The organism is Spirosoma koreense, assembly GCF_054777875.1.
In genome coordinates, this window is sequence record NZ_BAAHAC010000029.1 from 920,908 (window position 1) to 978,578 (window position 57,671).

General features: G+C 50.9%; 48 protein-coding genes and 1 tRNA gene (1 of these 49 running past the window's edge). 29 read left to right on the plus strand and 20 right to left on the minus strand.

The genetic code is table 11. From position 1 onward, the window contains the following. Window positions 1–20: 20 nt before the first annotated feature. From ACYVC2_RS31715 to ACYVC2_RS31735, 5 genes are all read right to left on the minus strand, one after another. Window positions 21–638, minus strand: coding sequence for an ABC transporter ATP-binding protein (locus ACYVC2_RS31715; protein WP_461109617.1), 618 nt, complete (start codon window positions 636–638; stop codon window positions 21–23). A 93-nt stretch (window positions 639–731) separates the two neighbouring features. Beyond that, the gene (gene lpxA / locus ACYVC2_RS31720; protein ID WP_461109619.1) at window positions 732–1,526 is read right to left on the minus strand and encodes an acyl-ACP--UDP-N-acetylglucosamine O-acyltransferase; all 795 of its coding nucleotides are present in this window, start codon (window positions 1,524–1,526) and stop codon (window positions 732–734) included. Between the two features lie 89 nt (window positions 1,527–1,615). Beyond that, complete coding sequence (locus ACYVC2_RS31725; protein WP_461109621.1) at window positions 1,616–3,010, minus strand: bifunctional UDP-3-O-[3-hydroxymyristoyl] N-acetylglucosamine deacetylase/3-hydroxyacyl-ACP dehydratase; 1,395 nt, start codon at window positions 3,008–3,010, stop codon at window positions 1,616–1,618. Between the two features lie 51 nt (window positions 3,011–3,061). Then, a complete protein-coding gene (lpxD, locus tag ACYVC2_RS31730; protein WP_461109623.1) occupies window positions 3,062–4,090 on the minus strand; it encodes a UDP-3-O-(3-hydroxymyristoyl)glucosamine N-acyltransferase in 1,029 nt (342 codons plus the stop codon). 165 nt (window positions 4,091–4,255) lie between these two features. Next, window positions 4,256–5,515, minus strand: coding sequence for an HD domain-containing protein (locus ACYVC2_RS31735; RefSeq protein WP_461109625.1), 1,260 nt, complete (start codon window positions 5,513–5,515; stop codon window positions 4,256–4,258). A 127-nt stretch (window positions 5,516–5,642) separates the two neighbouring features. Between ACYVC2_RS31735 and ACYVC2_RS31740 the strand changes: the two genes are divergently transcribed. Both ACYVC2_RS31740 and ACYVC2_RS31745 read left to right on the plus strand, forming a co-directional pair. Beyond that, window positions 5,643–5,716: transfer RNA gene (locus tag ACYVC2_RS31740), tRNA-Ile, on the plus strand. Between the two features lie 348 nt (window positions 5,717–6,064). After that, window positions 6,065–7,141, plus strand: a complete 1,077-nt coding sequence (locus ACYVC2_RS31745; RefSeq protein WP_461109627.1) for a T9SS type A sorting domain-containing protein — start codon at window positions 6,065–6,067, stop codon at window positions 7,139–7,141. A 19-nt stretch (window positions 7,142–7,160) separates the two neighbouring features. Here ACYVC2_RS31745 and ACYVC2_RS31750 read toward each other — a convergent pair whose 3' ends face one another. Further along, complete coding sequence (locus ACYVC2_RS31750) at window positions 7,161–8,738, minus strand: choice-of-anchor Q domain-containing protein (protein WP_461109629.1); 1,578 nt, start codon at window positions 8,736–8,738, stop codon at window positions 7,161–7,163. A gap of 419 nt (window positions 8,739–9,157) precedes the next feature. Between ACYVC2_RS31750 and ACYVC2_RS31755 the strand changes: the two genes are divergently transcribed. The 4 genes from ACYVC2_RS31755 (at window position 9,158) to ACYVC2_RS31770 (ending at window position 15,341) form a co-directional block, all read left to right on the plus strand. Further along, window positions 9,158–12,160, plus strand: a complete 3,003-nt coding sequence (locus ACYVC2_RS31755) for a glycoside hydrolase family 3 N-terminal domain-containing protein (protein ID WP_461109750.1) — start codon at window positions 9,158–9,160, stop codon at window positions 12,158–12,160. Continuing rightward, the gene (locus ACYVC2_RS31760) at window positions 12,157–12,612 is read left to right on the plus strand and encodes a DinB family protein (protein ID WP_461109631.1); all 456 of its coding nucleotides are present in this window, start codon (window positions 12,157–12,159) and stop codon (window positions 12,610–12,612) included. The genes ACYVC2_RS31755 and ACYVC2_RS31760 overlap by 4 nt, the downstream gene beginning before the upstream one ends. Before the next feature lie 35 nt (window positions 12,613–12,647). Then, window positions 12,648–14,729, plus strand: coding sequence for a glycoside hydrolase family 97 protein (locus tag ACYVC2_RS31765; protein WP_461109633.1), 2,082 nt, complete (start codon window positions 12,648–12,650; stop codon window positions 14,727–14,729). A gap of 78 nt (window positions 14,730–14,807) precedes the next feature. Beyond that, entirely contained in the window at window positions 14,808–15,341 is a 534-nt protein-coding gene (locus tag ACYVC2_RS31770; protein WP_461109635.1) for a hypothetical protein, read from the plus strand. Here ACYVC2_RS31770 and ACYVC2_RS31775 read toward each other — a convergent pair. The 6 genes from ACYVC2_RS31775 to ACYVC2_RS31800 all read right to left on the minus strand — a co-directional run bounded on the left by ACYVC2_RS31775 (window position 15,338) and on the right by ACYVC2_RS31800 (window position 25,855). Continuing rightward, a complete protein-coding gene (locus tag ACYVC2_RS31775; protein WP_461109637.1) occupies window positions 15,338–16,000 on the minus strand; it encodes an endonuclease III domain-containing protein in 663 nt (220 codons plus the stop codon). The two genes, ACYVC2_RS31770 and ACYVC2_RS31775, sit on opposite strands and share 4 nt — an antisense overlap. 107 nt (window positions 16,001–16,107) lie before the next feature. After that, window positions 16,108–17,391 (minus strand): OmpA family protein, encoded by a 1,284-nt coding sequence (locus ACYVC2_RS31780; RefSeq protein WP_461109639.1) that lies wholly within the window; start codon window positions 17,389–17,391, stop codon window positions 16,108–16,110. Window positions 17,392–17,539: 148 nt separating this feature from the next. After that, window positions 17,540–19,438, minus strand: a complete 1,899-nt coding sequence (locus ACYVC2_RS31785; RefSeq protein ID WP_461109640.1) for a malate synthase — start codon at window positions 19,436–19,438, stop codon at window positions 17,540–17,542. A gap of 86 nt (window positions 19,439–19,524) precedes the next feature. Further along, window positions 19,525–20,661, minus strand: a complete 1,137-nt coding sequence (locus tag ACYVC2_RS31790) for a mechanosensitive ion channel family protein (RefSeq protein WP_461109641.1) — start codon at window positions 20,659–20,661, stop codon at window positions 19,525–19,527. A 225-nt stretch (window positions 20,662–20,886) separates the two neighbouring features. Then, window positions 20,887–22,341 (minus strand): DUF1501 domain-containing protein, encoded by a 1,455-nt coding sequence (locus ACYVC2_RS31795; protein WP_461109642.1) that lies wholly within the window; start codon window positions 22,339–22,341, stop codon window positions 20,887–20,889. Between the two features lie 67 nt (window positions 22,342–22,408). Further along, the gene (locus tag ACYVC2_RS31800; protein WP_461109643.1) at window positions 22,409–25,855 is read right to left on the minus strand and encodes a DUF1553 domain-containing protein; all 3,447 of its coding nucleotides are present in this window, start codon (window positions 25,853–25,855) and stop codon (window positions 22,409–22,411) included. A gap of 394 nt (window positions 25,856–26,249) precedes the next feature. Here ACYVC2_RS31800 and ACYVC2_RS31805 point away from each other — a divergent pair, with 394 nt between their 5' ends. The 3 genes from ACYVC2_RS31805 to ACYVC2_RS31815 all read left to right on the plus strand — a co-directional run bounded on the left by ACYVC2_RS31805 (window position 26,250) and on the right by ACYVC2_RS31815 (window position 28,456). Next, entirely contained in the window at window positions 26,250–26,726 is a 477-nt protein-coding gene (locus ACYVC2_RS31805; protein WP_461109644.1) for a RidA family protein, read from the plus strand. Between the two features lie 3 nt (window positions 26,727–26,729). Then, window positions 26,730–27,845 carry a D-TA family PLP-dependent enzyme gene (locus ACYVC2_RS31810; RefSeq protein WP_461109645.1) on the plus strand — a complete coding sequence of 372 codons (1,116 nt, stop codon included), beginning with the start codon at window positions 26,730–26,732 and terminating at the stop codon, window positions 27,843–27,845. A gap of 137 nt (window positions 27,846–27,982) precedes the next feature. Continuing rightward, window positions 27,983–28,456: a hypothetical protein gene (locus tag ACYVC2_RS31815; RefSeq protein ID WP_461109646.1), complete on the plus strand. Its 474-nt coding sequence runs from the start codon at window positions 27,983–27,985 to the stop codon at window positions 28,454–28,456. Window positions 28,457–28,538: 82 nt separating this feature from the next. Here ACYVC2_RS31815 and ACYVC2_RS31820 read toward each other — a convergent pair whose 3' ends face one another. From ACYVC2_RS31820 to ACYVC2_RS31850, 7 genes are all read right to left on the minus strand, one after another. Further along, on the minus strand, window positions 28,539–30,071 hold the full coding sequence (locus tag ACYVC2_RS31820) for a leucine-rich repeat domain-containing protein (protein WP_461109647.1): 1,533 nt from the start codon (window positions 30,069–30,071) through the stop codon (window positions 28,539–28,541). A gap of 7 nt (window positions 30,072–30,078) precedes the next feature. After that, the gene (locus ACYVC2_RS31825) at window positions 30,079–31,149 is read right to left on the minus strand and encodes an NHL repeat-containing protein (protein WP_461109648.1); all 1,071 of its coding nucleotides are present in this window, start codon (window positions 31,147–31,149) and stop codon (window positions 30,079–30,081) included. A 165-nt stretch (window positions 31,150–31,314) separates the two neighbouring features. Further along, window positions 31,315–31,770 (minus strand): DUF4890 domain-containing protein, encoded by a 456-nt coding sequence (locus tag ACYVC2_RS31830; RefSeq protein WP_461109650.1) that lies wholly within the window; start codon window positions 31,768–31,770, stop codon window positions 31,315–31,317. Window positions 31,771–31,848: 78 nt separating this feature from the next. Next, complete coding sequence (locus ACYVC2_RS31835) at window positions 31,849–32,340, minus strand: GAF domain-containing protein (RefSeq protein WP_461109652.1); 492 nt, start codon at window positions 32,338–32,340, stop codon at window positions 31,849–31,851. Between the two features lie 68 nt (window positions 32,341–32,408). Beyond that, window positions 32,409–32,915, minus strand: coding sequence for a hypothetical protein (locus ACYVC2_RS31840; protein WP_461109654.1), 507 nt, complete (start codon window positions 32,913–32,915; stop codon window positions 32,409–32,411). Between the two features lie 78 nt (window positions 32,916–32,993). Beyond that, window positions 32,994–33,827, minus strand: a complete 834-nt coding sequence (gene mreC, locus ACYVC2_RS31845; RefSeq protein ID WP_461109751.1) for a rod shape-determining protein MreC — start codon at window positions 33,825–33,827, stop codon at window positions 32,994–32,996. A 77-nt stretch (window positions 33,828–33,904) separates the two neighbouring features. Next, a complete protein-coding gene (locus ACYVC2_RS31850; RefSeq protein WP_163954706.1) occupies window positions 33,905–34,930 on the minus strand; it encodes a rod shape-determining protein in 1,026 nt (341 codons plus the stop codon). 189 nt (window positions 34,931–35,119) lie between these two features. Here ACYVC2_RS31850 and ACYVC2_RS31855 point away from each other — a divergent pair, with 189 nt between their 5' ends. The 8 genes from ACYVC2_RS31855 to ACYVC2_RS31890 all read left to right on the plus strand — a co-directional run bounded on the left by ACYVC2_RS31855 (window position 35,120) and on the right by ACYVC2_RS31890 (window position 44,363). Then, window positions 35,120–36,622, plus strand: coding sequence for a GH3 auxin-responsive promoter family protein (locus ACYVC2_RS31855; RefSeq protein WP_461109656.1), 1,503 nt, complete (start codon window positions 35,120–35,122; stop codon window positions 36,620–36,622). A 4-nt stretch (window positions 36,623–36,626) separates the two neighbouring features. After that, on the plus strand, window positions 36,627–36,848 hold the full coding sequence (locus ACYVC2_RS31860; protein WP_461109658.1) for a hypothetical protein: 222 nt from the start codon (window positions 36,627–36,629) through the stop codon (window positions 36,846–36,848). A gap of 53 nt (window positions 36,849–36,901) precedes the next feature. Continuing rightward, entirely contained in the window at window positions 36,902–37,096 is a 195-nt protein-coding gene (locus tag ACYVC2_RS31865; protein ID WP_461109660.1) for a type II toxin-antitoxin system RelE family toxin, read from the plus strand. Continuing rightward, on the plus strand, window positions 37,089–38,264 hold the full coding sequence (locus tag ACYVC2_RS31870; RefSeq protein WP_461109663.1) for a 1-deoxy-D-xylulose-5-phosphate reductoisomerase: 1,176 nt from the start codon (window positions 37,089–37,091) through the stop codon (window positions 38,262–38,264). Before ACYVC2_RS31865 ends, ACYVC2_RS31870 begins: the two co-directional genes overlap by 8 nt. Window positions 38,265–38,425: 161 nt before the next feature. Continuing rightward, on the plus strand, window positions 38,426–39,742 hold the full coding sequence (gene rseP, locus ACYVC2_RS31875) for an RIP metalloprotease RseP (RefSeq protein WP_461109665.1): 1,317 nt from the start codon (window positions 38,426–38,428) through the stop codon (window positions 39,740–39,742). 3 nt (window positions 39,743–39,745) lie between these two features. Beyond that, entirely contained in the window at window positions 39,746–40,270 is a 525-nt protein-coding gene (locus ACYVC2_RS31880; RefSeq protein ID WP_461109667.1) for a DUF6702 family protein, read from the plus strand. 177 nt (window positions 40,271–40,447) lie between these two features. Then, window positions 40,448–42,937 carry an endopeptidase La gene (lon, locus tag ACYVC2_RS31885; RefSeq protein WP_461109669.1) on the plus strand — a complete coding sequence of 830 codons (2,490 nt, stop codon included), beginning with the start codon at window positions 40,448–40,450 and terminating at the stop codon, window positions 42,935–42,937. 172 nt (window positions 42,938–43,109) lie between these two features. Then, on the plus strand, window positions 43,110–44,363 hold the full coding sequence (locus ACYVC2_RS31890) for an AGE family epimerase/isomerase (protein ID WP_461109671.1): 1,254 nt from the start codon (window positions 43,110–43,112) through the stop codon (window positions 44,361–44,363). A 9-nt stretch (window positions 44,364–44,372) separates the two neighbouring features. On the opposite strand, the gene murQ is transcribed toward ACYVC2_RS31890, so the two are convergent. Next, window positions 44,373–45,185, minus strand: coding sequence for an N-acetylmuramic acid 6-phosphate etherase (gene murQ / locus ACYVC2_RS31895; RefSeq protein WP_461109673.1), 813 nt, complete (start codon window positions 45,183–45,185; stop codon window positions 44,373–44,375). Window positions 45,186–45,309: 124 nt separating this feature from the next. Between murQ and ilvD the strand changes: the two genes are divergently transcribed. From ilvD to leuC, 12 genes are all read left to right on the plus strand, one after another. Beyond that, window positions 45,310–47,010 carry a dihydroxy-acid dehydratase gene (gene ilvD / locus ACYVC2_RS31900; RefSeq protein ID WP_461109675.1) on the plus strand — a complete coding sequence of 567 codons (1,701 nt, stop codon included), beginning with the start codon at window positions 45,310–45,312 and terminating at the stop codon, window positions 47,008–47,010. Between the two features lie 63 nt (window positions 47,011–47,073). Further along, window positions 47,074–48,819, plus strand: a complete 1,746-nt coding sequence (gene ilvB / locus ACYVC2_RS31905) for a biosynthetic-type acetolactate synthase large subunit (RefSeq protein WP_461109677.1) — start codon at window positions 47,074–47,076, stop codon at window positions 48,817–48,819. A 68-nt stretch (window positions 48,820–48,887) separates the two neighbouring features. Beyond that, a complete protein-coding gene (ilvN, locus tag ACYVC2_RS31910) occupies window positions 48,888–49,421 on the plus strand; it encodes an acetolactate synthase small subunit (protein WP_461109679.1) in 534 nt (177 codons plus the stop codon). An 8-nt stretch (window positions 49,422–49,429) separates the two neighbouring features. After that, on the plus strand, window positions 49,430–49,699 hold the full coding sequence (locus ACYVC2_RS31915) for a hypothetical protein (protein ID WP_461109681.1): 270 nt from the start codon (window positions 49,430–49,432) through the stop codon (window positions 49,697–49,699). Continuing rightward, a complete protein-coding gene (locus ACYVC2_RS31920) occupies window positions 49,680–49,895 on the plus strand; it encodes a type II toxin-antitoxin system HicB family antitoxin (RefSeq protein ID WP_461109683.1) in 216 nt (71 codons plus the stop codon). Before ACYVC2_RS31915 ends, ACYVC2_RS31920 begins: the two co-directional genes overlap by 20 nt. 43 nt (window positions 49,896–49,938) lie before the next feature. Then, complete coding sequence (gene ilvC / locus ACYVC2_RS31925; RefSeq protein ID WP_461109685.1) at window positions 49,939–50,982, plus strand: ketol-acid reductoisomerase; 1,044 nt, start codon at window positions 49,939–49,941, stop codon at window positions 50,980–50,982. A gap of 110 nt (window positions 50,983–51,092) precedes the next feature. Beyond that, window positions 51,093–52,358 carry a threonine ammonia-lyase IlvA gene (gene ilvA / locus ACYVC2_RS31930; RefSeq protein WP_461109687.1) on the plus strand — a complete coding sequence of 422 codons (1,266 nt, stop codon included), beginning with the start codon at window positions 51,093–51,095 and terminating at the stop codon, window positions 52,356–52,358. Between the two features lie 3 nt (window positions 52,359–52,361). Next, complete coding sequence (locus ACYVC2_RS31935; protein ID WP_461109689.1) at window positions 52,362–53,264, plus strand: helix-turn-helix transcriptional regulator; 903 nt, start codon at window positions 52,362–52,364, stop codon at window positions 53,262–53,264. 48 nt (window positions 53,265–53,312) lie between these two features. After that, window positions 53,313–53,897: a Crp/Fnr family transcriptional regulator gene (locus ACYVC2_RS31940; protein ID WP_461109692.1), complete on the plus strand. Its 585-nt coding sequence runs from the start codon at window positions 53,313–53,315 to the stop codon at window positions 53,895–53,897. Window positions 53,898–54,006: 109 nt separating this feature from the next. Continuing rightward, the gene (locus ACYVC2_RS31945) at window positions 54,007–56,148 is read left to right on the plus strand and encodes a DAPG hydrolase family protein (protein WP_461109694.1); all 2,142 of its coding nucleotides are present in this window, start codon (window positions 54,007–54,009) and stop codon (window positions 56,146–56,148) included. 55 nt (window positions 56,149–56,203) lie between these two features. Continuing rightward, window positions 56,204–56,542 carry a DUF2147 domain-containing protein gene (locus tag ACYVC2_RS31950; RefSeq protein ID WP_461109696.1) on the plus strand — a complete coding sequence of 113 codons (339 nt, stop codon included), beginning with the start codon at window positions 56,204–56,206 and terminating at the stop codon, window positions 56,540–56,542. 238 nt (window positions 56,543–56,780) lie between these two features. Next, window positions 56,781–57,671, plus strand: the 5' portion of a protein-coding gene (leuC, locus tag ACYVC2_RS31955) for a 3-isopropylmalate dehydratase large subunit (protein WP_461109698.1). 516 nt of this gene lie beyond the right edge of the window; 891 of the gene's 1,407 nt are visible here — the first part of the coding sequence; the start codon lies at window positions 56,781–56,783; its stop codon lies off the right edge, out of view.

The window sequence follows — 57,671 nt, forward strand, 5'->3', positions numbered from 1 at the left end:
AGAACATGCATAAGTGGCACTTATTTCCACTGCATCACATCCAGCACATTGGGGCAGAAATCGTACTCTTCGGGTTGGTTGGAGCCGATCAGCAGGAGCTGATCGGGCGCGAGCTGGCGCACCTGCTCCTGATACCAGTTCATGCCCTGGCGGTCGAGGTTGGAGGTGGGTTCGTCGAGGATAACGACCGGCGATTCAGAGAAGAACGCCAGGCCCAGTTTTACCCGTTGTTTCATCCCCGACGAATAATACTTTATTTCTTTGTGCCGGGCGTGCGCGAGTAATAATCGTTCGGCGACGAGTTGGGCCGTTAGACCCGCTTTGAAAGGTTTGAAGGTCTGGTGAAACGTCAGCAGTTCGTCCAGGGTCAGTTCCTCAACCAGTTCCAGATATGGAGCGGCAATACTAATCTGCTGAAACCAGTCGTCTGGCTCGATCACCGAATTATTTCGGGAGTAGGTCAATTGTCCTTCGGTAGCGGGTATACTCCCGGCCAGCATTTGCAGGAGAGTGGATTTACCGCTTCCGTTCGGGCCTACGAACGTGTAGCTTGTACCGGCACGCAGGGTCAGATCAACGCGCCGGAAGATCCATTCTTTCCGGTACCGTTTTCCTAACTGCTCGGCGACTATTTTCATAAATGAATAATGACTAATGCATAATGGATAATGACGCCCTCTCGAAAATCATTATCCATTATGCATTAGTCATTTTACATTATTCATTGAAGCTTATTCTTTCTCACCGTTCGTCGATGGGCCACGCATGATGCCCCGTTCCGAACTGCGGATGAAGTTCACGATTTCGTCACGTTCATCCGAAGGCGGTAGTTCGAGTTCAATCTGCGTCAGCGCATCGGCATTATTCAGGCCGCGCATGTAGATGTAGCGGTAGATTTCCTGAATCTGATTGATCTGGTCATTTTCAAACCCGCGCCGACGCAGTCCGATCGAGTTGATACCGGTATAGGACAGCGGTTCGCGAGCGGCTTTAGTATAGGGCGGCACGTCTTTACGAACCAGTGAGCCCCCCGAAATCATGACATGGGCCCCAATTCGGGTGAACTGAAGTACTGAGCTCGATCCACCAATGATCGCCCAGTCGCCCATGTGTACGTGACCGGCCATCTGCACGTTGTTGGTAATGATGCAGTGATTACCGATGCGGCAGTCGTGCGCCACGTGCGCGTAGGCCATAATCAGGCAGTTGGCTCCGATTTCGGTTTTCCAGTGCTCTTCCGTTCCCCGGCTGATGGTTGCATACTCGCGGATCGTTGTGTTATCCCCAATGTAGGTCCGGGTATATTCATTGTTGAATTTCAAATCCTGGGGAGTCGATGAAATTACCGCCCCCGGATAAATTTTGCAGTTGCGCCCAATCCGGGCTCCTTCATTGATCACTGCATGCGAACCAATCCATGTTCCTTCGGCAACCTCAACGTCTTTGTGGATAATGGCAAACGGCTCAATTACCACATTCTGCGCAATCTTCGCTTCCGGATGAATATATGCTAATGGTTGAATCATTTCTTCAAATAATGAACAATGAATAATGAACAATGGATAATGAATGAAGCAGGTGCAGACGCAACTCAACATTATTCATTGTTCATTATTCATTTTTTTCTTACCAGGCTGGCAATCATATCGGCTTCGCACACCAGTTGGTTGCTTACGTAACCCCGTCCCTGCATCTTTACAATACCCCGTTTCATGGGCGACGTAAACTCACAACGGAAGATTACGGTGTCGCCTGGCAGAACGTTGCGCCGGAAGCGGCAATTCTCGATCCCGATCAGATATGGCCAGTAGTTTTCAGGATCAGGAACAGTGCTAAGTACTAGAATTCCACCGGTTTGCGCCATCGATTCGAGCTGCATAACCCCCGGCATCACCGGATTTCCGGGAAAGTGACCGGGAAAGAAAGGCTCGTTCATGGTCACGTTCTTAATACCCACCACGCTGTTTTCGTCCAGTGCAATGATCTTGTCGATCATCTGAAACGGATATCGGTGGGGCAGCAGTTGTGAAATCCGGTTGATATCCAGCACGGGCGGCTGCGTCGGATCGTACTGCGGCACCTGATTGGCCGCGCTTTTCTGAATCAGTTTTTTGATTTTTTTGGCGAAGGCTACGTTGGCCGCATGGCCTGGCCGGGCAGCCAGAATCTGCGCTTTGATGGGTCGGCCGATCAAGGCCAGATCACCTACCACGTCGAGCAGTTTATGCCGCGCCATTTCATTGGGGTGGTGCAGCTTAATATTATTCAGAATGCCTTCCTGCTTGTTTACGCTCACCTTCGGCTTATGCAGCAAGTCGGCCAGGTAATCTAGCTCACCATCCTGCACATCGCGGTCGACGATCACGATCGCATTGGTCAGGTCTCCGCCTTTGATCAGATTCTGTTTATAGAGTGCTTCGAGTTCATGCAGAAACACAAACGTCCGGCTACTGGCGATCTGATCAGGAAACTGGCTGATGTCATTCAAGGAAGCATGCTGGCTGCTGATTACCCGTGAATTATAATCGACCATAACCGTCAGGCGGTAATCGTTCAGCGGCAGAGCAGCCATTTCAATGTCTTTCTCGGCATTCCGGTAATGGACATACTCGCTTACTTCGAAGTAGTTGCGGGTGGCGTTCTGCTCCTCGATACCCGCGTCGCGCAGAGCGTCGATAAACTGAATCGAAGAACCATCCATAATTGGCGGCTCCGGTCCGTCAAGCTGAATCAGGACATTGTCTAACTGTAAACCAACCAGTGCCGCCAGTGTATGCTCGACCGTATGAATCCGCGCTCCGCTCTGTTCGATGGTGGTGCCGCGCGAAAGATCGACAACGTTATCCACATCCGCATCCACAATCGGCTGACCCGGCAGATCAACGCGCTGGAATTTATAGCCGTGGTTGGTCGGAGCGGGCAGAAAGGTCATCGTTGCCGAAACACCCGTGTGCAAGCCTACTCCCGATACCGAAACGGCTTTTTGAATCGTCTGTTGTTTGGTATTCATTATCAGTTGATAATCGTCAGTAGAGAGTCGATGTAAGTAAGCTTCTGACGACTATTTTTCATTTTTCTTTTCCAACTTCGTTACGCGCTGTTCCAGGTCGGGCAAACGCCGGAAAATGGCCAGTGAACGCATGCTTTCTTTCAATCCAAAAGCGGGCGAACTATTGATCGAGGTCCCTTCTTCGGATATGCTTTTCCCCACACCCGACTGGGCCCCCACTTTGGTACCATTGGCAATCGACAAGTGCCCGGCAAAGCCAACCTGACCCGCAATAACACAGTTGTCGCCGATTTTAGTAGAGCCCGATATGCCTGTCTGGGCCGCAATGACGGTGTTTCGACCAATTTCGACGTTATGACCGATCTGGATCAGGTTATCCAGTTTAGCTCCCTGGCGGATAATCGTCGAGCCCATCGTGGCGCAGTCGATCGTCGTATTCGATCCGACATTGACCCAATCCTCCAGGATGACATTCCCTAGCTGAGGAATCGTTTTGTACGTTCCGTCGGGCTGAGGAGCAAATCCGAATCCTTCACTGCCAATAACGGCGTTAGGATGAATGACGCAATGCCGGCCAATAACGCAGTTGTCCAGAATCCGGGCACCGGCATGAATGATAGTGTTATCGCCAATGCGTACATTGTTGCCAACATACGCCTGCGAATAAATCTTGACGTTCTGCCCGATCTGGCAGTTGCGGCCGATATAGGAAAACGCTCCGCGGTAGATCTGTTCACCCACCTGGCTGCCTTCACCGAGGTAAGACGGCTGCTCGACGCCCACACGCGAAAAAATCAATTGCTTATGGTATTCTTCAAGGAGACGCGTAAACGCCGAGTAGGAGTTTTCGACAAAAATCAGTGCAGAAAGAACCGGCTTTTTGGGCTCGAACGACCGATCGACAATCACCGCAGAAGCCTGTGTAGTGTACAGATGCGGTTCATATTTAAGATTCGACAGGAACGAAATGTCTCCTGGTTTCCCTTCCTCGATTTTGGCTAATCCGGTGATTGCCAGTGCATCATTTCCGGCGACTTCGCCCCCCAGCAGTGTAGCTATCTGCTTGACTGTAAACTTCATATACGTATGACGGCCGTCGCAAAACACTCGTTAGCAACGAGCGATTAGGGCGCTAAGGTAACTAACAAATTGCACTTTTCGTATAACATTGCTTGAAATAGTTTCCTGCATTGACCCGACAAACACCGTAGCGATTGAATCGACTATCGGCCCCACAGCGTCCATTCAGAAGCTAACCGACTGCGGAAGGGGTATGCCCTTGGCCCAACAGACGTAGTATCGACGAACAATATTGGTCAGTACCTGAATATTCGACAGGTCGGAGGCATCGGCAATGTCGATGACACGACCCGTTTTCAGCTTAATCGCAATCCGATCGCCGGAAGGTAAATAAGCGGCATTGGTTGCCTGCCCTTCGACCAGAAAATAGCCCATGATCTCATCCGGAACCCCCGCCCCACGCAACTGTTCCTCCAGTTCATTCAGCAGTTCGCCCGCAAACGGTTCCGTCGACAGAATGATCTTGAATAATCTTCGGTCAAGCAGCATCTGGCAAAGCGTCGACAGAACCAGGTCTGAGTGCTGCGCCCACTGCTTGATGCAGGACCAGACATCGAAGTCATCCAATTTTGTGAAGGCATCCAGGTAGATACGCTTAGTCTGAAAATCGGTCAGCGAAACGCTTTCCCGCAGAAAAAGCTTAAAGGGTTCGGGCGCGTAAACGGGTTCGAAACCAGCCTGCCGGATCAGAAACCGCGCCCGGCGCAGAATCTGAATCAGCATCGACTCACAGCAGATCGAGGTTTTGTGCAGATACACCTGCCAGTACATCAGCCGCCGGGCGTTCAGGAAGTTTTCTACGCTTAAAATGCCCTTCGCTTCCACCACTAGCTGGTCGTCGACCAGATCGAGCATCTTGATTATCCGTTCGGCACCGATGGCTCCTTCGGCCACGCCCGTATAATAGCCATCGCGGTTGAGGTAGTCCATGCGGTCCATGTCCAGTTGACTCGAAATGAGCTGATGAAAGAAGGGGCGCTCGTAGGTGCCTTCAAACATGCGGATGGCCAGGGTTAACGCCCCCTTGAACTGCCCATTCAGCTCATGCATCAGCATCAGCGAGATCTGCTCATGCGGTACGTCGTCGAGGAGACAGCATTCCAGCACGTGCGAGAACGGTCCGTGTCCGACGTCGTGCAGGAGAATAGCGATCTGAGCGGCCTCACACTCATCGCTGGAAATAGCATGGCCTTTACTTTGCAGGGTGCTCATGGCCTGCCCCATCAGGTGCATGGCTCCCAGCGCGTGATGGAAGCGCGTATGCAACGCACCGGGATACACGTATTCCGACAGCCCTAACTGCTTGATCCGCCGAAGCCGCTGAAAATATGGATGTTCGACCAGATCGAAGAGCAGATCGGTCGGAATCGTGATAAACCCATAAACCGGGTCATTCAGGATCTTTTTCTTGTTGGGCGATGCCATTGAACAAAGATACCGGACAGGATTCAGAGAATTGACAGGATTTTCGCTGGATAATTCGCCCCGTCTTGTAATCCCGCAGAAAAAGCTATAAATTTGCCCTGCTGAAATCAAGCAATTGATCAGCAACGGGCTTGTAACTCAGTTGGTTAGAGTGCCTGACTCATAATCAGTAAGTCGCAGGTTCGAGCCCTGCCTGGCCCACATTACTAATCAAGCACTTACAAAGAAATTTGTAGGTGCTTTTTTTATTGGTTTATCCAATTCGCACCGTACGTATTTTAGTGGGTGTTACTCAAGACAATTAGACCACTTATATAAAAAGCTTGTTTACACATCTTGTCACCTTATCTTCCGTTTGTTGACAAAAGCCCCACACTGTCTACAAGGCAATTTTAGGGTATTAGTCTTAAGCAGTAAAACCGGTAAGGCTTCGGATTCCTGCAAAACCTGTAAGAATAGCCTAAATGCTAAATGAACTCCATTTCTAATAGTAAAAGTCTGGCTATTTTTGCCCCGATTATACGTTAATACTGCTCCTCTACTTTTAACATGACGAAACTCTACGCTATATTAATTGGGCTTCTTTGCCTTCTGTTTAGCTTAAATACCTTTGCTCAGCGGGGGTCTGATGCAGCCATTATCAGTCGGGACCTTGCTCCAGCTCCTCTAGACAATGTTGGCTCTGTCTTTTCAATGACCTTTACGATTGGCAACAACGGAGTTGTAGCTATAAAAGGCGACAGGGCAGCTAACAAAATGGGATTCGTTATTTGCTTAACTTCTTATTGCACATTTAATGCAGTCAATCCTGTGGATGCAGTGTCTGGTGAGTTACTAAATTATTTTGATGTGACTTATAATTCGTTTTCTGGATGTATTGAGGGCATACAGAAAAACATACCTATTGAACCTTCGACTAGCTTTGACATAGTCATTTCCGCCAAAGTGACTCGTGCCTCTGAGAATACATACATAAATACGATTGGCGCAGCCTGTGGTGTAACTGGCGCTGCTTCAGCGAATCCAGAGCCACTTGAGAACAATTTCACCACAATTCTTACCCATACGACAGGTGTGTCGCTACCGGTTTCATTAGTAAACTTCACCGTTAAAGCTCAGGAGAATTACACTGCTCTACTTGACTGGAGCACTTCCTGGGAGCAGGCGAACCAGAAATATGTAATCGAGCGCAGCAAAGACTTGGTCCGCTTTGAAGCAGTCGGTGAGGTGAGTGATGTAGCAGGCACCAGTAACAGCGTTAATTCATATCGATTCATTGATGCTAATCCTTACCGAGGCACCAGTTATTATCGTTTGCGGCAGATTGATACCGATGGCAGCAGCAAGACCTTCGCTGCTAAGTCAGTGATCATTGATGGGCGATATGGAGTATATCCAAACCCTACCATGAGCAATGGTATCTTTACACTGCAACTGGATGAGCCTGACACGGCCCAACTACATCTGTATTCAGGCATTGGAGCAGAACTACGTCTGACGCGAAAAGTAGTTGGTGAGCAGGAAGTACAACTCAGACCTGCTGTTAATTTAATTCCCGGTCTTTATATCTTAGAGGTGCAGGAACGGGGAGCAGTCCGCAAACATCGTCTTATCGTTCAACCGTAGAGCGATAACTTTATTAAGTTCACTGCTGAAAATACTCGATCTTATCGGCATCGGTGTTGTTTTCCAGATTAGTTTCGCCACCGCCCTCGACTGTAGCGCTCATGCTCAGCGTTCCAGCTGTACTCGCTGGGGCCAACATACCCGTTAGTCCGATCGAACGGAGATCACCACCAGTGATGGATTGACTGGTACTGAGTACATAGTAGTTCGGATTGGTGCTATTGAGAGTCCAGTTGCTGTTTTGTACTGGCTTGTCACCAACTCTGGTTAGACTATTATCAAAACTCAAATTTACTTTAGGGTCTTTCGTAATACGAACAATTATATTCCCATTAGTAGGTGTCTGAGTAATATTAAATACATCTACCACCAGTGTCAGGCTATTATTGGCAATTCCGGGCCGGGCGTATAACACAGGGGTTAAGTCAGCATAAAGACCCGTTTCGAAGGCTCCGATATCAATACTTCCGTTTTGTATCCTCAAGCTACCTGCTAGATCGGTGGTGGGTCCATTGGCAGTCGTGTAACTCAGGCTATTACCTGCATTGATAGCTGGAGAACTCGGCTGGAGACGGAAATCGTTTCCAGCGGCATTGACAAATATGGGATTTATTTTTAAGATTGGGCCGAGTGGGAATAAGTTAGTTACACCTGGCTCGAGCAAACAATTGCTAGCATATGTAATACCAGAAACATCGTTAGCGATAGCATCTTCTCCTCCATTATCCCACTCAATACAGTTCATCAGTGTAGGAAAGCTACTATTGAAGTTATAGATCGCACCGCCTGAATTTACCAATTCCTGGGCTGAGTTATTAACAATCGTGCAGTTAAGGAACGTAGGTCTAGCTTGTGTAGCGTTGTAAATTGCCCCACCAAGACCTTGCGACAGATTAGCCACTAGCAAACAATTGATGAATTGAGGATTGCTGTTGTAGTTGTATACTCCTCCCCCTCCTCCCCCGGCTCCAGCTCGATTATCCTTAATGATGCAGTTCACTAGTCGGGGGCTACTGTTGAGGTTATAGATACCTCCTCCTGAACTACTACTAACACTTTGTCCGCTGGCATTGCCCTTAGTAATAGTAAAGCCATCCAAAACCGCGCTATTATTCAGGCTGGAGGTATAAATAACATGATAAGTGTTATCAGAATAGTCATTGAGGGCGCCTATATCACCTGATAGAATAGTAGGCTGCAGAGCTGGATTGCGGTTAGACATCGTCCCCGACCCATCAGCAGGAAATCCTCCGTAAATAGCAACCCCATTTCTCATGATGAAACTAATGGTGCGATCGGTGCCAGTGGTAGGCTTGTAAGTGCCTGCCGCTACCCAAACCTGATCATCGGTGCCCGACAGAGAACTGATTGCGCCTTGGAGATCGGTGGTGCTCGTGGCCCAACTGATTGCTGTGTTTGGATCTGTATTAGTGCCTGTTGTTGAAACGTAACGAATGTTCTGAGCGGAGATCGGTCTTACCCATACAAAAAGAAAAATGGCCAACAGATTTACAGTCTTCAATAATGTAGGGACTATTAAGGATTTGATTACGAGGACAGGTTGTTGGGTGTACTTCATAAAAGAGAAGAAGGTCATTTTATTCTTAGGTTTCAGTCTTTTTGACCGCTTACCTACAAGGCCGCTATAAATATAATGGATCAGCCTATAGAAAGACCTGCTTGAGAATCAAGCCACAGACAGTCCAGAGTATGGCAGAATCTTTTTATGAATGGTTGCCAATGGACCTCCTATCGAAAGGCTAATTTGTTTTATTTGATCACATGGCCTCTGCTCACTATTAATAAGCTATTGGCTATTCCCTATTAATCAGCTGAAAAACAAGCCGTAAAGAGTTATCAATCAGCCATTCCACTCCCATCGCTGTTACTCCTAAACCTGCATTATTATCGCTTTCCTGGCCATCGGTAATCGAACCAATTCATCCGGTAGCCGTTTCGTAGACTCAGGCGATAGTTTTTGTATTTTTGACGCTTCACGACCTCATGCATTTATCTATGACCTTCGGCCGGTCCATTTTATTCGCTATTTTCAGTGTTTTGCTCTTCACAACGGCTTTTGCGCAAACAACGCCTACGTTCCTTCAACTCAATGCCCGCCAGAACTGCTGGGTCGATTCGGTGTTTACGAATATGTCGCCCGATGATCGCATTGCCCAGCTGATTATGGTAGCGGGCTATTCGAACCGGAAACCCGCTTACGAAGATTCACTGTTGAACCTAATCCGCACAAATAAACTGGGTGGAGTGGTTATGTTTCAGGGCGGCCCCATGCGGCAGGCCCAACTGACCAACCGCCTGCAGGCAGCCTCGCCCGTACCGCTCCTGATTGCGATGGATGCCGAATGGGGTTTGGCCATGCGCCTGGACAGTACGGTTCGGTATCCCTACCAGATGACATTAGGAGCCATTCAAGGCAATGATTCGCTGTTGTATCAGATGGGAGCCAGCGTGGCCCGGCAAGCGCGTCGGTTGGGTATGCAGGTCAATTTTGCCCCAACGGTCGATGTAAATAACAATCCGAATAATCCAGTCATCAATTTCCGGTCGTTCGGTGAAGACAAATATGCCGTGGCCCGAAAAGCCCTCGCCTATATGCGCGGCATGCAGGATAACCAGTTGCTGACTAGCCTGAAGCATTTTCCAGGCCACGGCGATACAGGGACCGATTCGCATTACGACCTGCCGCTCATCAGCAAAACCCGTGCTCAGCTCGACTCACTGGAGCTATACCCATTCCGCGAACTCATCAGGGCCGGTGCTTCGGGGGTGATGGTTGCTCACCTGAATATTCCGGCGCTCGACACTACCCGCAATCGTCCGTCTACCCTGTCGCCCCCTATCGTTACGAACCTGCTTAAAGATGAGTTAGGCTTTCAGGGTCTGGTCTTCTCGGACGCCATGAACATGAAGGGCTTGACCAAATATTTTCCGTCGGGGCAGGCCGACGAGATGGGGATCGAAGCGGGCCTCGATGTGCTGGAATTTACCGAAGATGTTCCGGCCGCTTTGGCCAAAATTAAAGTAGCCGTGGCAACCGGACACATCAGTCAGGCTTCGCTGGATGCCCGCTGTTTGAAAGTACTGCGGGCCAAAGCCTGGGCTGGTCTGGATCAGTACAAACCCATCGTGCTGGACAATCTGGTGGACGACCTTAACCAGCCCAAAGACGATCTGCTCAACCGCAAACTCACCGAAGCCAGCCTGACGGTGCTCAAAAATGATCGGAATCTGCTACCCCTACAGCGGCTGGATACGCTCCGCATTGCCTCGGTGTCTATCGAAAGCGATAAGATCACAGCTTTTCAGCAAATGGCCAGCAATTATACACAGGTCGATCATTTTAACCTGACTTCCAAAACCCCGGATTCCACGCTGGCGACTCTGCGCGATTCGCTTAAGAACTATAACCTGATTCTGGTGGATGTCCACTTGAACAACATCCGTCCAACGGCAAAATACGGCATGCAGGCCCGAACGGCGGCCTTGGTAAGCGAGTTTGTAGCAACTGGCAAGGCTGTCGTTACGGTATTCGGAAATGCATACGTTTTAGATAAACTGACCTTTCCGATGGATACGGTCCAGTCTACTCGCAGCATCGAGCAGGCGCGGGCCATTGTGATGCCGTATCAGCTCACGAATTATACGGAAGAGTTGGCGGCTCAGCTGATTTTTGGGGGAATCGGAGCATCGGGTAAACTACCGGTCACGGTCAACCAGCGGTTTCGGCTGGGGGATGGATTGTCCGTTCAACCCAATGGCCGCATGAAATACACTATTCCGGAGGAGGTGGGTATCGACAGCCGGTATCTGGCGCAACAGGTCGATTCGCTGGTCAATGTAGGACTTACGCAACGGGCATTTCCGGGTTGCGTGGTGCAAATGGCCCGCAACGGTAAAGTAATTTTCCGCAAAGCGTATGGAAACCATACCTACGATGCCTCGCTGGGTGCCGAACCCAAACCGGTTCAGCTGGATGATTTATATGATATGGCGTCGGTTACCAAGGTCAGTGCTTCCACGCCCGCGCTGATGCGGCTGGTTGATGAAGGAAAGTTCAACCTGAACGGTAAAATGGCCGATTACTTACCCGATTTCAAGAAATCGAACAAAGCCAATCTGGCGTGGCGGGATGTACTCACACACCAGGCCCGGCTGAAAGCCTGGATAGCATTCTGGATGGACACTAAAAATCCGGATGGCACCTGGAAGCCTAAAACCTTCAAACCTGAACGCTCCAGCCGGTATCCGATCGAGGTAACCGATAGCCTGTATGAGTTCCGGCGGTATCCGCAAACGATCTTTGAGCAAATCCGCGACTCGCCCCTGAACGCGAAAAAAGAGTACGTTTACTCCGACCTGTCGTTTATCCTTTACCCACAGATCGTCAAGCGGTTAACCGGCGAAAACTTTGAAGATTACCTCAAAACGACCTTCTATCGACCGCTGGGAGCCAGCACGCTGACCTTCAAACCCCGTCGGTTCTATTCCCTCGACCGCATCGTTCCGACCGAATACGATTCGCTGTTTCGGAAGACGCTCATCTGGGGGCGCGTTCATGACGAAGGCGGGGCCATGCTCGACGGCCTGTCGGGGCACGCGGGTTTGTTCGGTACAGCCAACGATCTGATGAAGGTGTACGAAATGTACCGACAGAAGGGTAGCTACGGTGGGCAGCAATTTATCTCGGCCAAAACCATCGCCGAGTTTACGCGCTACCAGTTTCCGGAGTTAGGCAACCGGCGCGGACTGGCCTTCGACAAACCATCGTTCACGTATACGGGCAACGCGCCCCGCTCGGCAACGAAAGCCAGCTTCGGGCATTCAGGGTTCACAGGTACGTTTGTGTGGGTCGAGCCCGATCCGGCTTATAACCTGACTTACGTCTTTCTGTCCAATCGGGTATATCCGACCCGAAACAACAATAAAATTAGTACCTTGAACACACGAACGAATATTGTAGAAGCTCTTTATCAGGCAACGAAGCGTGGCATCCAATGAAAGACTACCTGATTCAGTTACTGGATTACGAACTCTGGGCAAATATGCGGGTTATCGACGCGCTCGACTCCGTCCAGAATCCGCCAGCGCGCGCAGTGGCCGTAATGGGGCACGTGCTGGCGGCTCAGCATGTCTGGTACGGCCGCATGGCACACGAGTCGGTATTTGTGTCAATCTGGGAAGATATTCCGGTCAGTTGGATGAGTGAAACCGCCGAGCGACAGCATCGACAGATCAGCAGTTATGTGTCGGGATTGACGGAAGCGGAATTGAGCCAACCCATAGACTACGTAAACGCCCAGGGTACACCGTATCGGGATTTACTGATCGATCTGCTCACGCACATGAGCCATCACGCAGCTTATCACCGCGGGCAGGTCGTACAGCTCATCCGACCGATGCTCAGCGAAGCACCCGTAACGGACTACATTGTCTGGAAGCGGGGCAAATAAGTACCAACCAAAGCCTCACCTAAACCTATGATAGCATGTCATTTACCCTTCGATTTTTCGCCTGCCTGGCTCTCCTGGGCCCGGCATGGGGGTTGTATGCTCAGTCGACAACCTCGCTCTCCTCGCCCGATAAGGCTGTCGTAGTAACGGTCAGAAACCTTAGCAATGGCAGCGTAACCTATCAGGTTTCATACAAAGGCAAAAAAGTTATCGAACCGTCTGGCCTGGGTTTTGTTTTCAGTAAGCCCCAACTGGCGCTGACCACCTTTACGATTACCGCTTCGGATTCTACCACCGTCGATGAAACCTGGAAGCCGGTCTGGGGCGAGGTGAGCCTGATTCGCAATCAGTATAAGCAGCTAACTCTCACACTGGCCGATAAAGCGTCATCCGGTATTTCGGTGCGCGTGCGGTTCCGGGTCTTTAACGATGGCGTTGGTTTCCGGTATGAGTTTCCGGAGCAAAAAGCACTCACTCACTTTGTTGTAGACGACGAGAAAACCCAGTTCACGCTGGCGGCCGATCACAAAACCTTCTGGATACCCGGCGACTACGACACCAACGAATACCTCTATAACACCACCAAACTGAGCGAAGTCGATGCGTTGGCAGCGGCTAGTAAAGAGAAAGACATCGCGCTGAAGTCGCTGGCGGGTGCCGACGTTATTCAGTCGCCGTTGTTGTTCAAAACGAGTGAGGGGTTGTATATCAGTCTTTTCGAAGCCGCTCTGGTTAACTATCCGGTTATGCATTTAAAGCTGGATAAGAAAGCGCTCCGGTTGACCACGCAACTGGTTCCTGATGCGGTGGGCAACAAAGCGTATTTACAAACGCCCGCGAAAACGCCCTGGCGAACCATCATCGTCAGCGATAAAGCCACGGACCTGCTAGCCTCCAAACTTATTCTGAACCTCAATGAGCCCTCGACCATTGCCGATCCGTCGTGGATCAAACCGCAGAAATTTGTGGGTATGTGGTGGGAAATGCACGTCGGCAAAGCGACCTGGGAAAAAGCGGGTGGCAAACACGGCGCGAATACGCAGAATGTAAAGACCTACATCGACTTCGCGGCCAAAAATGGATTCGATGGTGTATTGGTCGAAGGCTGGAACGTGGGCTGGGAAGACTGGTTCGGCAACTGGAAAGAGAACGTGTTCGACTTCGTAACCCCCTACTCGGATTACAATCTCGACTCCCTAACGGCCTACGCCCAGCGAAAAGGGGTCCGGCTCATCATGCACCACGAAACGTCGGGTTCGGTAACCAACTACGAACGTCGGATGGATGCCGCTTTTCAGTACATGGTGAAGGAAGGCATCAATACCGTGAAGACCGGTTATGTAGGTCGGATTATCCCGCGGGGCGAGCACCACGACGGCCAGTGGATGGTGAACCATTACCAGCGCGTAGCCGAAAAAGCGGCTCAGTACAAAATCATGCTGGACTCGCACGAATCGTCCCGGCCGACGGGCTTGCACCGCACGTATCCGAACTGGATGGCCAGCGAAGCCGCCCGGGGTAGCGAATTCAACAATGCCCCTACACTAGGCATTACGCCCGAACATACTACCATTTTGCCCTTCACCCGGATGTTGGGTGGCCCCATGGATTTCACACCGGGGTTGTTTCGTTTCAAACTCGATCAGTTCGACAGCACACGAACCACGCGGGTTCGTACGACGCTCGCCAAGCAACTGGCCTTGTACATTACGATCTACAGCCCGTTGCAAATGGCCGCCGATCTGCCGGAAAATTATGAGAAACATCGGGATGCCCTTCAGTTTATCCGGGACGTAGCCGTCGACTGGGACGATACGAAAATCCTGGCCGCCGAACCCGGCGATTATATCACGATTGCCCGCAAAGCCAAAGGAAAATCCGACTGGTTTCTCGGCTCGATCACCGACGAAGACAGCCGGGATCAGACGATTTCATTAGACTTTTTAGAAACCGGACGGTCGTATGAAGCTACGCTGTATCGGGATGCAACTAGCGCCGACTGGCAGACAAATCCTGAAGCGTATACCATCGAGAAAAAGCGCGTGACCAGCCAAACCAAACTACCCATTCATCTGGCTAAAGGAGGAGGTTGCGCTATACGATTCGTCAGACAATAGATTTTTTCGTTGATTCGTACCGTTAATCAGACCAGACGGATGACCATACGCTTTATTTTATCGCCAAAACTCAGTCTCGTGAAATATGCATTGCTGCTTCTGCTTGCCTGCTCGTTTAATGCGCTGGCACAGATCAGGCTACCGACGAATGAATCAGGCCAGGTGCAATATCAGGAAATTGTGCGGGTACCCGACAGCAAGCGTCCGGCTCGCCAGCTCATGGAACAGGCAAAAACCTGGGCCCAACAACACTACCGGGCTAGCCTAACCACCGAGCAGCAGTACGATCAGGAACACAACATTCTGTTCATCCGATCGTCGTACCCCATCAATGGTCAGGTTGTCCGATATATACTCACCATCGAACCCAAATATGGCCGTTACCGGGCTACGCTGACCGATCTGGTAGCGGAGAACAACGGCATCAATCTTCCGATTCAGGCAACCAGTACCACCGTTGCTGATATCAACCGGGCGACGGCCGATACGATAAAGAATCAGACGCTGGTCGAGCAGACAGCTCAGCAGCAGGAAAGTCTTTACAAACAACTCAACCAGTGGTGCCGCGAGACGCTGGCAAGCCTGAAAGAGGCCATGACGGAGGACAATTAACGATGCCGCTCCACCCCCACCTGTTCGCACCAGGGTAAGACCGGGCAGGTAGAGCAATGCGGCAGTGTGCCCGTACAGACGTGTTTTCCGAAGGGCATCAACAACCGGTTGATACTCACCCACTGCTCGCGGGGAACCTTTGTTTCCAGCACTTTTAAAGTCTGCTCCGGTTGTTTGGTCTGCACAAATCCCCAGCGGTTCACTACCCGATGCACATGGATATCGACACTGATTGCAGCCTGACCCGTAGCGACCCCAAGCGCCAGATTTGCGCATTTCGGACCGACGCCTTTCAGGGAAGTGAGCGTGGTATACTCGGCGGGTAGTTCGCCCCCAAATTCGTTTACGATCCGCTCGGCAATGCCACGCATTGTATACGCTTTCTGATCAGGATAGGTCGTGCCGTAAAGAAGCTCGGTCAGCGTCGGAATATCCAGTGCCAGCAGCTGTTCGGGCGTTCGCGCTTTCTCAAACAGGCGCAGTGACACCGGTATGGTTGTTTCGTCGAGGGTCCGGATCGAGACGATGCACGAGATGAGTTGCTCGAACAGCGTGTTGTACCCACGCTCGAACAAGTCGAACATAGCCGCTTTGGGATAGGGTCTGATAGCGGCTTCAACCTGAGCCAGCACCACGTTGAGATCAAAATTAGGTTTCATGCCAAGTCATGTAATGTCATTGCCAGTAAGCCAGAGCGGCTTACTGGCATTCTTGGTTATCAACAATCGAAACAACAAAATGACTGGCAATGACTATTGAATGGCTTTTACACGTTTACAACAACCATTTCGACCCGTCGGTTTTCGGGGCGCTCTTTCAGGCTTTTATTGGTATTTATGGGTCGTGAAGGACCGTACCCGACGGTTTCGATCCGCCCGGCACCGATACCTTTGCTGACCAGGTATCGCTTCACTTCATTGACCCGATTGCGTGATAACTCGACATTGGCATCGAACTCCCCGACAGTATCGGTATGCCCTTCCAACCGAATCTGCATGGTCGGATTAGCTTGCATAACCCCCACGAGCCGGTCTAGCTCTGGAAAAGATTCCGGCTTGAGATCGTATTTTGACGCGCTGAAATAAATATTTTTCAACGTGATTTTGGCCCCGGCTTCAATCGGCACCAAACTAAAATCCAGCCCTACGTCGACGCGGTTGGTTGCCAGTGTATCACTCCGACTAAAATAGCCTTTCGCCGAAGCGGTTAATACATACACTCCCCTGCGTTCGATTGGAATCTGGTATTTTCCGGTTGGATCGACACTACGCACCGAATCGGCCGGATCGTCGCCGGAGGCTTCAGCACCCGAAAGCAGTCGGTATGTCACCGTAGCGACGATTGGTTTTTTCGTTTTAGCGTCGGTCGTTACCCCATTGATAGCTACGCGTGTGGGTGCAACAGGCACAGTTGGATTGGGCGTTTCCTTTGGTGTACCAAGGCCTGGGCTTGTACGGGGCGTGTAGCGGGGTTGCTGCGGCTTTGGCTGAACCGGCGCCGGTGCTCTGGGCGTACGCTGCGAATAGGCTTCTTTCCGGCGTGGGTTGATGATGTGTACCCCCCAGAAGTTGAAGCAAACCGTGGTGCCCCGGTCTTTACACTCGAAGAGATCGAAGGTAGTATAACCCGGATCGATCCGTTCGAAATAAACCACAAAATCAACCCGTTCGCCCGGCTGCACCGCCCGGCGCATCTCGGGCGGAATATTTTCGGCCCGGATGTATTTATAAGACCGCTCCCCCTGATTGACGTACAGCCGGGAGGTAGGCTCAAACCCGATAGTGTTCTGAGCAGTTTGTGGTATGGTTATGCCACCGTCCGGCGTGGGAATTGGGAACGGCCACGATCGTCTGGATAGCCCGCGCTGTTGCTTAGCTTCAAACTTCATGTAGATGATCGTGTATTTTTCGGTTAGCTCGACTCGCTTGATGCTGACATCCTGGTCGTTCACGTCGTCGACCTGGGGGACTTCAGTGGTGTATTGTACCTGCGCGCGTAATCCCGAAATGCTCAGCAGCAGGAACAGACAGGTAAGTAACGGGCGGTTCATAGTCGCTATAAACAAAGTAGTTGTTGTTTATAACGTTTGATTACGCCCGGTAGTTTAGGGTTTAATGGATTAAGAAGATTAGGGGGCTAGTATGCTTTTCACCAATTTAGTATCCAGTAGGCTCATCACAATGCACTGAAATCTGCGGTCACCTGCTTTGCATAAAATCGAGGTTTTCCGTAATCCGTTTTCCCTCGTTTGTCAACGTATCCATGTAAAGGTCGATTCGGCGTCTGGCCTCCGTCAGGTCAGTATTATTGAGGTTGATATTTAGCAGATCCACAAACCAGGGCGCTTTTATCGGGCTAAGTACATAGACGGTGGCAATTTCTCTGGCAATGGGCAAGGTGGTTGTTTTTGATGCATCGAATACATCCTTAGAGCTGGCTCTCAGCAATTTATCATACTCCTGATCGAGCAATGTTTTATACAACGCTTCCGAAAAAACATCGCCCGCTTCAACGCCGGTTTCCGGGTCGGCTTCTGTTAGCCTGGCCCCTTTGTGCAACCATTCCCAGAGAATACTCAGCCGGATTTCGCCGGTAGCCATATCCTCCATGAGGTACAAAATATCGTCGTTACCAAAGAAGTCGGCGGGTTTCAGCGCAGCGGCCTGCATACCCTGTCCAAAAGCATTGCCGTACTGGAGTGCTACGCTCAACAGGTTCCGGGCGCCCCGAATGTTGATCGGAGCAGACTCCAGTTCAATCAGACCATCGGCATCCATTTGGGTATAGGTTAGCCGCGGAAACTCACGACCCAGTTGATTGGCGGCCCCCGCTTTTTCCCAGACGGGTCTGACAATGTGGACCATTTTCCAGTGAGCTACCCACTTTCCACTGGCCCCTTCGCGCTGTTCGCGTTCAGCTCCGGAAACAGCTTTCTGCATGCTGGCGGCAACCCCTGCTTCCGAACCGACCGGAATATTTGGCTCCATACCACCCTGCCACAAGGCGAAATTACCGTTCAGGTCGGGGGTATTGACCGCCCGCCGAACCCGATCTTCGTAATTCCGCATGTAGCCATACGTCATCGTAATCGACTCGATATTCGGATTGACGAAGCCATTATCCCAGGCCATGGCGTCGGAGACGCTGTTGATATAATCCCAGCGACCGGTATTGAATCCCACGAAATGCTTACCCAGAACCGCCCGAATCTCCATCAACTGGTACGTAGCTTCCAATTGCTCGACCAGTACGTATACCTTGACAGTACCAATGGCCAGGTTCAGATGATTCTCAAGCGCACTGATCAGCGCATTCCAGATACCGGCTTCTTCGGCTGTCTGAATTTTAGGCAAGTACAACACAATCGACGAGCCTGCCTGTTGCAGCGCCTGGTAGTTGTTTACTACATAGAGTGTCAGGTCGACGATAGAAGCGGCCATAGCCACTCCGTCTGCATCGCGAATATGACGATCGTCGAGGTGCAGTCCGCGCGCCCGAAATATTTTCGTTGTAAAGTTTAGCTGCTCTTTCCAGTCGAGGATGGTCTTATGGCCCAGAAACGACTCGGCCCACCGATTCATCTCAGCAGCTACCTGTTCGGCAACGGAGAGAAACAGGGGGTCTTTATGAATGGCCAGTTTCAGGTTTCGCTGGTTATCGAGCGACATGGTCGTGATTTGGCCCAGGGCATCTTCACCATCGAACATCCAGCCATCGGCCCCGGAAAGCAGGGCATACGCCACATTGCGAATACTACTTTCGACAGGCGCGTTAGGCTTAGCAGCCGGACCGGTGCCCTGTATCCACTGGCGCTGTAGATCAGCCGGAATCACGGCTCCTTCAAATCTGCCATCGCGGGCGTCCTGCACTCGGATGGCCGTTCCCCCAATGGTGCTCTCCGGATCCGGAAAGCTGATTTTCGTTTGGGTCTGCTGCCGGTCAGCACGGCGTTTCAGCCGAGCGGTCATGACTTCTTTGATACGCTTATTAAAAGGGGCCAGTACCGAAAGCGCTTGTAGCGCTTCAGCGGTATACACATCAGAATACGTCTCGTTCAGGTTGTCGCGAATGGTCAACATGATATACTGGAGTTTCATTTTAAGTCAAAGCGGCAACGCGACGGTCTTTTACCATATGTGGAGTCGTACAAGACCCAGGCTAATGGCTTTCTGCCAGGCTTTTTTTATTGGTCGATCTGCTCAGAAACTTTCGTAGTTTCCTTCGCTTTAGGCTCTTCGGATAATAGCAACCGAGTATGAGGCAGGCTTTGCGGATACTCATCTCGAATGAAAGCGATGAGCCCCTCCCGCAGGTGACAACGCAAATCGAAGGCCGACGGCGAGTCGGGCGCTGAAACCAGCACCCGTACCTGAATGCTGCTCGGTTGAATGTCGGTCACCTGCACGGCAAACGTCTCGCCGGTCCAGAGCGGATCATTCTGGGCCAGTTCACGCGCCTTTTCCCGAACTCGCTCGACCGGTATGGTATAATCCAAATAAATTAAAATCGACCCGATGATCGACGCATCGGAGCGAGTCCAGTTTTCAAACGGATTTTCTACGAAATACGTAATGGGCAGAATCAGTCGACGGCGGTCCCAGAGTCGTACGATAACGTTCGTCAGGTTAATTTCTTCGATGCGCCCCCACTCTTTCTCGACCACAACGGCATCGTCTAACCGAATTTGCTGATTAAAGGCAATCTGAATACCAGCCAGCAAATTAGCGAGGGTTTTCTGAGCAGCAAACCCAATGACAACCGACACGACCCCGGCCGATGTGAGCACGCTCAGCCCAACTTTACGACTACCCTGAAACGAGATCAGCACCAACGACGCCCCCAGAACGATAACGGCAAAGGCAACAATTCGCCGGATAAATCGCACCTGCGTAACAAATTTTCGGTGGGACAGGTTAGCATCTTTGGTCGTATCGTACTGATCGACAAGCCTTAATTCGCTCACTTTCAGCACCTGAACGATTAACCAGGTCGTAGTAATTAAAAACAGGACTTCGGCCGTCTTGTCGGCAATCGGATGCCGACGCAGAAACCGTTCCGACTGGAGGTCGGTTGCCAGGAGAAAAAACAGAGACGGTACAAAAACCCAGAACGCCCAGCGAGCATGGACTTTCAGGAGGGTAATCGTTTGAAAGGGCCGTCGGCGGGCAATGAACCGGATTATCTGAGTAATGACAAAATCGACGATCAGGCCCAGCAGGCAGGCCGTGATCAGGAGTATCCACCCCGACAAATCCCGGTTAGGGATGTAACCGAACCAACGAACGATAGCCCGAATCCATACATCTAATTGCTGCTGCATACGTTACAAATAGGGTTGTTGTGACCACCTGCCAAAGGCAAGCCCCTGCTACTGCTAACGAGTTTATTCCTGGCGGGGTTTCGTCAGGCTATCTTTGGCACCTGCTTCTGAACCGTAAACGGCAGAAAGCTACCTGCCCGCAAAAATGTACGTTCTGCCTGAAAAGAGAAAGTCCCCACCGGTTTTGCTTATCGGAAGGGACTTTTTGTGGTAGAATTTTATTGATCAGGCCAGCAGAGATTTCACTACTTTGCCGTGCACGTCGGTCAGCCGATACCGTCGCCCCTGGTTTTTGAATGTCAGCTTTTCGTGATCGATGCCAAGCAGGTGCAGGACCGTTGCCTGAAAATCGTGAACGTGCACCGGATCTTTAACGACATTATAGCCAAACTCATCAGTTTCGCCATAAACCAGTCCTTTTTTGACCCCGGCACCGGCCATCCAGACGGTAAACGCACGCGGATGGTGATCGCGTCCGTAATTGTCTTTGGTGAGTTTCCCCTGCGAGTAACTCCCCCGCCCGAATTCACCGCCCCAGATCACAAGCGTATCGTCTAGCAATCCCCGCTGCTTCAGGTCCTGAATCAGAGCGGCCGACGGCTGATCGACGCTTTGCGTCTGAATTTTAATATCGTTCGGCAGATTCCCATGCTGATCCCAGCCCTGATGATAGAGCTGGACAAACTTCACATCTTTTTCGACCAGCTTGCGCGCCAGCAAACAGTTGGCTGCAAACGTACCCGGCTTCCTGCTTTCCGGGCCATACATGTCAAAAATATAATCGGGTTCTTTCGAGATGTCGAGGGTTTCGGGGACCGACGTTTGCATTCGGTACGCCATTTCATACTGCGCCATCCGGCTATTGATTTCCGGGTCCAGCACGTGCCTGAATTGCTCCTGATGGAGCTTGGTCAGGTAATCGAGCATCCGACGACGGCTGGGTTTATCGATACCCGGCGGATTGTTGAGGTAATACACGGGGTCCGGTCCGGATCGAAAGACTACGCCCTGATGTACCGACGGCAGAAACCCGTTGCTCCAGAGTTTGGCATACAGCGGCTGATCGCCGTTACGCCCTTTCGACAGCAAAACGACAAAGGCCGGCAGATTCTGGTTATCAGACCCTAATCCGTAGCTAATCCACGAGCCGAACGACGGGCGGCCGGCCTGCTGGCTTCCGGTCTGAAAGAACGTAACGGCGGGGTCGTGATTGATGGCCTCCGTGTTGAGCGACCGGATAAAGGTCAGATCATCGGCGATGCGGGCCGTGTGCGGCAGTAGTTCGCTGATCCACATGCGGCTGGGGCCGTACTGCGCGAATTTATATTTCGAGGCTGCCAGCGGAAAGTGACTCTGACCGGCGCTCATGCCGGTCAGCCGTTGTCCGTTTCGAACCGATGCGGGCAAATCCTGCCCCCACATGGTTTCGAGTTTCGGCTTGTAATCGAACAGTTCCAACTGCGAAGGCGCTCCACTCTGGAACAGGTAGATCACCCGCTTCACTTTGGGCGGAAAATGGGGTTTCCCGACGGCTGGGTTTTCACCGGGAGCGGTCGTACCACCGAATAAACTCGTCGGATTCAGCAGCGACGCCAGGGCAATGGTACCCAGGCCCGCGCCCGCCTGACCCAAAAAATTTCGGCGACTAAATTGGTCGTGTATTTGATCCTGAATGTCCATAGGCATGGGCAGAGGGCAGAGGGCATGGGGTAAAGGGAAATAACCCTTAGCCCCGAGCCCCATGCCCTTACCGCTTTATAATCGCTTCATCGAAATTCATAATGGTACTCGCCACCACGGTCCAGGCGGCTAATTCGGCCGGATTCAGGGTTTTATCCACCGGATACTCCCCTACTGACAGCAACTCCGACGCCCGCTTCGGATTCTTCCTGAAATCAGCCAGTTCTTCCTCGTAGAGCTGTTTCATCAGCGCGGCTTCCTCGATTCGGGCGGGCCGACTAATCACCGATTTGAAGATTATACCGATGTGATCTCCTGGCGTTGGTATGGCCCGCTGCGCCAGCACCCGGGCAGCTTCCACAAACTGTGGATCGTTGAGCGTCACGAGCGCCTGCAACGGCGTGCTGGTTTTCTGTCGCTTGACAATACAGGTGTGTCGTTCGGAGGCATCGAAGTTAAGCATCATGGGCGCGGGCGACGAGCGTTTCCAGATCGTGTACATCGACCTCCGGTATAAACTATCACCCTGGCTTTGTATGTATTTTACGGCATTTCGCGTAGCCAGCGCTTCCCAGATACCAGCGGGCTGATACGGTCGTACGCTTGGTCCACCGATCCGCTGCGTCAGGAGGCCACTCGCGGCCAGCGCATTGTCGCGCACTTGTTCGGCCGACATCCGGTAGCTGGCTCCCCTGGTTAAATACACATTGTCGGGGTCGGCTTCTCTGGCTTTTTCGCTTACCACCGACGATTGCCGGTAGGTCGCCGACATAACGATCAGCTTATGCATTTCCTTCGTATTCCAGCCCGAATCACGGAAGCGCACTGCCAGATAATCCAGCAGTTCGGGATGGCTCGGCAAAGCACCCTGGTTGCCGAAGTCGTCGCTGTTTTTAGCAATTCCCTGGCCAAAGTACTGCTGCCAGAACCGATTGACCATTACCCGACTGAACAGTGGATTTTCGGGCATCAGCAACCATTTGGCCAGCCCCAGCCGGTTCCTGGGGAAATTGGCGGGGAGTGGTGTCATGCTATGCAACACGGCGGGCGTCACCAGTTCGCCCGGTGCGTCGTAAGCTCCCCGTTTCAGCAGATGCGTCGGTCGCGGGTATTTCCGCTCATGCATGACCATCACCTGGTCGGAATTCGTGTACAACATCAGTTGCTCACCACGCAGGCACATGGCATCGGCAAAATTTTTCCGGTACACCGAATCCTGCGTCGTAACGTAGTAGGTGTACAGGCTGGCACGCTGAGCAGGTGTGCGCTTGGTAGTGGGCGTCTGCAGCGCAAGCGCGAGGGCATCGGTACCCGTAGCCAGCCCGGTCATTTCGAGGGGCGTCAGGCAGCGGTTATAAATGCGCAACTCATCGACGGCTATATCCCGATAAAAATAATCGTGCATTCGGCCAATGTAAAACGAATGCTGAGCCCAGTGGGTCTTATTTTTCCCATAGACAATGCTGTGCTGAAGGTTGTTGGTGATGACCCGCGTCCGCATGGGTTTTCCGTTCAGATATAACGACAGGCCATTTGTTTGCCCACGCCCATCGTAGGTAAAAGCCACCTGGAACCACTGATGAACAGGCACTTTATCGACAGACTCGATGTCGAGTGCATTGGCAGGCCACACGTGGTTCAACGTTAGTTTCAGGCGTCCGTCGGCCAGCAAGTCGAGCTGATAGCCGCGCTGACCGTCCATCGGGCCAGTCGTGCGGCCCAGCAGCGTAGCAGCGCTGTTCGCTTTGGCCAGGTTAAACCAACTGCTGATCGTAAACGGCTCGTTTTGTTCAAAAACGGCAAAATTGGACGGCAGGCTGATGTAACTGTCACCGGGCAAATACCGGGCATTTCCAAACCGGCCCGGCACGCTGTATGGCAGGTTGTCCGAGTCGCCACCCAGCCACGCCGGAATCGTATCGTTCACTTCGTTGGCAAACGCGTTTCGTGGATCTTTCCAAAGCTCTTCTTTGGTTTTGCGTTTGGCTACCTTCTTTTCTTCCGGCAGCTTTTTGCCAAGTTTTTTGAGCCGCTCTTCTTCTTTTCTGCGCTGTTCGTCTTCCAGTTTCCGCTTTTCGTTGGCCGCTTTCACATACGCTTTGATATCTGTGCGATCCGCTTCATCAAATGTATAATGGGCAATCAGCCCGACGTTCGACGGGCTACCTGCGGCTTTAGGACCTGCCAGCCACTGAGAAAAGCGTTGCTGATAATCCGATTGATTGATGTTCAGCTTCTGTTCCAGTGGAGTCAGCTCTTCGCGGATGTATTTAAGCTGGGCGTCCGTTTGGGGTGTCGTCAGGGTAATGGTCGGAGCCGCTTCGCCATTGTACGGAATTTGCCCCCGCTCGTTGTTGCTGTTAAAAAAGGCGTACAGTGAGTAGTAATCTTTCTGGCTAATGGGGTCATACTTATGATCGTGGCAGCGGGCGCACTCAGTAGTCAGCCCCAGAAACGCTTTGCCAAACGTATTGACCCGGTCGGCTACGTATTCGGTTCGGTATTCTTCGTCCACAATACCGCCCTCCTGACTTTGCTGGTGATTCCGGTTGAAAGCGGTCGCCAACAACATGGGCTGCGTTGGATTCGGCAGAAGATCGCCCGCGAGCTGCCAGGTAACGAAGCGATCGAACGAGAGGTTACGGTTAAAGGCTTTGATGACCCAGTCACGATAAGGCCATATGGTACGCAGGCCATCATCCTGATACCCGTCCGTATCGGCGTAGCGGGCCACATCGAGCCATTCGACGGCCTGCCGTTCGCCATAGTGCGGATTGTTCAGCAGCCGGTTGACCACTTTCTCGTACGCATTAGGCGATTGATCAGCCAAAAAAGCGTCGACTTCTGCCGGTGTTGGTGGCAAACCGGTCAAATCGAGAGTTACACGCCGGAGTAATGTCGTTTTGTCGGCTTCGGGCGCGTGGGGCAATGCAGAAAATCCCGGCGCTTTGAGGCTTTGCTGCTTTGCCAGCACAAACCGGTCGATATCGTTCTTCACCCACCGCTCGTCGCTTACTTTCGGAATTTGGGGCATCGTGGGCGCAATGAGCGACCAATGTTGTTTGTACTCGGCCCCCTGCTCTACCCAGCGAATGAGCAGGGCTTTTTCCTCCGTCGTCAATGTCAGATTCGACTTCGGAGTTGGCATCATTTCGTCGGGATCGGTCGAAAGAATCCGGTGTACCAGTTCGCTGCTGGCCAAGTCCCGCGGTACGATAGCTGTGTGCCCGCTTTTGGCCAGTGCTTCGTAAGCGCCTTCGGGTGTATCCAGGCGCAGACCCGCCTGCTGCTTGGCTTTATCGGGTCCGTGACAGGCAAAACAGCGGTCCGACAAAATAGGTTTTACGTGCAGGTTGTAATCGACCTTTTCGGGCAAACTGGCTTCAACCGCCACAATATCAGCTGGTTTGTCAACAGATTTATGGCAGGATGTGAGCCAGACCGATGTACTGAACAGGCCCACCGTTGCAGTAACCAGAGCGTATCTAAATCGTATGTCAGACCAGACAGACATGCTAACGAACGAGTTGAGAATGAATGAACCTTACAAAATTAGCGTGGTAAGACGTGCTAAAAATAACCTATTTTATCATCTAAACAGCCAATTTTACCGACCGGAGGGCACTTTAGTCACAATAGGGAATTTGCCAGACAGGCCTGAATACAATCCGAAAAAACAATGTAGCCAACCCACTTTCAGGTAACATTTACATGGGGTAGTTCCGTTCAAATTCAGGATTAAAACTTGGTTATATATGATTTTTTCGGTTAAAATGAAGCAGTTTTTTTACCGATGCCGGCAGATGGACCAAAGAGGACAAGAATGTTTGACGAAAGCGTTAATTTGAGCGCTCAAACAAATTTTCGGACTGAGTAGCTGTCAATCCGGAACTGCAACTCTTTTGTTTATGCCAACGAACACGATTTCACCCGAGGTTGCTTTTGCGCAACTGGGTCTTTCCTTACCACCTGCTCCTCAGCCATTGGGTGTTTATAAACCTTACCTGATCGACGGCAAGTACCTGTACGTTTCGGGGCATGGTACCGTCAGAGACGACAAAAGCCTAATCATCGGCCGCATTGGTGAAGATATGGATATTGAGGAAGGTAAACTGGCGGCCCGGCAGGTAGGCCTGGCTATATTGTCGACCATTCGCACCAACCTCGGTAGCCTCGACCGCGTGAAGCGGGTCATTAAAGTGCTGGGTATGGTCAACTGCGTACCCGATTTCAAACGGCATCCGTATGTCATCAACGGATGCAGCGAACTGTTTGCGGCCGTTTGGGGTGAAGAAAACGGCATTGGGGTCCGCTCTGCTGTGGGTATGGGATCGCTGCCCGACAACATTCCGGTCGAAATCGAGGCTCTGTTTGAACTTGCCTGACCGATGGAGCAAACGTCCTGGTACCAAATCGACGACCTGAACCAGATCGATACCCCCGCTCTGGTTATTTATCCGGACCGTGTACGGCAGAATATCGCGCTGCTGGTCGATGGAATCGACGATGTTAACCGCTTACGTCCGCACGTAAAGACGCACAAAACCCGGGAAGCCACGCAGCTCATGCTCGAAGCGGGTATCCGCAAATTCAAGTGTGCCACCATTGCCGAAGCGGAGATGCTGGCTCAGGCTGGCGCGCCGGATGTGCTGCTGGCCTATCAGCCGAACGGGGTGAAGATGCACCGGCTGCTGGCACTGATGAAAGCTTACCCCGATACACAGTTTTCCTGCCTGGTCGATAACCTCGACACCGCCCGCGAGCTGTCAACCCAGGCTCAGGAAGCGGGGCTGGTCGTTCCAGTTTATATCGATCTGAACGTGGGGATGAATCGAACGGGTATTACACCCGACAAGAATGTGCTTTCGCTCTATACCGAACTTAGCCAACTGAAAGGCATACGGCCCGTAGGTCTGCATGCCTATGATGGGCACATGCGCAATCCGGACCTAGCCGCCCGGAAAGCAGAGTGCGACGCATCGTTTGCGCCCGTACAACAATTGAGCGACCAGTTGACTGCACTCGGTTTCGGAAAGCCGGTCATCGTTGCGGGAGGAAGCCCGAGTTTCCCGATTCATGCTCAGCGGGGAGAGGTCGAGTGCAGCCCCGGTACGTTTGTCTACTGGGACAAGACGTATCTGGGTATTTTGCCGGAGCAACCTTTTCAGTCGGCCGCGCTGGTCGTAGCCAGGGTTATATCGCTGCCGGGCCCTACAAAAATCTGTTTGGACCTGGGCCATAAAGCTATTGCGGCCGAGTCGCCGTTAGAGCAGCGGGTCACGTTCCTGAATGCCCCCGACTTACAGGCCGTCGGGCAGAGCGAAGAACACCTAGTGCTGGAAGCGGGCGAAAATCACGGTTATCGCATTGGCGACGTCTTGTATGGCTTGCCGAATCACATTTGTCCGACCTGTGCGCTTTATGAGCGTGGGTTCACAATTGAAGCGGGCAGGCTAACCGGCGAATGGCGCACAATTTCCCGCGATCGAACCCTGACGTATTAATGCCTAGGTTCGTGAGTTATAGCTAATTTTTGTCATCCCGACGCCAGGAGGGACCTTAAAGCTTATTCGTTAGTGAGTCAGGATGCACTAAGATCCCTCCTGGCGTCGGGATGACAAAACAAAGACTCTTCAGATGAATGACTATTGACCAGCAGACAATTATATTGCTTTATACTTTTCTAAGACAGGCTGATTTGTCCATTGACCGAGTTCGTTGGACTTCCTGGAAAGAACTTGCTCACTTTTACCAGGATAAACTTAAACCGACTCAAGTAATTAATATTTTAGATTCTACGGTTATTATAGAAGCCTCTTGGTTAGAAAGAATTATTCAACATAGAGCTGCTTTTAAGCCTTCCGAATACGAAATTTTACGCGCTACGCTGCTTTATTACCAAGAGCTACTAGATCAATCCGACCCTGCTACCGTCCAGATCGAAACCTGCTCCCTATGGATTAAATACTTAACTTATACACTTTTAGAGCCCTATTTAAGTCGAAATGTTCGAGACCGATGTATGTCTCCAGAACACTACTTAGAAAATCCAGCAGTAAAGACATACCCTTTGGAAGAGCTCGTTGACATTCAAGGCCTAATTAAAACTGTTTAATAAGGACTTTACTCCCCTTAAATCAGTATTGACCTTTGCCATAACTCGGGTTGTAATAAAAGCCTGCTCAACCAATGGACTGCTACGGTTTCTTTTCCTCTTTGGGCGTTTCCGAGGCTTTTTTGGCCAGCTCGGCAATAGCCTGCTCATTGAGTCCGCCAATGACGTCGAGTTGGGGCATTGCCTTTTTCAAATCCGCTACTCCCTGATCGGTTACTTTGGTTTGCCAGAGATAGACGGTCTTCAGGCTCTTCAGGCTTTGCAGTTCAGCCAGCCCCGCGTCGGTGATAGCCGTACCGTAGAGGTTCAGGTACTCCAGATTACTCAACCCGTTCAGTTGTTTCAGCCCGGCATCTGTAATTTTGGTTTGCTCCAGATGTAGTTTCTGGAGATTCTTCAACCTGGCAACCTGCGCCAGTGCCGCGTCCGTGATTTCCGTATCGCCGAGCTTAAGCCAAACGATCTGATTACTAAGCTTTGGCAGAACGGAGGCCTGTGCATCGCTGAACGTTCGGATATTTACGGCGCTCACTTCGAGCTGATTTTGCTCTTTCGACAACGGCAGAACCAGTAAACCCGTTTTCTTCACCTCGTCGATTATCTTCGGGTCGGCCGCGGGCACTTTCATGGTCAGTACCGGCGACTCGGGGGCGGGACCGCTGCTGGCCACGCGGGCACCTTCGGCTGATGTCGGTCCATTGCCACCCAGCGAAGCCAGAACAGGCCGAATGGCATCGCTGACCTTCAGATCGGATACTTTTTTATCGAAGGTAGCGCCCTGATCGATCCACCAGGTCAGCAGGGCCACCTGGCTATCGGTCAGTTGCGGCTTGCCTTTAGGCGGCATATGATGGTCGTCTTCTTCGGGCAATAGACAAACTTTTACCAGACCACTCTTCCGGCCGTTGCCCGTTACCAGTACCGGTCCATCTTCGGAGCCCTTCCTGATCTGGTCGGGCCCATCCAGTCGCAAACCCGCTTTGGACTTATCGGCATTATGGCATTGAACACAGCGGGTTTGCAGAATCGGATTGACGATCTGCTGATATACCTTCGCCTGAGCGACATCGGTGATTGGCTCGAATGTCATTTTGGTTTGCTTCGGCCCTACCCCCGTCAGCGTCCGAATGGGGGCTGGTGCATATTGAGTGAGGTAATCAGACCCGTGAGTCAGGTTACCGCCCAGGTGCCCCGTCGATAGCAAAAGCAACAAAGCAATACCCAGGACCGGTAAATATAAGAGCGGAGCAAACGAAACAAACCGTCCCAGATTCTCCGACTTAACCGACCAGGCAACCCACGCCAGAGCAGTAACACCGATTCCCTGCCATTTGTGCGCTTCCAGGGTTTCGGCGTCGTAACCGCCCGCCAATGACAGCATGTAGCCGAAAATACAGGCCATCGTGGCGCTAACGGCCGACCAGAATAGAATCAGCGTAATAGTGTGGGGACTCACCGAATTCCGGCGCGTCAGTCGGTCTAGTTCGAGCAAGCCTGCAATAAGCAGAAACCCGATAGGTAAGTGAACGATGAGTGGGTGAAAATGCCCCCAGAACAATACCCAGTCGGCGGGGGGCGCAGTGGCTACCTGCAGCAGCATAGATACATTCCTCATTAGCACATCAGGCAACCCGCTCCAGTTTGATAGGGTACGTCTTTTTAGAGGCCCACTGAGCTACGTAAATATTGTCATCTTCATCGATCAGCACGTCGTGCGGGTGCAGAAATGGTGAATTGCTCCGATCCTTACGCTGTTCGGCGAGTTTACCATCCTGATATACTGGTGCCGTACCGCCCGGTGTCGAAACGACTTTGTCATTCTTATCCAGAATGGTAATATAGCCTGAATCCGGGTAGGCATCGGATGTGCTGCGAAACACAGCGCCGTAGATATTATCGCCATGCAGAACGGGCCGACAGATAAACGAACCCGGCAAAGCGATGGTCGACAGGTATTTGCCATCCAGCGAGAACCGCTTGAGCGCATTGTGCCGACGATCGGTAATCAATAAAGTCGGATTGCCCGCTACCCGCCGATCTACGGCGATTCCGTGGCAGCAGTCGAAGGTGTCATTAGTTTCCCCTTTGCCGCCAAACACTTTAATCAGCTTACCGGATTTATCGTACTGCATGACGTAGTTCAGACCGTAGCCGTCTACGACATAGATATCACCATTTGCCGGATTGATGGCCGTTTCGGTCGGTTTAAACTGGCTTGGATAATCGTATTTTCCGCTTTCTTTCGGATAGTCCAGTTTCATCAATTCCCGGCCTTTCAGGTCGGTTTTGATCACCTGATGGCGGTCGGTATCGGTAATCAGCAGGAACTGATCACTTCCTTCACCACCCAGGGTCAGCCCGTGTCCACCGGGGTACGTATGGCCCCAGTTTTCGAGGAGCTTACCAGATTTATCGTATATGAGAATATTGTTTTTTGTCTCGTTCGTCAACAGAATAACCCGGCCTTTGGCATCCAGTACCATTTCGTGGCAGTCGTTTACCGGATTCGTCGCTGGGTCCAGCACACCCCAGCCCGGTACCACCCGATACCGGAAATTATTGTGGCCGATCGTGATCACATCCTTACGGGTTCGAGCTGATTTAGCGGATAGGATGGTCGGTGCCGCCACAGCTGACAGGGCTGTCAACGACGACTTAGCGATAAAGGAACGGCGGGAAAGGAACGAAGACATAGCTATCAGGCAAACGGTTTACCTTAAAAGAACACGGGAGTAAAACTTTACTGCAAGACGGGCACACACCTGCTTAGGTCTACCCAAAACAAAACCCGGCCGCCTGTATGCTGGTGGATGATTCCAACATACAGGCGACCGGATTTTAATTACTTCTTAACTGATCTACTTCTGATCAGTGTCCTCTTTAGCATCGTTGGGGCGACCGTGCCCTTTGCGCATATGCCCTTTCATGGATTCCAGCTTGGCAAACTGATCGGCGGTGAGCAGGCTTTTCAGCTTGGCTTTGTAATCGTCGGCATTGGCTTTCAGGGCCTGCGCTTTCGCATGGTTATCGTCGGTGCTAGCCTGGATGGCATTTACTTTCTGCGCACGGGATAAGGTGGCGTCGTACACTTTTTGAGAGGTCGTCTTGTCCAGACTTAGCTCCTGCGTCATCCGGTCCGTCATTTTGCGGGCTCGTGTTTCCGGATCGGCCATTGGGCGTTGACCCATAGACCGGTTTTTCCCTATCCGCGTGGTTGTCTGCGCTTGTGGGTCGGGGGTTGTGTTTTGCTGAGCCAGCAGTGGTAACGAAAGGAGCGAGAGCATAAGCCCGCTCAAAGCAAGTTTCTTCAACATGGTTCTTTTGGTTTACTGTGAACCTAAGACTGTTGAAGGGCCTCCAGGTTTAATAACCCGGCGGGATTTAATTTGAACTTAATCAGCCAGCGTTCGGGTAATCAACGCAGCGATTTGCTCCAACCCTTCGGCATCGGCCTCACTGAAATCATTCAGTTGGTCGCTGTCTACGTCCAGCACCATAATGACCCCGCCGTTCCGGTCGAACACGGGCACGACGATTTCAGACTTCGAGGCTGAACTACAGGCAATATGGCCGGGAAACTGCTCCACATCGGGCACCAGAATGGTTTCCCGGCGGGAATAAGCCGCTCCACAAACCCCTTTACCAAACCCGATGCGGGTGCATGCAATGGGCCCCTGAAAAGGTCCTAAAACGAGTTGGTCGTCTTTTTTCAAATAAAAACCGATCCAGAAAAAGCCAAAGGCCTCTTTCAGAGCAGCGGTGATATTGGCAAGATTAGCCACCAGATCCGACTCACCTTCGATGAGCGCGGCTACCTGCGGAATCAGGCTTTCGTAAATGGCTTTTCGCTCGGTTGTCTGGGGGATAAAAAGTGTTTCAGCCATGATTTTGGGCTATAATTCGGTTTATAAACAGGCAAAGCCGTAAACTCACAACCACTTTTATACGCCAATTAGTTGCGGGTGAAAAACTGGATTAGCACAATGCTGACGGTTGTCAGTAAGGTACTGGCTCCTACCCGAATCAGGGTAGGTATGAAGAGCGATAAGCTGCTGGCTTCGATAAAAAACAGGGCGGTGTGATGAATAAGCGTCAGCACTAACACGTACCGGAAAAACGGTCCGGCTCCGAGTTGTCGCAACCCAAACTCGATTCGTGTCTCCAAACCCGGTACGTCGATAAAGGCGCGTACCACCAGCGGTCGGCAGTAAGCCATCAGGACCGTTGCGGCCGCGTGCATACCCAGCGTGTTGTAGAACGTGTCCACGAGGACGCCCGTTACGAAAGCGATGAGTAGGAGCCAGGTCATGCTGATCTCATTGGGCAGCAACAAAATGCAGGCAATGTAAATAAAGCAGAACGCATAATCGAACAACACGACATTCCGCACGAGCAGAATCTGCAACGCCAGGTAGAGAACAAACAAAAAGGCCGTAGACAGGATTTCGCGTAGGGTCATCTAGTGTAGTCATCAGTCGATGGTTATCAGTGGTTAGCCACAAACATGGCAAATGGCTACCGACAGCCGTCTACTGTTCTATTTTTCCTTTTCAACTTTTTCCAATTGCTCCTGCTCCTTTTGCAGTTGGTTTTCGACAACGTATACAAAGGCCAGGTTACTAAAGTCGGTTGCCAGATCGAGCGTCAGGTCATGAAACGTCTGGTTCGGCTGTACACCCACGGACCGAACGCGCCCAATAAGAATACCGGGTGGGAACGTTAAACTGAACCCGGACGTAACGACTGAATCGCCCTGACTGACGGGTTTATCCCGCCGAACATCCATCAGTTTGATCAACCGTGGATTAACCCCATCCCAGCGGGTCGAACCAATCTCGTTGGCTTTCACCAATTTTGAGGATACCAGGAACTCGGAGTGCAAAATCGAGATAACGTACGAGAAGTGCGGACTGCAAACTTTTATTTTGCCCACCAATCCAGTCGGCGAAATGACAGCCATACCCGGTCGAATTCCGTCGTCGGTCCCTTTATCGATGGTAATGTAGTTGTTGGCGAATTGGGTAGTATTGTTCACTACCTTCGCCACCGTAAATTTAAACCGGCTTGCAAACACAGAATCCGCCTGATAGGCAGCAGGTGCCGCGGGCTTACTTTGCAGCAACTGCGTCAGTCTGGCGTTGAGCTGTTGATTCTCCAGCGCCAGATCGGCGTTTACCTGCCGCAAACGGGCGTATTCGTTAGCTGCGTTCGACCAGGCCATGACCTTCGCTACGTAGCGGTTCGAGGTGTTGAAATACGTAGCACTCCAGTAGTTACTGCTGTTGATAATGAAGTAGAAACAAAGTACCTCCAGCAGCACAAACAGTATGAAGTGGCGACTTCGAATAAAAAAGTCTACTAATTCGCCCATGGGGTGGTAGTGCCGGACCTCCGGGCCCGGTTGCATAGCAGTCGGTTCGCAGCCGGACCAGCCAGCCCGGCACTACGTTAGCTGATCAGAACTGACTTATATAAATCCAGGTTCTTAATGACCTCGCCCGTACCTTTCACGACCGCCTTGAGCGGATCGTCGGCCACGTGAATTGGGAGCTTGGTTTTCGCACCCAGCCGTTTATCCAGTCCGTGCAGCAGGGCGCCCCCCCCCGTCAGGTGGATGCCGTTGGTGTAAATATCGGCCGACAGTTCCGGTGGCGAAATTTCAAGGGCTTTCATGGTAGCTTCTTCGATTTTCGAGATGGACTTGTCGAGCGAATACGCGATTTCGCTGTAGGTTACCTTAATTTCTTTCGGAATCCCGGTCATCAGGTCACGACCACGGATTTCATAATCGGCTGGCGGGTTGTCGAGTTCGGGCAGAGCCGAGCCCACTTCCATTTTGATTTGTTCAGCCGACCGTTCCCCGATGAGCAGGTTATGCTCCCGACGCATGTAATCGACGATGTCCCGGGTAAAGACATCACCCGCGATCCGGATCGATTGTTCGCAGACGATACCCGACAGCGCAATGACAGCGATTTCGGTCGTCCCGCCCCCGATATCCACGATCATCGTTCCGTTGGGCTGCGTAATGTCGATGCCTATACCGATAGCGGCTGCAATCGGTTCGTGTACCATGTACACTTCTTTGGCACCTGCATGTTCGGCCGAATCCTTTACCGCCCGCTTCTCCACTTCGGTGATTCCCGACGGAATGCAGATAACCATTCGGTGCGACGGCGAGAAAAGTTTACTGCCCGTATCGATCATTTTGATCATTCCCCGAATCATGAGCTCAGCGGCCGTAAAATCGGCAATAACGCCATCTTTCAGGGGACGAATCGTTTTAATATTTTCGTTAGTCTTTTCGTGCATTTGCATGGCCTTGTGGCCAATCGCCAGTACTTTGCCGCTCGCCTTATCCATAGCAATAATCGAGGGCTCATCCACCACGATCCGATCCTTATGAATAATCAGGGTATTCGCTGTGCCCAGGTCAATCGCGATATCGCTGGTTAAAAAATTAAAAAGTCCCATTATATAGCAAGCGCCGAACGCCTTATTACGGATACAGGTTTTAAAAGTTTGCAAAAATATAGATTATTCAAGACAATGTCGTCACACCGGAATGTATAATGATCAAGCAATCACGGGAAATAGCCTTGAGAAGCTGCCAGAACCATTTTGCATGATTCATTCTCTATTATACATTACTTTTGCACTATTATGGGAATTCGTTCAGTTGTCAGTAAGCCGTTAGCCAAGTGGGTTGTCGAGCGCCAGCAAGCCTGGATGTACCAGCCTGACGAGGCTCAGCAGCGTTGGTTTCAACGGTTGATCGACGGCGGCCGCGATACGGTATTCGGTCAGGACCACCGCCTGAAAGACGTACAGACAATTGCCGAATTCCGGCAGGCGGTTCCCGTACGAGATTACGAGGACCTGAAACCGTACATCGAACAGATTCTGAACGGCGGAACCGACGTGCTCTGGAAAGGAAAGCCGCTGTATATGGCCAAAACCTCGGGCACCACTTCGGGTACCAAATACATTCCCATCAGCCAGGATTCGATCTCCAACCACATTGACTCCGCCCGCGACGCGCTGCTGAACTACATTGATGAAACGGGAAACAGCGCATTTCTGGATAAAAAACTTATTTTTCTTTCGGGTAGCCCGGAACTGACGCAAAAAGCAGGCATCAACATCGGACGGCTGTCGGGAATTGCGAACCACCACGTGCCTGCCTACCTGCGGACTAACCAGCTACCCAGCTACGAAACCAATACCATCGACGATTGGGAAGCGAAGCTGGAACGGATCATCGACGAAACTCTGCCGCAGCCGATGTCGCTCATTTCCGGAATTCCACCCTGGGTACAGATGTACTTCGACCGGATTCGGGAACGCACAGGCAAACTGATCAAAGACGTTTTTCCGGATTTCTCAGTCTTTGTTTACGGCGGGGTCAACTTTGAACCCTACCGCGCCAAACTGTTTGAAAGCATAGGCAAGCGCGTCGATTCAATTGAGACATATCCGGCTTCCGAAGGCTTTATTGCTTTTCAGGATTCGCAAACAGAAGAGGGGCTGTTGATGCTCCTGGACAGCGGCATCTTTTTCGAATTCATTGCCGCCGACGAGTACTTCACCGAAAACCCGCGCCGTCTCACAATCGATGAAGTCGAGTTGGGCAAAAACTACGCAGTGATTATTAACAACAACGCCGGGCTCTGGGGTTATTCGCTCGGTGATACGGTTAAGTTTGTATCGCGCGAGCCTTATCGGCTACTGGTGACGGGCCGGATCAAGCATTTCATTTCGGCCTTTGGTGAACACGTTATTGGCGAAGAAGTCGAGAAAGCCCTGAAAGACGCCATGCAGAAGCACCCTGAAACGGAAGTTGTCGAATTCACGGTTGCCCCCATGGTCAGTCCCACAGAAGGTTTGCCTTATCACGAATGGCTGGTTGAGTTCGCTACGCCCCCGCACAACATCCAGGCTTTCGCGCAAGATGTAGACAATCGCCTGACAGAACTAAACGTTTATTACGACGATCTGATTACTGGGTCAATTCTGCAACCGCTGAAACTGACCAGTCTGCCACGCGGTGCTTTTCAGCGGTATATGAAATCGCAGGGTAAACTGGGCGGTCAGAATAAAGTGCCGCGTCTGGCGAATGATAGGAAGATTGCGGATGGGTTACTGGAGGTAAACGAAACGGCGTGATCGTATGGAAGCAATAAATTATCTTACTGATGCTGAGTGGCGTAGAAAAGCGGTGGTTGTTGATTTAATCGAACTAAAACGGCATTACAAGACAGGCCATGATGTGATTGTTTATCTTCAGGAAGAACTTGAAAATTTGCTTGATTTAGAGTTAACAAAGCAAGAAGAAACCATTTCATGGGCTGAATTGAAAAATCAGTTGAAAGATGAGAGGTGGCTTGACTAATCATTTTCTTTAAGAAATCAGCCGCCAAACAGCTTCGTCAACTCCCCAAGACCATGCTTGGTAGAGTCGCATCGGCTATCGACGACTTGGCCAACGATCCACATCAGACTGACTGCAAAAAGTTGAAGAGCGTTGAGGACACATATCGAATTAGAATTGGCGATTACCGTGTGCTTTATACCGTCGATGATAGTATTGTAACGGTAGAAGTCGTTAAAATAGGTGATCGGAAAGATATTTATGAGTAATTCCTCCCCCAAACGTCATATTGCCATCCTTGGCTCGACGGGTTCTATCGGAACCCAGGCCATCGACGTGATTAAGGCCCACCCCGACCAGTTTCAGGTTGAGGTATTGACTACGAATACAAACGCCCAGCTCCTAATTCAACAGGCTGTTGAACTGAAACCAAACGTTGTGGTAATCTGTAATGAGGATTATTACGACCCGGTTTTTGCCGCCCTCGATCCGATGGGCATCAAGGTATACGCTGGTGCCAAAGCCATTGCCTCAGTTGTGCAAATGGACACCGTGGACATGGTATTGACAGCCATGGTCGGCTATGCTGGTCTATTGCCGACCATCAAAGCCATTGAAGCGGGCAAATCCATTGCGCTGGCAAACAAAGAAACGCTGGTAGTAGCGGGCGAGCTGATTACCCGACTGGCCGCGGAGAAGGGCGTGAACATCTACCCCGTCGATTCCGAACATTCAGCTATTTTTCAGTGCCTGGTCGGTGAGTTCCATAACCCCATCGAGAAAATTATCCTGACTGCGTCGGGTGGGCCGTTTCGCGGCAAGTCGCGCGAATTCCTATCGACGGTAACGAAAGCGCAGGCGCTCAAGCACCCAAACTGGACGATGGGCGCAAAGATCACGATCGACTCGGCGACGCTGATGAACAAGGGGCTGGAGGTTATCGAGGCCAAGTGGCTGTTCAGACTGCGGGCTGATCAGATCGATGTTGTCGTTCATCCGCAGAGCATCATTCACTCACTGGTGCAATTTGAAGACGGCAGCCTGAAAGCGCAAATGGGCCTGCCCGATATGCGCCTGCCGATTCAGTTTGCGCTGGGATATCCCAATCGGTTAAGGTCTGATTTCCCGCGGTTTAACTTCCTGGATTACCCCTCCCTCACATTCGAACAGCCGGATCGGAAAACTTTCCGTAATTTGCAACTCGCGTTCGATGCCCTCGAACGGGGGGGAAATGCTCCCTGTATCATTAATGCAGCTAATGAAGTAGCGGTAGAGGCATTTCTGCACGATCGCATCGGTTTTCTGGAGATTTCAGACATCATCGAGCTATGTCTGGCCAAAGTATCGTTCGTTCAGACGCCGGCCTATGATGATTATGTCTACACCAACGAGGAAGCCCGCCAACTGGCTACGGATCGAATTAAAAGTTTGGTTTAACTGTTTGTATCGGACCACCCTCAACCAGCGTTTCTAAATTACATGACATATTGGATATGGTTTAGCATTGGCATTATTCTTGGTATCCTTTTACTACGATTGTTTGGACGTCGATCCAAATAAATCAGGAAGTAACTTAGCCTTCTAGCAGATTAGCATACATGGAAATTTTAATTATGGCCGGACAACTCATTCTGGGTCTGTCCATTTTAGTAGGATTACACGAATTAGGGCACTTGCTGGCTGCTAAGGCATTCGGCATGCGTGTAGAGCAATATTTCATCGGATTTCCCCCAAAGATATGGAGCATCAAACGGGGCGAGACCGAGTACGGCGTTGGGGCTATTCCGCTGGGTGGGTTCGTAAAAATTTCGGGTATGATCGATGAATCCCTCGATACGGCCCACGTCAATGCAGAGCCGCAACCGTACGAATTCCGGGCCAAACCAGCCTGGCAGCGACTGATTGTCATGCTTGGCGGCATCATCGTCAACGTAATCGTGGGTATTCTGATTTTTGTCGTTATAGCTTATAAAAACGGCAATACCTACCTGGCCGCAAAAGACGCTAAATACGGAATTGTCGCTTACGACTTAGCCAAAAGCATTGGCCTGCGCACCGGCGATAAAATTGTCAAGGTGAACGGGAAACCAATTACCGATTTCAATGAAATTCGCAGTTCCGACGTGTTTCTGGGCGACAACAGTTCCTACACCGTCGAACGGAATGGAAAGCTGGAGGATATTTATATTCCCAATAACTTCGTCGATAAATTAGCTGATAAAAAAGCTTCCGGCCAGTTTATCGAACCCATCGAGCCGTTCAAAGTAGCAGAACTGGTACCTGGCCAGCCGGCGGTCAAGGCGGGGTTGAAATCGGGGGATATTATCACCAGCGCTAACGGAAAACCCATTCATTTTTACCACGAATTTACGGAGCTTGTCAAACCGCTCAAGAGCAAACCGCTGACGCTGACGGTCAACCGAAATGGTCAATCCGTTACGCTCAACATCACGACTACGCCCGACGGCACCATTGGCTTCTATCCCCAACTGCTGTTACCCCTGACCACGCAGGAATACACGTTTGGCGAAGCCCTAAACGTGGGAACCAAACGAGCTTTCCAGGTTGTATTCGACAACATCAAAGGGTTTGGCAAAATTTTCCGGGGCGAAGTATCGGCTTCCAAAGCCCTGAGTGGGCCGATCGGCATTGCTCAGAATTTGTTTGGCGGTATCTGGGTCTGGGATCGGTTCTGGACGGTTACCGGGCTGCTTTCTATGGCGCTTGCGTTTATGAACGCTCTGCCTATTCCGGCACTCGACGGTGGTCACGCCACCATACTGGGGTACGAAATTATCTCGGGTCGTAAACCCTCCGACCGGTTCCTCGAAGGGGCTCAGCGGGTGGGGATGGTTATCCTGCTCGGCCTGATGGCTTTTGCTATTTTCAACGACGTTTTCAAAGCCGTTTTTTAATCCTTGAAACTAACGAAACGATCAATCAGTCTGATGCTATTGGTGGCCGGTTGCCTGGTAGGCAGTCGGCCACTGACGCTTCATGATTTTCACGCCAGCGTGACCCAAATGCAGTATAATCCGAAAGAGCGAACGTTTGAGATCAGTGTCCGCATCTTTACGGATGACTTTGAGAAAGGCCTCTCGGCGGCAACAGGGAACAAAATTATGCTGTCCAGTACGCCCGGCCCGAACGATAAAAACGAGCCGTTGATCGAAAAATACATTCTTGCTCATTTCAACTACGTCAGTCCACAAAAACAGCCAAAACCTATAAAATATGTGGGTCATGAGGTGGAGGCAGATGCCAACTGGGTTTATCTGGAAATGCCCTACCCAGAAGCATTTCATGGTGGCTTGCTGAAACAGAATGTGCTGATGGAGTTGTTTGACGACCAGGTCAATATGGTCAATATTCAATATCAGGGGCAGAAAAAAACGTTTGTCTTCCGTAAAAACCAGCCGATTCAGGACCTTTCGTTCGATTAATAAATTTATCCAACTACAAACTATTCTATTTAGTTACTTTTGCAATCCTGGTAAAGTCTGTCATCCAGTCATAGTATACGTTGCTGGCACAGGGCTTGCAGATAACATATACCCCTCTTTTCTTAACAGTTTAGGTACCTACCACGTAATAGAAGCTGTCAGCTTGACAGTGTATATATGATTTCAGAAAAAGAATTAGCTACCCGTTTGTTGCTGGCCGATTTCGATTCGGACAATTTGGAAATTGTACCGCTCGGTTCGCCAGAAGGGTTAGATGACGATTATGAATTACCGGCAAATCTGCCCATTCTGCCGGTTCGCAATACGGTTTTATTTCCAGGTATGGTCATTCCCGTTACGGTTGGACGCTCCAAATCGATCCGGCTGGTCAAACGGGCGTACAAAGGCAATCGGATCATTGGCGTAACAGCCCAGTTGAATCAGCAGAAAGACGAACCAACTGCCGACGATTTATACCGATTTGGCACGGTAGCCTATATCATCAAAATGATTACCCTGCCCGATGGAAACATAACGATTATCATTCAGGGTAAAAAACGCTTCGAAATTACGCAGATCACGCAGGAAGAGCCGTTCATGATGGCGCAGGTTCGGCAGATCGACGATGCCTTCCCGAATGTCAACAAAAAAGAAGGCAAAGCGCTGCTGCAATCGCTGAAGGATGCCGCCTATAAAATCTTGCGGCTCAATCCCGAAATTCCTCAGGAAGCCCGGATTGCACTCGACAATATCGAAAGCCCTACCTTCCTGCTGCATTTTTTATCCTCAAACCTCAACGCCGAAGTGGCTGACAAACAGCGGCTTCTGGAGCTTCTGGAGGGTAGCCAACAGGCGAATCTGTTGCTGGAGTATATGCTCCGCGAAGTTCAGTTGCTTGAGCTGAAGCGCGAAATTCAGTCCAAAGCTTCGTCGGATCTCGATCAGCAGCAACGGGATTATTACCTGCGCCAGCAAATGAAAGTCCTTCAGGACGAACTGGGAATGGACAACCCCGACCGCGAGATCGACGAGCTGCGAATGAAAGGAGATCGAAAAAAATGGTCTACTGAAGTCCGGGCCCATTTCGATAAAGAACTGAATAAGTTACAGCGCATCAACCCAATGGCCCCGGAATACCCGGTGACCATGAATTACGTCGAGCTGATGGTCGACCTGCCCTGGAACGAGTTCACGAAAGATAATTTCGACCTGAAGCGGGCACAGAAAATTCTGGATACGGACCACTTCGGGCTGGAGAAAGTAAAAGAGCGGATTATCGAGTACCTCGCCGTTCTGAAATTGAAGAACGACATGAAAGCCCCTATTCTTTGCCTGTATGGCCCGCCGGGCGTAGGCAAAACCTCGCTGGGTAAATCGGTTGCCAAGGCGTTGGGGCGTAAATATTGCCGTATGTCGCTGGGTGGTGTGCACGACGAGGCCGAGATTCGTGGTCACCGCAAAACCTACATTGGCGCGATGCCTGGCAAGGTGATTCAGAATATTCGTAAAAGTGGCACCGCTAATCCGGTGTTTATCCTGGACGAGATCGATAAGGTTAGTTCCGATTTTCGGGGCGATCCATCGTCAGCGCTGCTCGAAGTCCTCGACCCGGAGCAGAACTCGACCTTTATGGACAACTACCTGGAAACCGAGTTCGACCTGTCGCGGGTGTTGTTCATCGCCACCGCTAATTCGCTCGACACCATTCAGCCCGCCCTGCGCGATCGGATGGAGATCATCGATATTGCCGGCTACACCGTCGAAGAGAAACTCCAGATTGCCAAAAAATACCTGATTCCGAAACAACGCAAAGACCACGGGCTGAAACCTAAAGATCTGGTGATCGAAGACAAAGCCATTCTGCGCATTATCGAGGGGTATACCCGCGAATCCGGGGTTCGGAATCTGGAACAAAAAATTGGGGCACTGGTCAGAAAAGTTGCCAAATCCATTGCCATGGAGGAGGAATACAACCATACGGTAAAAGCTACCGATATCCCGAAACTGCTCGGCGCCGAGATTTTCGATAAAGAACTCTACGCGGACGACGATATTGCCGGTATTGTAACGGGTCTGGCCTGGACACAGGTAGGGGGCGAAATTCTCCTCATCGAATCGAGCCTGAGTCGAGGAAAGGGCGTATTGACACTATCGGGGCAACTAGGCGATGTGATGAAAGAATCGGCTATTACAGCACTCTCCTACCTGAAAGCGCATGCCGATGATTTAGGCATCGACTACCGGATTTTCAGTAACTACGATCTGCACATTCATATTCCGGCGGGTGCCGTTCCGAAAGATGGCCCTTCGGCCGGGATTACGATGCTGACCTCCATGACGTCGATTTATACACAGCGCAAGGTGAAGCCGTACCTGGCCATGACCGGCGAAGTAACCTTACGGGGTAAGGTTTTACCAGTCGGTGGCATCAAAGAAAAGATTCTGGCGGCTAACCGGGCGGGTATCAAAGAGGTTATTCTTTGTTCCAAGAACCGGAAAGACATCGAGGAGATCAATCAGACGTATATCAAGGATCTGACTTTCCACTACGCGGATACGGTCGATCAGGTGCTGGCCATTGCTCTATTGCCCGGCCAGGTTGGTAAACCCATGAAGTTTATACTGCCGGAAGAGCGAGAGCATCGGGAAGTGGAAAAAGTATACTAATCGACGATCGGATACTGTAAACGCACTTTCCATTGTCAGCACTCCATTTATAAGCTGATAACTATCGACCCGGAGAGTGGCATTACAGTTGTAGTGCCGCCCTCCGGGTCGATAGTTATAAAGGCGTCCTAATCCATTTGCTGTTGCCCACGAAATAAACCGTAAATCGTTCGTGCTGGATTTTCAAAAACTCTCGGCTACGTATCATCAGGCATTATTACGTCAGGTGGTCCCATTTTGGCTCAAACACAGCCAGGATACGCAATGCGGTGGGTATTTCGATATGCTGACAGCAACAGGCGACGTAATCGAGGGAGACAAATTCGTTACGATGCAGGCCCAGCAAGCCTGGGCCTTTGCCTGGATTTATAGTACGCTCGACGGCCAGCCGGCCTGGCTAGCACACGCTCTGCATGGTGCTTCGTTTCTCCGTCAGTTTGCGCATCCTGAAAGCGCAGCCTCTTATACCCAGCTTGACCGACGCGGGCGCCCGGTTGCTCTGGCTTCGGATACTGTGCCAAGTAGCTTTTCTGTGATGGCATACGCGCAACTGTATCGCGCCACTACCGACGACGAGTGGGCTACACTAGCCAAAAAAGTTTTTTCGGAGCTGCTTTCACGCCGGAACGCCTTCATTGAGGAAACGAAGCTGATGCGTAGTGACCACCGGCCAACTCGTCATCTTAGCGAACCGCTTGCTTTACTGAAAGCTACACAGGAAATGCAGCCGTTGTTGGAGGAAGACGACTGGAAACAGCAGATCGACAGCATTGTACAGGAACTATTGCACGAGTTTGTCGACCGACGTACCAGTACGCTCCGGGAATACATCTTACCGGATGGCGCATTTATCAACACCCCCGAAGGCCGTCGGCTCAACGTGGGCCTGATCTTCCAGACTGCTGGCTATCTGTTTGACCTGTACGCCGACAATGCAGCTTCTGTATTCAAGACCAACTCGGCGGGATTTATCAATCGAAAACTGGCCACTCAACTTGTTACCTGGTGTTTGCAAATCTGCGAACAGGCGTGGAACGAATCAGCAGGGGGGCTGGATCAGTATGTAGATCTAAAACGGCAGCCCAGCGTTTTTCCAGACTGGCATCAGAAATGGGCCTGGGTACAGGTAGAAGCACTGGCTGCTCTTTTAAAAGGCTATGCCGCTACCCGCCACCCTGACTGCCTCCGATGGTTCAAACGAATACATGAATACACGTTTCAACATTTTCCCGATCCGAAAAATACGGGCTGGCAGCTGGCGCTCGATCAATACGCGCATCCACTTCTGTCGGCTAAGGCGATTCCAGCAGTTGGCGGTTTCTCACTGATCCGATGCCTGGCCGAAACAGCACAGCTACTGATTAAATGCAATCAGCTCCGACCGGTGGAGCCATCCAGCCGGGCTGGACTTTCCCTGAACCCGTAAATTTTATATTCACTCATTTTTCGCCGGCTGGTACCCATCGATAGCCCCACGCACGTTTCCGAATTGCTGCAGCAACGCTTCGGCTTCGGCTCGATCGACTCCCAGTTCGCTCATCACCATTTTAGCCGCCCGGTCCTGCAATTTGATATTGCTCAGTTGCATATCGACCATTTTGTTGCCTTTTACCCGACCCAGCTGAATCATCACTGAGGTCGAGAGCATGTTCAGGACTAGTTTCTGAGCGGTTCCGGCTTTCATGCGCGTGCTGCCCGTAACGAACTCTGGCCCAACGACCACTTCTACCGGAAACTCAGCCGCCTGCGCTACCGCCGACCCTTCGTTACAAACGATACAGCCAGTCAGTAATCCAGCCCGACGGGCTTCCTGCAAACCACCAATAACGTAGGGTGTACGCCCGGAGGCTGCAATACCGATGACAGTATCCAGTTCATCAGGTTGGTAGGGCGCCATATCTTTCCAGGCCTGTTCAGGGTCATCTTCGGCAAATTCAACTGCTTTTCGAATGGCTCCGTCGCCACCGGCTATCAGGCCAATCACCAGGTCGGGCGGCACCCCATACGTGGGCGGACATTCGGATGCATCCACGATACCCAAACGCCCACTGGTTCCGGCACCGATATAAATGAGTCGCCCACCCTGTTTCATGCGCTTAACGATTTCCGTTACCAGTGCTTCAATTTGCGGAATAGCTTTTTCAACGGCTAGCGGAACGGTTTTATCCTCTTTATTTATGCTTACCAGCAAATGATGCACCGACATCTGCTCTAGATGGTCATAGTGCGAGGCTGTTTCTGTTGTCATAATTCAAAAGTAACAGGTGCACTGGCTAACTAACAAAAAATGATTTTTTCTTGCCTTTCCCAAAAACTGAATGTTTATTTACGGCGTTATTACACTATCAGCGAAATTTCGCTAATCGTTAAATATGATTGCTGACCAACCAACTACCGAGCTTAACAGATTCAGTCGGACGATAACCCAGGAAATCAGTAACCCAGCTGCCAAAGCGATGCTTTATGGCGTCGGCCTGAGTGACGAAGACATGCAAAAACCCCAAATTGGCATCGCCAGCACGGGCTATGAAGGCAACACCTGCAACATGCACCTGAATGGGTTGTCCGTTTATGTCAAGCAGGGTATTCAGGCGAATGGGTTGGTCGGTCTGATTTTTAACACAATTGGTGTATCCGATGGCATGACCAATGGCAACGACGGCATGCGTTATTCACTGCCTAGCCGTGATCTTATCGCCGACTCTATTGAATCGGTAGTAGCGGCTCAGTGGTACGATGGTGTCGTGACGGTAGTCGGCTGCGACAAAAACATGCCGGGCGCTGTCATGGCTATGGCTCGACTCGACCGTCCGGGTATTATGGTATACGGTGGTACGATTCGTTCAGGTCATTATAAAGGTCAAAAACTGGATATCGTTTCAGCTTTTGAAGCCCTTGGCAAGCGCTACGCCGGGAACATTTCCGACGAGGATTATGAAGGAGTGATAAAAAATTCTATCCCAGGTGCCGGTGCCTGCGGAGGTATGTACACGGCCAACACCATGGCCAGCAGCATTGAAGCGATGGGCTTGAGCCTGCCTTTCAGCAGCACGTATCCAGCTACACACGAAGGTAAGCAGGAAGAATGCAAGAAAATCGGAGCCGCCATGCGCATCCTGCTGGAGCGGAATATTACCCCGAAAGAAATCATCACCCGCCAATCGCTCGAAAACGCACTGACTCTTGTGATGGCCCTGGGCGGCTCAACGAATGCCGTTTTGCATTACCTGGCGATTGCGCGCGCAGCCGGTATCCAACTCACCATCGACGAAATTCAGGCGATCAGCGATCGCACGCCTTTACTGGCTGATCTGAAACCAAGCGGTAAATATTACATGGAAGACCTGCTTGGCATCGGTGGGGTACCAGCTGTAACAAAGTACCTGTATCAGAATGGCTTCATTCACGGCGATTGCCTGACGGTTACGGGTAAAACCGTAGCGGAAAATCTGGCCGAAGCATCAGACCTGAATTTTGACACCCAGAAGATTATATTTCCGCTAAGCCAACCCATCAAGTCAACGGGGCATATACAAATCCTGCGTGGTAATTTAGCCCCTACCGGCTCGGTAGCCAAAATCACGGGAAAAGAAGGGCTGAAATTTGAAGGTACGGCCAAAACTTTCGAACACGAAAGCGAAATCATCGACGCCCTGCAAAAAGGCGAAATTCTACCGGGCCAGGTTCTTGTTATCCGTAATGCGGGTCCCAAAGGTGGTCCGGGCATGAGCGAAATGCTGAAGCCTACCTCGGCCATTATGGGCGCAGGACTGGGCGATAAAGTAGCCCTGATCACGGACGGACGGTTTTCGGGTGGTACTCACGGTTTCGTAGTCGGTCACGTAACGCCGGAAGCCTACGAAGGCGGCCCTATTGCGCTCGTTCGCAACGGCGACCAGATCACCATTGACGCTACCAAGCGCGAACTGACCTTACATGTCTCCGACGAGGAACTGGCGCACCGGAAGAGTGAATGGCAACAACCCGATCCATTATTTACTAAGGGCGTACTGGGTAAATACATCCGGAACGTCAAGTCAGCGAGCGAGGGGTGCGTAACGGACGAAGTCTAGAGAATACTAATAGACACATAGTAACACAACAAACTGAATACGACCTTAAATCGAGCAAGCATCATGGAAGCAATCGCCAGCGTCATGCCGGAAGTTATCGAAACGGCTTCGGCACCTACTTACATTAACGGCTCGCACGCCCTTATGATGGCCCTTGTTGCCGAAGGCGTCGAAACCATTTTTGGGTATCCCGGCGGTGCCATCATGCCCGTCTATGATGCTCTATATGATTATCAGCATCAGCTGAACCACATTCTGGTGCGCCACGAACAGGGAGCCGGTCATGCTGCCGAAGGCTACGCCCGGGTAACGGGCCGGGCTGGGGTATGCCTGGTTACCTCCGGACCGGGAGCGACTAACCTCGTCACGGCCATTGCCGACGCCCTGATCGATTCTACGCCGATGGTCTGCATTGTGGGCCAGGTTGCCAAAAAACTACTCGGTACAGACGCGTTTCAGGAAGCCGATGTAATTGGTGTGACGATGCCGATCACCAAATGGAATTATCAGATCACGGCGGCCGATGAAGTCCCAGAGATCCTTTCTAAAGCGTTTTACATCGCTCAGTCGGGCAGACCCGGCCCCGTATTGATCGACATTACGAAAAGCGCACAGCTGGAATTGATGACGAAGCCGTTCGTGTACGAACGGTGCCAGAGCATTGTCAGCTACCGGCCCCGGCTCATTCCCAAACAAGAGCAGATCGAAGCCGCGGCCCGACTGATCAACTCAGCCAAACGACCGTATGCGCTGGTGGGTCACGGGGTTCAGATTGCCAAAGCGGAGGAGGAGTTGAAAGCCTTCGTCGAGAAAACCGGTATTCCCGTCGCCACGACTCTACTGGGACAGTCTACGATTCCGACCGACCATCCATTGTACGTGGGTTGGCTGGGTATGCACGGCAACTATGGTCCAAACGTCATGACCGATCAGGCCGACGTGATCATCGCTATCGGTATGCGCTTCGACGACCGCGTGACGGGAGACGCCAGTAAGTTCATCCAGCAAGCGAAAGTCATTCATATTGAGATCGACCCGTCGGAAATCGGTAAAATCATGCATGCCCACGCGCCTGTAGTCGGCGATGCAAAAGAAGCGCTCAAAGCACTGCTTCCGCTTGTCGAGCCCAACGATCACACCGTATGGCGGAACGAATTCAGAAAGTACGACGCGGTTGAACACGAAACCATTACGGTTCCTGCGCTGACCAATTCCGATGGCAAAATTAAAATGGGGGAGGTCATCGACTTGTTGTCGAAAAAAACCAGGGGCGAGGCTATTCTGGTAACCGACGTGGGGCAGCACCAAATGATGGCTTCCCGTTATTACCAGTTCCGTCGGCCGAACAGTCTGGTTACGTCGGGAGGCATGGGAACGATGGGTTTTGCTTTACCGGCTGCGTTTGGAGCACAGGTTGGCGCTCCCGACCGCCGGGTCGTTGCGGTCATTGGCGACGGTTGTTTCCAGATGACCCTGCAGGAACTGGGAACGATTGTTCAAAACAAACAACCCGTCAAAGCTATCATCCTGAATAACAACTTCCTGGGTATGGTTCGGCAATGGCAGCAACTGTTCCACGAACGGCGCTATTCATTTGTGGAGCTACAGAATCCTGATTTTATCACCATCGCCAAGGGCTTCGGTATGGCCGGTCAGACTTGCAGCGAACGGGAGAACCTGTCGGCAGCCCTCGATACGATGCTGGCCTATGATGGTCCTTTCCTGCTCGAAGTGATCGTAGAAACAGAAGAGAACGTTTTCCCGATGGTACCTGCCGGAACCAGTGTTTCGCACATCAGACTGAAATAAGGGTATAACGGACTTCAGTCCGATTACTAAATAGCCTCATCGAAACCGGACTGGAGTCCGCGATACGTATGACTACATACACCATTTGTATATTCACCGAAAATACGATCGGACTGCTCAACCGCATCACGATCATTTTCACCCGCCGACGGATTAATATCGAGAGCCTGACCGTGTCGGAAACAGAACGGCATGGCATTTCACGCTTCACCATCGTCATTAAGCACGAAACTCGCGAGGAAGTCGAAAAACTCGTCCGGCAGATCCGCAAAATCGTGGAAGTTATGGCCGTTTTCGGCTACCTGAACGACGAGATCGTCTACAACGAAATTGCGCTGTTCAAGATATCGACACCGCTGGGTGGCAAATCGCTGGATGTGGAAACCATCAACCAGCATTATAAAGCCTGGGTGGTTTACTGGGGCCTGGATTATGTCGTTATCGAGAAGACGGGGAGCGACACTGAGATCATGGACTTTTTCCAGTATATCCGTCCTTTTGGCATTCTGGAATTCGTTCGTTCTGGCCGTGTAGCCGTCGGCAAAACGGAGAAAGGTCTGGTAGAGTACCTGCCCGCTGCTGAAACAGTACAATATATGTAAGAAAACCAATGAGTAAATTTGAAAAATTGCTTATCAAGCTTTTACGGGGGCAGTCTGACGCCAATTTCAGCTTTGAAGAAGTAAGAAATTTATTACTCAAACTTGGTTTCGACGAGCGAATAAAGGCAAGCCATCATATTTATTCCAAGGATGGAATTGAAGAAATTATCAATCTTCAGTCTAAGCAGGGCCAGGCAAAAGCATATCAGGTAAAACAAGTTCGGAATTTGGTTCTAAAGTATAAGCTAGACATTGACGATGATGGGACCGAAATATGAGATTATCATTTACTGGAGCGAAGAAGACGATAGCTTCATCGCTGAAGTACCCGAGCTTCCCGGTTGCATGGCTGACGGCGAAACATATCAGGAAGCGTTATCCAATGCTGAAGTAGTTATCCAGGAATGGCTGGAGACGGCCGAGGGCTTAGGCCGTCCCATTCCTAAGCCTAAAGGCAGGCTTTTATTTGCGTAACCAATTAGTAACCATAGATACGAGTACCAAAACCAATTAAACAATGGCAACGATTAATTTCGGAGGAGTTGAAGAGCAAGTTGTAACGCGGGAAGAATTTCCGTTAGAAAAAGCCCGCGAGATGCTGGCCGATGAAACCATCGCCGTGATCGGCTATGGCGTACAGGGCCCAGGTCAGTCGCTGAATATGCGCGACAACGGCTTCAACGTTATCGTCGGACAGCGGAAAGGCAAAACCTACGACAAAGCTGTCGCCGATGGCTGGGTGCCGGGCGAAACCCTGTTCGAAATCGAAGAAGCCCTCGAAAAAGGCACGATCATCTGTTTCTTATTGTCTGATGCGGCTCAGATCGAACTCTGGCCAACCGTTAAAAAGTATCTGACTCCCGGAAAATCACTGTATTTCTCGCACGGCTTCGGCGTGACGTATAAAGATAAAACGGGTATTATCCCCCCTCCTGACGTCGACGTGTTTCTTGTGGCTCCTAAAGGCTCAGGTACTTCGCTGCGCCGGTTGTTCGTTGAAGGAAAAGGGCTGAACTCCAGCTTTGCTATCTATCAGGATGCCAGCGGCAACGCCCGTAACAAAGCCATCGCCATGGGCATCGGCGTGGGGTCAGGGTATTTGTTCGAAACTGATTTTTATAAAGAAGTAACCTCTGACCTGACCGGCGAGCGGGGTACGCTGATGGGCGCTATCCAGGGAATCTTTGCCGCTCAGTATGAAGTGCTGCGCGCCAATGGCCATAGTCCTTCGGAAGCCTTCAACGAAACCGTCGAAGAGCTGACTCAGTCGCTGATGCCGCTGGTCGCCGAAAACGGCATGGACTGGATGTACGCCAACTGCTCGACTACGGCGCAACGTGGAGCGCTGGATTGGTGGAAACCTTTCCGCGATGCAACCAAGCCCGTATTCGAAAAACTGTATAATTCTGTCAAATCGCAGGAGCAGGCTGAAATCAGCATTACGCGTAACTCGCAACCCGATTACCGCGAGAAGCTGGAAGGTGAACTGGCCGAACTTCGCGAATCGGAAATGTGGCAGGCAGGGGCAGCGGTACGGTCGCTACGGCCGGAGCGGAGCTAGCCTGGAAATCAATCATGGTTAATGTACAATGAATAATGTAAATTTGTTGGGATGGGGCATCCTCACTTCGCCGATTATACATTATTCATTGTACATTTTTTATTACTGATGTGACGCCTACAGACGCTCGAATCATCTTCCCCGACCTCGATAATATTTACCTGGCTGCCGAGCGGCTTCAGGGTATTGCTGCTCATACGCCCTTACAGGAGAACATCAACCTCTCGGACCGGTACGGAGCTACTATTTACCTCAAGCGGGAAGATTTACAGGTAGTCCGGTCGTATAAAATCCGGGGGGCTTACAATAAGATGGCTAGCCTGCCGGCCGAATCTCTCGCGAACGGGGTCGTATGCGCCAGCGCCGGTAACCACGCGCAGGGTGTGGCTTACGCCTGTCGGAAAATGGCCGTGCGCGGTACCATTTTTATGCCAACCACTACGCCGAATCAGAAGATAAAGCAGGTGAAACTGTTCGGAAAAGAATTCGTGGATGTCGTATTGATTGGCGACACGTTCGATGATGCTTTTCATGCCGCTATCGAATTTGTGAATACTCATGACAGCACGTTCGTTCATCCCTTCGACGATTTGCAGGTGATGGAAGGCCAGGGTACTGTTGGACTGGAAATTTTTAAAGACTCCAACGTAAAGATCGATTACCTGCTGATGGCCATCGGCGGGGGCGGTCTGGCAGCCGGCGTTTCGGCCGTTTTTAAGCAGTTAAGCCCCAAAACCAAACTCATCGGTGTTGAGCCACTGGGATCGCCGTCTATGAAAGTGTCGATCGACGCAGGCCACGTAATCGCGCTTGATCAGATCGATAAATTTGTGGATGGAGCCGCCGTCAAACGACCGGGCGATACCACCTTTGAGGTCTGCCGCCAAAACCTGGACCGTGTTCTGCTCATTCCTGAAGGGAAGGTCTGTACGACAATCCTGAAATTATACGACGAAGATGCTATCGTGGCTGAGCCGGCCGGTGCTCTTACCATTGCCGCGCTGGACTTACTAAAGGACGAAATTCGGGGGAAGAACGTCGTGTGTCTGGTCAGTGGTGGCAACAACGACATTACCCGCACGGAGGAGATCAAAGAACGGTCGCTGTTATACGAGGGCCTGAAGCATTATTTCATCATCCGGTTTCCACAACGGGCCGGCGCCTTCCGCGACTTTCTGAATGTACTGGGCCCCACAGACGACATCAGCCGGTTTGAATACGTCAAGAAAACGAACCGCGAAACCGGACCGGCGGTGGTGGGCATCGAGCTAAAAAACCGCGAAGATTATGAGCCGCTCATTCAGCGTATGGAAGCGCAAAGTATTGTGTACGAGTATCTGAATGATCAGCCGGATCTGTTCCAGTTCTTAGTATAACCCATGCTCCGTGTTCCTTCTTCCATCCAACCCGATCAGTTTCAGTCACTGAACATTCAGCGAACCGACGGTTCGGAGATGACCTTTGTGGCTTATCGGAGCGACGTATATCCGGAACGGAACGAGGTTTTTTTCGAAGAGCACGCAGTTATCGTGGTATTGGAGGGTGCGAAAAAGTTTAGTTCCCCCACCCAGGAGCTACATGTACACAAAGGGGACATTTTGTTTTTTCAGCGGGGCTGTTATTCAATGAACGAGTCTATCGACAACAGCTACCGCAGTTTGGTGTTTTTCGTCAATGAAAAATTATTAAAAGAGTTTGTTAGTCAGCACCTGACGCTATTTCAGGCGGCATCAACGACCCTGCCATCCGATCTTATTCTGGCTTTTTCATCCTCGGCTGCCTTTACGACTTTTATCGACTCGTTATTACCCTATTTTGGGTCTAGAACCCCTTTCCTCAATGAACTGCTCCGCCTTAAATTTCAGGAGCTGCTGCTGCATCTACTCGAACTCGATTCGATCGGACAATTACGGGCGCTCCTGCTGCACATTTATCAGGGTCAGAAAACAGACCTTGATTACCTGATGAGTACTTATCTGCTCAAGCCTTTGGCCATGAGTGAATTAGCCAGAATATCCGGTCGGAGTCTATCGGCTTTTAAACGGGATTTTGAGGATCATTTTCACACTTCGCCTGGTCACTGGATTCGGCGAAAGCGCCTTGAACATGCCCATTTTCTGCTTCGGAATACCACCAAAAACGTATCGGAAGTAAGTCTCGAAATCGGTTACGAAAGCGTATCTCATTTCATCAAAGCTTACAAGCAACAATACGGTTTTACCCCCAAACAAGCTTATCGTACCTCGTCTGGGTTACCCCTGGTAGCTTCATCGTCCCAATAGTTATAGTCTGAATAGCCAACGCTTCTAAACGGCTATCCTCTTGTAACTATGCTGCCTCCCTACCTCATTTCCGAATTGACCAAAGCGAATGTATCGCCCCAATCACTGGAAAATATTCTTCAATACGTTTCATTTCTAAACGTAAAAAATCAATCACAACTTATTCGGCCCGGTCAGGTATGCGACCAGGTCTATTTTATTTTGTCGGGAAGTTTTGTGTGCAGGTATATCGACGAAGACCTTGAGATCGAAAAGACAATCAATTTCTTCATGGAAGATCTGCACCCGTTTATGAGCTGTGTGGACAGTTTTTTTTCGGGCACAAAAACCAAGTGTGAGCTACGTGCCATCACCAACTCGATGGTACTGACCCTGAGCAAACAGCAACTTGAGTCATTGATTTATACCGATATCAACTTCTTTCGATTTTATCATTCAGTCGTAACAACCGCCCTACAGGAAGAAAATGACTTCAAGCTCAAAATCATTGCCTATACGTCGGACCAGCTTTATCAATACCTGATCAGAACTTTTCCGATGATTATCCAGCGCATTCCTTCTCGCTTTATTGCCGAATTTATGGGCATTTCATCCGAGTGGCTAAGCAAACTAAAACGTAAATACCGACGCTAGCCCGTCAATCCGCTCAGTAAGGCTGGATTGCTGCATTTCTTGAATTAATTCAAGTGCACCTTCCAATTCATCCCGGTAGGTTTGAGAACTCTTCAAACGTCTCAACCCTATGGCAAAAGATTATCCCGGCTACCAATCACCGGACTACACTGCTCCTTTCGCTAAATTTTATAACGAAGAGCTTCTGCCCCTGGCTACACACGTGCAGGAAGCCTTACACCATTCGCCTTTATCCACCGAAATCCTGCCTCCTTTTATAGCCGCAAGATATCTGGAAAAGGACGGATATACCAACGGCGAAAACGGCTATACCAGATTCGACGACGGAAGCATTCACGTAGCCATCCATACATTCATGCCTAACGTAACCCCGCCTATGTGGGATTGGTGGTTCGGCTGGCACGGTTGTCAGGATAGCCGTTATAAACTATGGCACCCCAAAGCCCACGTTAGCGCGCGCTGGGAAGATGGGAAAGACAATGTAGCCTATGTAGGGCGGAACTCGCTCATTAAAGAGTATATCGGACAAGAGTTACTGGGCGCCGTTATCCAGTTTAAATCGCCCATTGAGTTTGGCTTCTCGTTCGATTCCGTCAACCAGCCCGATAAAGCCGTTTACATCTGCGCGCGCCTGGGTCACGACAGTTTACCCATCGATTATGGCTATCTGGTGCATCAGGTCCGGACCGTTGAAGGCGGTTCCGAAATGCGGTCGAGGTTCTGGCTGGGTGGTCAATACGTCAGCCTCCGCAAAACCAGTGCCGTAGCCGCGTACATCGCTGACATTATCCGAAAGTTCCGGTTATTACCCCCAACATTTGCCCCAGATCTACTTCGACATTGTTCCGAAGAGATGTCTCACCTGGCGGCTTTCCTGCCCTCGCTCCACGCCGAATTCAGCCAGCAACCGAACGATTTGCAGGTAGCAGGCACCATCACTCAACGCGCCGATGCTGGTTTCGATAAACTGGTACTAGACACACTATTCAACAAAATCGATCCTGGCAAACGGCCTGAAATGGTAGTAGAGCCACAAACCGTTCAGGATATTATCGCTACCCTGAAATACGCCCGTTCAGTTGGAAAGAAAATCACTGTTTGCTCAGGTGGGCATAGCTTCAGCGCTAATCATGTGCGCGATAACAGCATTTTACTGCTGATGAAACAGTTCAACAGCTACGACATCAACGTGGATGCCATGACAGCCAAAGCAGGCCCTGGCGTTGGTGGTAGCGTACTGATGCAGGCGTTGTACAAACACAACCTATTTTTTCCGGCTGGGCATTGTAAAGGTGTATGCATTGGTGGATACCTGTTGCAGGGAGGGTATGGCTGGAACGGCCGAAAATTGGGGATTGCCTGTCAAAGCGTCATTGGCCTCGACATTATTACGGCCGATGGCGAACTGGTTCATGCTAACACGGAGCAAAATGCAGACCTGTTCTGGGCGGCCCGGGGAGCAGGCCCCGGCTTTTTTGGTATTGTCATTTGCTTCCATCTGAAACTCTATGTACTACCTAAATATCGGGCCGTTATCGCTCATGATTTTCATATTAAATACCTGGAAGACGTATATAACTGGGCGTATGAAGTCGGGCCCACTATCCCGAAGGCTGTTGAATTTCAACTGCTCATGAGCAGTAATATGCTGAACCTGCTTGGGCCAGGCATCGAAGCCATAGCCCCCATTTTTGCCGATACCGAGGACGAGTACGACGAAGCTATGGCATTCATGAAAAACAGCCCTATAAAGCACAAAGCCCTTATTGCTACCCCTGCTTTCGACCCAGGTATCGATATGTTGTACAAAACAACCATGAGCCACTATCCTGAAAACCACTGCTGGAGCGTCGATAATATGTGGACCCACGCGCCACTCGACTACCTGATGCCATTTATTAAAGAAATTGCCCGAACGCTTCCTCCTGCGCCATCGCACTTCTTATGGCTCAATTGGCACCCAGGCCAGCTATCGACGAACATGGCCTATTCAAAAGAAGATAGTGTTTACCTGGCGCTGTATGGCACCTGGAAAAATCACATCGATACGGCTAAGTATGGCGATTGGGCCTCGAATCTAATGCGTCAAATGGCTCACCTGTCGACTGGAATCCAGCTCGCCGACGAAGGACTCCACAAACGTACCGCCCCATTTCTGTCGGAAAACCACCTGGAAAGGCTTCAGGTCATCCGGGCACGACGCGACCCACACAGCCTTTTCTACGAATGGCATAGCCGCCCAGCTATTTAGTCCGCTCGTTTTATTCGATATAAAAAGACTTAAGTATTTATAAACCAATCGCCCCATGAGACAAAAACTGTTTATAATGACCCTGTTACTAAGTTTTACCAGCCGTTTATTCGCCCAGAAACCAAGTGATAACCTTGCAGGAAATTATAAAACCGACGACGATGGTGCCCTTATTGTCATCAGTAAAACCAGTACTGGATTTGTAGGTATTGATCCGGCCAAACGCATCGTTTTGAAAGACATCAAGTTTGTGGACGGTCAATGGAAGGGGATTGTTTACAACCCTAAAAAAGACATCACCGCCACTTGTGAGCTGTTGCTGGTTGACAATAAACTTAAGATCGTTGCTCGTAAAGGCATTATTACTAAAACTATTTACTGGGAAAAGCAATAAAGCTTTACCAAGCCTGCTTTCTAGATTAAACAGTCAGCCATCGAATGAGTTGTCCGCTTGTCTAATCCAGACATCCAACTCTTCGACTCAGCTACATACCTAAATATAGTTTTCCGGCCATAGAATACATCAGAGCTAAAACCGCTATTTATTGGGCGTATTGCGAGATGTATTATCCATTGGTAATTATCAATTTTGTAGCAGAGAAGTACATAATTTACTTAATGCCTGCTTTGCTATGAGTACCCCAAAAACCCTGTTCGATAAAGTCTGGGATGCACACGTCGTCCGGCATGTCGACGATGGCCCCGATGTTTTATTTATCGACCGGCATTTTATCCATGAAGTTACCAGCCCAGTTGCGTTTCTGGGTCTGGAAGAGCGGCATATACCCGTCATGTTTTCCGGTCGTACGTTCGCTACTGCCGATCATAACACCCCAACGCTGAATCAGCACCTACCGGTGGCCGATCCGCTATCCGCTAATCAGTTAGCGGCTCTGGAGCGTAACGCCACGAAATACGGAATTTCGCACTGGGGACTAGGCCACATCAAAAACGGGATCGTGCATGTAGTCGGCCCCGAAAATGGCATCACGCTGCCAGGAATGACCATCGTTTGCGGAGATTCACACACCTCGACCCACGGCGCGTTCGGTGCCATTGCCTTCGGCATCGGTACGTCGGAAGTCGAAATGGTGCTGGCGACCCAGTGTATTATGCAGCCGAAGCCGAAGAAAATGCGGATTACGGTGAGCGGTAAGGTAGGCAAAGGCGTGCTACCCAAAGACGTAATTTTGTATATTATTTCGCAGATTTCGGCGAGTGGCGCTACGGGCTATTTCGTGGAGTATGCCGGCGACGTGTTCGAGAACATGAGCATGGAGGGCCGTATGACGGTCTGTAACATGAGCATCGAAATGGGCGCACGGGGTGGTATAATTGCCCCTGATCAAACCACTCTAAATTACCTCAACGGCCGTGAACTGGCTCCCAAAGGAGAACAGTGGGATAAGCTAGTGCCTTACTGGCAATCGCTTAAAACCGACGAAGGTGCTTCGTTCGACGTCGACCTGACATTTGATGCGGCCGATATCGAACCTCAGATCACCTACGGGACGAACCCAGGT

Coding starts and splice junctions, on each gene's coding strand:
- lpxD (WP_461109623.1), bottom strand. CDS start 4,090: ATGAAGTTTACAGTCAAGCAGATAGCTACACTGCTGGGGGGCGAAGTC.
- ACYVC2_RS31825 (WP_461109648.1), bottom strand. CDS start 31,149: ATGTCTTCGTTCCTTTCCCGCCGTTCCTTTATCGCTAAGTCGTCGTTG.
- ACYVC2_RS31760 (WP_461109631.1), top strand. CDS start 12,157: ATGAAAGACTACCTGATTCAGTTACTGGATTACGAACTCTGGGCAAAT.
- ACYVC2_RS31820 (WP_461109647.1), bottom strand. CDS start 30,071: ATGAGGAATGTATCTATGCTGCTGCAGGTAGCCACTGCGCCCCCCGCC.
- ACYVC2_RS31915 (WP_461109681.1), top strand. CDS start 49,430: ATGAGTAAATTTGAAAAATTGCTTATCAAGCTTTTACGGGGGCAGTCT.
- ACYVC2_RS31815 (WP_461109646.1), top strand. CDS start 27,983: ATGACTATTGACCAGCAGACAATTATATTGCTTTATACTTTTCTAAGA.
- ACYVC2_RS31835 (WP_461109652.1), bottom strand. CDS start 32,340: ATGGCTGAAACACTTTTTATCCCCCAGACAACCGAGCGAAAAGCCATT.
- murQ (WP_461109673.1), bottom strand. CDS start 45,185: ATGACAACAGAAACAGCCTCGCACTATGACCATCTAGAGCAGATGTCG.
- ACYVC2_RS31800 (WP_461109643.1), bottom strand. CDS start 25,855: ATGTCTGTCTGGTCTGACATACGATTTAGATACGCTCTGGTTACTGCA.
- ACYVC2_RS31765 (WP_461109633.1), top strand. CDS start 12,648: ATGTCATTTACCCTTCGATTTTTCGCCTGCCTGGCTCTCCTGGGCCCG.
- ilvB (WP_461109677.1), top strand. CDS start 47,074: ATGGAAGCAATCGCCAGCGTCATGCCGGAAGTTATCGAAACGGCTTCG.
- ACYVC2_RS31860 (WP_461109658.1), top strand. CDS start 36,627: ATGGAAGCAATAAATTATCTTACTGATGCTGAGTGGCGTAGAAAAGCG.
- ACYVC2_RS31735 (WP_461109625.1), bottom strand. CDS start 5,515: ATGGCATCGCCCAACAAGAAAAAGATCCTGAATGACCCGGTTTATGGG.
- mreC (WP_461109751.1), bottom strand. CDS start 33,827: ATGGGCGAATTAGTAGACTTTTTTATTCGAAGTCGCCACTTCATACTG.
- ACYVC2_RS31830 (WP_461109650.1), bottom strand. CDS start 31,770: ATGTTGAAGAAACTTGCTTTGAGCGGGCTTATGCTCTCGCTCCTTTCG.
- ACYVC2_RS31850 (WP_163954706.1), bottom strand. CDS start 34,930: ATGGGACTTTTTAATTTTTTAACCAGCGATATCGCGATTGACCTGGGC.
- ACYVC2_RS31865 (WP_461109660.1), top strand. CDS start 36,902: ATGCTTGGTAGAGTCGCATCGGCTATCGACGACTTGGCCAACGATCCA.
- ACYVC2_RS31780 (WP_461109639.1), bottom strand. CDS start 17,391: ATGAACCGCCCGTTACTTACCTGTCTGTTCCTGCTGCTGAGCATTTCG.
- ACYVC2_RS31725 (WP_461109621.1), bottom strand. CDS start 3,010: ATGAATACCAAACAACAGACGATTCAAAAAGCCGTTTCGGTATCGGGA.
- ilvC (WP_461109685.1), top strand. CDS start 49,939: ATGGCAACGATTAATTTCGGAGGAGTTGAAGAGCAAGTTGTAACGCGG.
- ACYVC2_RS31940 (WP_461109692.1), top strand. CDS start 53,313: ATGCTGCCTCCCTACCTCATTTCCGAATTGACCAAAGCGAATGTATCG.
- ACYVC2_RS31805 (WP_461109644.1), top strand. CDS start 26,250: ATGCCAACGAACACGATTTCACCCGAGGTTGCTTTTGCGCAACTGGGT.
- ACYVC2_RS31795 (WP_461109642.1), bottom strand. CDS start 22,341: ATGGACATTCAGGATCAAATACACGACCAATTTAGTCGCCGAAATTTT.
- lon (WP_461109669.1), top strand. CDS start 40,448: ATGATTTCAGAAAAAGAATTAGCTACCCGTTTGTTGCTGGCCGATTTC.
- ACYVC2_RS31745 (WP_461109627.1), top strand. CDS start 6,065: ATGACGAAACTCTACGCTATATTAATTGGGCTTCTTTGCCTTCTGTTT.
- ACYVC2_RS31785 (WP_461109640.1), bottom strand. CDS start 19,438: ATGAAACTCCAGTATATCATGTTGACCATTCGCGACAACCTGAACGAG.
- ACYVC2_RS31870 (WP_461109663.1), top strand. CDS start 37,089: ATGAGTAATTCCTCCCCCAAACGTCATATTGCCATCCTTGGCTCGACG.
- ACYVC2_RS31750 (WP_461109629.1), bottom strand. CDS start 8,738: ATGACCTTCTTCTCTTTTATGAAGTACACCCAACAACCTGTCCTCGTA.
- ACYVC2_RS31755 (WP_461109750.1), top strand. CDS start 9,158: ATGACCTTCGGCCGGTCCATTTTATTCGCTATTTTCAGTGTTTTGCTC.
- rseP (WP_461109665.1), top strand. CDS start 38,426: ATGGAAATTTTAATTATGGCCGGACAACTCATTCTGGGTCTGTCCATT.
- ACYVC2_RS31855 (WP_461109656.1), top strand. CDS start 35,120: ATGGGAATTCGTTCAGTTGTCAGTAAGCCGTTAGCCAAGTGGGTTGTC.
- lpxA (WP_461109619.1), bottom strand. CDS start 1,526: ATGATTCAACCATTAGCATATATTCATCCGGAAGCGAAGATTGCGCAG.
- ACYVC2_RS31935 (WP_461109689.1), top strand. CDS start 52,362: ATGCTCCGTGTTCCTTCTTCCATCCAACCCGATCAGTTTCAGTCACTG.
- ACYVC2_RS31950 (WP_461109696.1), top strand. CDS start 56,204: ATGAGACAAAAACTGTTTATAATGACCCTGTTACTAAGTTTTACCAGC.
- ACYVC2_RS31920 (WP_461109683.1), top strand. CDS start 49,680: ATGATGGGACCGAAATATGAGATTATCATTTACTGGAGCGAAGAAGAC.
- ACYVC2_RS31810 (WP_461109645.1), top strand. CDS start 26,730: ATGGAGCAAACGTCCTGGTACCAAATCGACGACCTGAACCAGATCGAT.
- ACYVC2_RS31715 (WP_461109617.1), bottom strand. CDS start 638: ATGAAAATAGTCGCCGAGCAGTTAGGAAAACGGTACCGGAAAGAATGG.
- ACYVC2_RS31840 (WP_461109654.1), bottom strand. CDS start 32,915: ATGACCCTACGCGAAATCCTGTCTACGGCCTTTTTGTTTGTTCTCTAC.
- ilvN (WP_461109679.1), top strand. CDS start 48,888: ATGACTACATACACCATTTGTATATTCACCGAAAATACGATCGGACTG.
- ACYVC2_RS31790 (WP_461109641.1), bottom strand. CDS start 20,661: ATGCAGCAGCAATTAGATGTATGGATTCGGGCTATCGTTCGTTGGTTC.
- ACYVC2_RS31775 (WP_461109637.1), bottom strand. CDS start 16,000: ATGAAACCTAATTTTGATCTCAACGTGGTGCTGGCTCAGGTTGAAGCC.
- ACYVC2_RS31945 (WP_461109694.1), top strand. CDS start 54,007: ATGGCAAAAGATTATCCCGGCTACCAATCACCGGACTACACTGCTCCT.
- ilvD (WP_461109675.1), top strand. CDS start 45,310: ATGATTGCTGACCAACCAACTACCGAGCTTAACAGATTCAGTCGGACG.